The 57671-nt window shown below is 44.7% G+C and carries 46 protein-coding genes (2 of these 46 running past the window's edge); 25 read left to right on the forward strand and 21 right to left on the reverse strand.

All coding sequences use genetic code 11. From position 1 onward, the window contains the following. The 4 genes from ACFPFU_RS16070 to ACFPFU_RS16085 all read left to right on the forward strand — a co-directional run. Nucleotides 1–272, forward strand: the final stretch of a protein-coding gene (locus ACFPFU_RS16070; RefSeq protein WP_377065859.1) for a sugar phosphate isomerase/epimerase family protein. It extends 736 nt beyond the left edge of the window; only the last 272 of its 1008 coding nucleotides appear in the window; its start codon lies beyond the left edge, outside the window; its stop codon occupies nucleotides 270–272. A gap of 57 nt (nucleotides 273–329) precedes the next feature. Continuing rightward, nucleotides 330–1520 carry an FG-GAP repeat domain-containing protein gene (locus tag ACFPFU_RS16075; protein WP_377065861.1) on the forward strand — a complete coding sequence of 397 codons (1191 nt, stop codon included), beginning with the start codon at nucleotides 330–332 and terminating at the stop codon, nucleotides 1518–1520. A 59-nt stretch (nucleotides 1521–1579) separates the two neighbouring features. Continuing rightward, nucleotides 1580–2440, forward strand: coding sequence for a hypothetical protein (locus tag ACFPFU_RS16080; protein WP_377065863.1), 861 nt, complete (start codon nucleotides 1580–1582; stop codon nucleotides 2438–2440). A gap of 132 nt (nucleotides 2441–2572) precedes the next feature. Continuing rightward, nucleotides 2573–2839 (forward strand): hypothetical protein, encoded by a 267-nt coding sequence (locus tag ACFPFU_RS16085; RefSeq protein ID WP_377065865.1) that lies wholly within the window; start codon nucleotides 2573–2575, stop codon nucleotides 2837–2839. Here ACFPFU_RS16085 and ACFPFU_RS16090 read toward each other — a convergent pair whose 3' ends face one another. Beyond that, nucleotides 2840–3094 (reverse strand): DUF7218 family protein, encoded by a 255-nt coding sequence (locus ACFPFU_RS16090; RefSeq protein ID WP_377065867.1) that lies wholly within the window; start codon nucleotides 3092–3094, stop codon nucleotides 2840–2842. It abuts the gene before it with no gap. Nucleotides 3095–3130: 36 nt separating this feature from the next. Next, nucleotides 3131–3349 (reverse strand): hypothetical protein, encoded by a 219-nt coding sequence (locus ACFPFU_RS16095; RefSeq protein ID WP_377065869.1) that lies wholly within the window; start codon nucleotides 3347–3349, stop codon nucleotides 3131–3133. 431 nt (nucleotides 3350–3780) lie between these two features. Between ACFPFU_RS16095 and ACFPFU_RS16100 the strand changes: the two genes are divergently transcribed. The 4 genes from ACFPFU_RS16100 to ACFPFU_RS16115 all read left to right on the forward strand — a co-directional run bounded on the left by ACFPFU_RS16100 (nucleotide 3781) and on the right by ACFPFU_RS16115 (nucleotide 10212). Further along, nucleotides 3781–5046, forward strand: a complete 1266-nt coding sequence (locus ACFPFU_RS16100; protein WP_377065871.1) for a Gfo/Idh/MocA family oxidoreductase — start codon at nucleotides 3781–3783, stop codon at nucleotides 5044–5046. Between the two features lie 48 nt (nucleotides 5047–5094). Continuing rightward, a complete protein-coding gene (locus tag ACFPFU_RS16105) occupies nucleotides 5095–8484 on the forward strand; it encodes a 3-keto-alpha-glucoside-1,2-lyase-like domain-containing protein (protein WP_377065873.1) in 3390 nt (1129 codons plus the stop codon). 354 nt (nucleotides 8485–8838) lie between these two features. Continuing rightward, on the forward strand, nucleotides 8839–9531 hold the full coding sequence (locus ACFPFU_RS16110) for an SIR2 family NAD-dependent protein deacylase (protein ID WP_377065875.1): 693 nt from the start codon (nucleotides 8839–8841) through the stop codon (nucleotides 9529–9531). A 51-nt stretch (nucleotides 9532–9582) separates the two neighbouring features. Then, on the forward strand, nucleotides 9583–10212 hold the full coding sequence (locus ACFPFU_RS16115) for a hypothetical protein (protein ID WP_377065877.1): 630 nt from the start codon (nucleotides 9583–9585) through the stop codon (nucleotides 10210–10212). 40 nt (nucleotides 10213–10252) lie between these two features. Here ACFPFU_RS16115 and ACFPFU_RS16120 read toward each other — a convergent pair whose 3' ends face one another. The 3 genes from ACFPFU_RS16120 to ACFPFU_RS16130 all read right to left on the reverse strand — a co-directional run bounded on the left by ACFPFU_RS16120 (nucleotide 10253) and on the right by ACFPFU_RS16130 (nucleotide 14153). After that, nucleotides 10253–11044 carry a hypothetical protein gene (locus tag ACFPFU_RS16120; protein ID WP_377065879.1) on the reverse strand — a complete coding sequence of 264 codons (792 nt, stop codon included), beginning with the start codon at nucleotides 11042–11044 and terminating at the stop codon, nucleotides 10253–10255. Nucleotides 11045–11309: 265 nt separating this feature from the next. Then, entirely contained in the window at nucleotides 11310–12329 is a 1020-nt protein-coding gene (gene mgrA, locus ACFPFU_RS16125; protein WP_377065881.1) for an L-glyceraldehyde 3-phosphate reductase, read from the reverse strand. A 456-nt stretch (nucleotides 12330–12785) separates the two neighbouring features. Then, complete coding sequence (locus ACFPFU_RS16130; RefSeq protein ID WP_377065883.1) at nucleotides 12786–14153, reverse strand: exonuclease domain-containing protein; 1368 nt, start codon at nucleotides 14151–14153, stop codon at nucleotides 12786–12788. A 225-nt stretch (nucleotides 14154–14378) separates the two neighbouring features. Here ACFPFU_RS16130 and ACFPFU_RS16135 point away from each other — a divergent pair, with 225 nt between their 5' ends. From ACFPFU_RS16135 to ACFPFU_RS16145, 3 genes are all read left to right on the forward strand, one after another. Beyond that, complete coding sequence (locus tag ACFPFU_RS16135; RefSeq protein WP_377065885.1) at nucleotides 14379–14975, forward strand: DinB family protein; 597 nt, start codon at nucleotides 14379–14381, stop codon at nucleotides 14973–14975. Nucleotides 14976–14988: 13 nt separating this feature from the next. Further along, nucleotides 14989–15564 (forward strand): sugar O-acetyltransferase, encoded by a 576-nt coding sequence (locus ACFPFU_RS16140; protein WP_377065887.1) that lies wholly within the window; start codon nucleotides 14989–14991, stop codon nucleotides 15562–15564. A 332-nt stretch (nucleotides 15565–15896) separates the two neighbouring features. Then, a complete protein-coding gene (locus ACFPFU_RS16145) occupies nucleotides 15897–18440 on the forward strand; it encodes a TonB-dependent receptor (RefSeq protein ID WP_377065889.1) in 2544 nt (847 codons plus the stop codon). On the opposite strand, the gene ACFPFU_RS16150 is transcribed toward ACFPFU_RS16145, so the two are convergent. Then, on the reverse strand, nucleotides 18437–20116 hold the full coding sequence (locus tag ACFPFU_RS16150) for an AMP-binding protein (RefSeq protein WP_377065891.1): 1680 nt from the start codon (nucleotides 20114–20116) through the stop codon (nucleotides 18437–18439). The two genes, ACFPFU_RS16145 and ACFPFU_RS16150, sit on opposite strands and share 4 nt — an antisense overlap. Before the next feature lie 356 nt (nucleotides 20117–20472). On the opposite strand from ACFPFU_RS16150, the gene ACFPFU_RS16155 reads away from it, so the two are divergent. From ACFPFU_RS16155 to ACFPFU_RS16170, 4 genes are all read left to right on the forward strand, one after another. Continuing rightward, nucleotides 20473–21684: a hypothetical protein gene (locus ACFPFU_RS16155; protein WP_377065893.1), complete on the forward strand. Its 1212-nt coding sequence runs from the start codon at nucleotides 20473–20475 to the stop codon at nucleotides 21682–21684. Between the two features lie 41 nt (nucleotides 21685–21725). Next, the gene (locus tag ACFPFU_RS16160; RefSeq protein WP_377065895.1) at nucleotides 21726–22343 is read left to right on the forward strand and encodes a DUF4230 domain-containing protein; all 618 of its coding nucleotides are present in this window, start codon (nucleotides 21726–21728) and stop codon (nucleotides 22341–22343) included. A 272-nt stretch (nucleotides 22344–22615) separates the two neighbouring features. Continuing rightward, nucleotides 22616–25171, forward strand: coding sequence for a hybrid sensor histidine kinase/response regulator (locus ACFPFU_RS16165; RefSeq protein ID WP_377065897.1), 2556 nt, complete (start codon nucleotides 22616–22618; stop codon nucleotides 25169–25171). Nucleotides 25172–25436: 265 nt separating this feature from the next. Beyond that, on the forward strand, nucleotides 25437–26045 hold the full coding sequence (locus tag ACFPFU_RS16170; RefSeq protein ID WP_377065899.1) for a class I SAM-dependent methyltransferase: 609 nt from the start codon (nucleotides 25437–25439) through the stop codon (nucleotides 26043–26045). Nucleotides 26046–26395: 350 nt separating this feature from the next. Here ACFPFU_RS16170 and ACFPFU_RS16175 read toward each other — a convergent pair whose 3' ends face one another. Continuing rightward, a complete protein-coding gene (locus tag ACFPFU_RS16175; RefSeq protein ID WP_377065901.1) occupies nucleotides 26396–27880 on the reverse strand; it encodes a RagB/SusD family nutrient uptake outer membrane protein in 1485 nt (494 codons plus the stop codon). Nucleotides 27881–27896: 16 nt separating this feature from the next. Then, on the reverse strand, nucleotides 27897–30926 hold the full coding sequence (locus ACFPFU_RS16180; RefSeq protein WP_377065903.1) for a SusC/RagA family TonB-linked outer membrane protein: 3030 nt from the start codon (nucleotides 30924–30926) through the stop codon (nucleotides 27897–27899). Between the two features lie 520 nt (nucleotides 30927–31446). Here ACFPFU_RS16180 and ACFPFU_RS16185 point away from each other — a divergent pair. Continuing rightward, the gene (locus ACFPFU_RS16185; RefSeq protein WP_377065905.1) at nucleotides 31447–32373 is read left to right on the forward strand and encodes an ATP-binding protein; all 927 of its coding nucleotides are present in this window, start codon (nucleotides 31447–31449) and stop codon (nucleotides 32371–32373) included. Between the two features lie 313 nt (nucleotides 32374–32686). On the opposite strand, the gene ACFPFU_RS16190 is transcribed toward ACFPFU_RS16185, so the two are convergent. The 5 genes from ACFPFU_RS16190 to ACFPFU_RS16210 form a co-directional block, all read right to left on the reverse strand. Then, nucleotides 32687–32869 carry a hypothetical protein gene (locus tag ACFPFU_RS16190; RefSeq protein WP_377065907.1) on the reverse strand — a complete coding sequence of 61 codons (183 nt, stop codon included), beginning with the start codon at nucleotides 32867–32869 and terminating at the stop codon, nucleotides 32687–32689. A gap of 270 nt (nucleotides 32870–33139) precedes the next feature. Further along, nucleotides 33140–33493, reverse strand: coding sequence for a response regulator (locus ACFPFU_RS16195; RefSeq protein WP_377065909.1), 354 nt, complete (start codon nucleotides 33491–33493; stop codon nucleotides 33140–33142). A gap of 5 nt (nucleotides 33494–33498) precedes the next feature. After that, a complete protein-coding gene (locus tag ACFPFU_RS16200; RefSeq protein WP_377065911.1) occupies nucleotides 33499–34893 on the reverse strand; it encodes an ATP-grasp domain-containing protein in 1395 nt (464 codons plus the stop codon). A 16-nt stretch (nucleotides 34894–34909) separates the two neighbouring features. Next, nucleotides 34910–35662, reverse strand: a complete 753-nt coding sequence (locus ACFPFU_RS16205; RefSeq protein ID WP_377065913.1) for a sulfite exporter TauE/SafE family protein — start codon at nucleotides 35660–35662, stop codon at nucleotides 34910–34912. A 264-nt stretch (nucleotides 35663–35926) separates the two neighbouring features. After that, nucleotides 35927–39085, reverse strand: coding sequence for an AsmA-like C-terminal region-containing protein (locus ACFPFU_RS16210; RefSeq protein ID WP_377065915.1), 3159 nt, complete (start codon nucleotides 39083–39085; stop codon nucleotides 35927–35929). A 142-nt stretch (nucleotides 39086–39227) separates the two neighbouring features. Between ACFPFU_RS16210 and ACFPFU_RS16215 the strand changes: the two genes are divergently transcribed. The 4 genes from ACFPFU_RS16215 (at nucleotide 39228) to ACFPFU_RS16230 (ending at nucleotide 41871) form a co-directional block, all read left to right on the forward strand. Continuing rightward, nucleotides 39228–40415 (forward strand): outer membrane beta-barrel protein, encoded by a 1188-nt coding sequence (locus ACFPFU_RS16215; protein ID WP_377065917.1) that lies wholly within the window; start codon nucleotides 39228–39230, stop codon nucleotides 40413–40415. A 144-nt stretch (nucleotides 40416–40559) separates the two neighbouring features. Further along, nucleotides 40560–40793 (forward strand): hypothetical protein, encoded by a 234-nt coding sequence (locus tag ACFPFU_RS16220; protein ID WP_377065919.1) that lies wholly within the window; start codon nucleotides 40560–40562, stop codon nucleotides 40791–40793. A 338-nt stretch (nucleotides 40794–41131) separates the two neighbouring features. Beyond that, a complete protein-coding gene (locus ACFPFU_RS16225) occupies nucleotides 41132–41368 on the forward strand; it encodes a hypothetical protein (RefSeq protein WP_377065920.1) in 237 nt (78 codons plus the stop codon). Then, complete coding sequence (locus ACFPFU_RS16230) at nucleotides 41365–41871, forward strand: hypothetical protein (protein WP_377065922.1); 507 nt, start codon at nucleotides 41365–41367, stop codon at nucleotides 41869–41871. The genes ACFPFU_RS16225 and ACFPFU_RS16230 overlap by 4 nt, the downstream gene beginning before the upstream one ends. A gap of 263 nt (nucleotides 41872–42134) precedes the next feature. Here the strand turns inward: ACFPFU_RS16230 and ACFPFU_RS16235 are convergent, their stop codons facing one another. The 4 genes from ACFPFU_RS16235 to ACFPFU_RS16250 form a co-directional block, all read right to left on the reverse strand. Continuing rightward, the gene (locus ACFPFU_RS16235; RefSeq protein ID WP_377065924.1) at nucleotides 42135–42605 is read right to left on the reverse strand and encodes a hypothetical protein; all 471 of its coding nucleotides are present in this window, start codon (nucleotides 42603–42605) and stop codon (nucleotides 42135–42137) included. A gap of 23 nt (nucleotides 42606–42628) precedes the next feature. Next, complete coding sequence (locus tag ACFPFU_RS16240) at nucleotides 42629–43492, reverse strand: DUF2490 domain-containing protein (RefSeq protein WP_377065926.1); 864 nt, start codon at nucleotides 43490–43492, stop codon at nucleotides 42629–42631. A gap of 10 nt (nucleotides 43493–43502) precedes the next feature. Further along, nucleotides 43503–45470, reverse strand: coding sequence for a hypothetical protein (locus ACFPFU_RS16245; RefSeq protein WP_377065928.1), 1968 nt, complete (start codon nucleotides 45468–45470; stop codon nucleotides 43503–43505). A 206-nt stretch (nucleotides 45471–45676) separates the two neighbouring features. Next, nucleotides 45677–47065, reverse strand: coding sequence for an arginine decarboxylase (locus ACFPFU_RS16250; protein WP_377065930.1), 1389 nt, complete (start codon nucleotides 47063–47065; stop codon nucleotides 45677–45679). A gap of 201 nt (nucleotides 47066–47266) precedes the next feature. Between ACFPFU_RS16250 and ACFPFU_RS16255 the strand changes: the two genes are divergently transcribed. Next, entirely contained in the window at nucleotides 47267–47656 is a 390-nt protein-coding gene (locus ACFPFU_RS16255; protein ID WP_377065931.1) for a hypothetical protein, read from the forward strand. Here the strand turns inward: ACFPFU_RS16255 and ACFPFU_RS16260 are convergent. After that, nucleotides 47646–48569, reverse strand: a complete 924-nt coding sequence (locus ACFPFU_RS16260; RefSeq protein ID WP_377065933.1) for an ROK family protein — start codon at nucleotides 48567–48569, stop codon at nucleotides 47646–47648. The two genes, ACFPFU_RS16255 and ACFPFU_RS16260, sit on opposite strands and share 11 nt — an antisense overlap. Nucleotides 48570–48861: 292 nt before the next feature. On the opposite strand from ACFPFU_RS16260, the gene ACFPFU_RS16265 reads away from it, so the two are divergent. Then, on the forward strand, nucleotides 48862–49221 hold the full coding sequence (locus tag ACFPFU_RS16265) for an arsenate reductase family protein (RefSeq protein WP_377065935.1): 360 nt from the start codon (nucleotides 48862–48864) through the stop codon (nucleotides 49219–49221). Between the two features lie 74 nt (nucleotides 49222–49295). Here ACFPFU_RS16265 and ACFPFU_RS16270 read toward each other — a convergent pair whose 3' ends face one another. Then, on the reverse strand, nucleotides 49296–50123 hold the full coding sequence (locus tag ACFPFU_RS16270; protein WP_377065937.1) for a CvfB family protein: 828 nt from the start codon (nucleotides 50121–50123) through the stop codon (nucleotides 49296–49298). Nucleotides 50124–50397: 274 nt separating this feature from the next. On the opposite strand from ACFPFU_RS16270, the gene ACFPFU_RS16275 reads away from it, so the two are divergent. From ACFPFU_RS16275 to ACFPFU_RS16285, 3 genes are all read left to right on the forward strand, one after another. Next, complete coding sequence (locus tag ACFPFU_RS16275) at nucleotides 50398–51831, forward strand: alanine/glycine:cation symporter family protein (RefSeq protein ID WP_377065939.1); 1434 nt, start codon at nucleotides 50398–50400, stop codon at nucleotides 51829–51831. A gap of 82 nt (nucleotides 51832–51913) precedes the next feature. Next, nucleotides 51914–54217, forward strand: coding sequence for an acyl-CoA dehydrogenase family protein (locus ACFPFU_RS16280; protein WP_377065941.1), 2304 nt, complete (start codon nucleotides 51914–51916; stop codon nucleotides 54215–54217). A 21-nt stretch (nucleotides 54218–54238) separates the two neighbouring features. Further along, nucleotides 54239–56008 carry an SLC13 family permease gene (locus ACFPFU_RS16285; RefSeq protein WP_377065943.1) on the forward strand — a complete coding sequence of 590 codons (1770 nt, stop codon included), beginning with the start codon at nucleotides 54239–54241 and terminating at the stop codon, nucleotides 56006–56008. Between the two features lie 19 nt (nucleotides 56009–56027). Here ACFPFU_RS16285 and ACFPFU_RS16290 read toward each other — a convergent pair whose 3' ends face one another. Both ACFPFU_RS16290 and ACFPFU_RS16295 read right to left on the reverse strand, forming a co-directional pair. Then, nucleotides 56028–57287, reverse strand: coding sequence for a mandelate racemase/muconate lactonizing enzyme family protein (locus ACFPFU_RS16290; protein ID WP_377065945.1), 1260 nt, complete (start codon nucleotides 57285–57287; stop codon nucleotides 56028–56030). Between the two features lie 7 nt (nucleotides 57288–57294). Continuing rightward, on the reverse strand, nucleotides 57295–57671 hold the end of the coding sequence (locus tag ACFPFU_RS16295; protein WP_377065947.1) for an SMP-30/gluconolactonase/LRE family protein. Its footprint extends 577 nt past the window's final position; the window shows 377 of its 954 coding nt (coding positions 578–954); the start codon falls outside the window, past its right edge; it ends in the stop codon at nucleotides 57295–57297.

Here is a 57671-nt window from a genome sequence, read left to right on the forward strand (position 1 = left end):
GAGCTCCCTATAGCTGGGAAGAAGTGGCTCCAGGATCTGAAAAGGATCCCATGCAATGGGAAGTGTTTATCCAAGCACTGAAAGAGATCAACTATGAAGGATTGCTTTCGGCTGAAATATGCTCCCCGGTGGTTGTCAAGGGCCATAAATTGGGCAGCCTAAAGACAATTGATGAAAGATATGCGGAATCCCTCGAATATATGAAAGGGCTGTTACTTAAGCACGATTGCTATACCGGCCAAAAGGATATATCCCATTCCGAAAGAAAATAAACAACATTTCTCCATCTTTTAACCATACATTGAGTTTATTCTAAACCAAGACCAGTCATGACAAACTTAAAAATCAGATTTTTTGGCAATTACACCCTGTTCTTTGTTTTTTCATTTTTCCAGCTTAATTGTTCCCAAAAACAATCAGTTGGTGGGGATGTCAGTAGCAACAACGAAAATATAATTGAGTTTGAGCATCGAATCATTGATGAAAACGGACCCGTAGACATTTGGGGAAAAGCATATGGGGATGTCAATGGCAATGGAAAACCCGATTTACTGGCGGGAGGCTTTAGAGATGGCGGGTTGGTCTGGTATGAAAATCCCTCCTGGGAAAAGCATGTGATATCCGGAGATAAAGGGTTTTCCACGGATCTGGAAGTATATGATATTGATCGCGACGGCGACCTGGACATATTCTCAGTCATGGAACCTGGACAAAATCGAGAAAGTGGTACCCTGGTCTGGTTTGAAAATCCAAATTGGGAAAAACATATCATTGAAACATCCACAAGCTTTCACGATATAGAACTGGCGGATCTCAATGGGGACGGTTTGGTGGATATAGTGGCTAGAGACCAGGGCGCATTCGGGAGCAGTGCCGATACCCTATACATATATTTACAAAAGGAGAGGTTAAAATGGGAAAAACATAAAATAAACTGTCCCAATGGCGAGGGATTAAAAGTGGGCGATATCAATGGGAACGGCCGTCCGGATGTGGTAGTAAACCAGGTTTGGTTTGAGAATTCCGGTGACGGCATCAATTGGAAGCAACATACCTATGCACCCAGATATTTCCACCAGGACACTTTTATTGACATAGCCGATATCAATGGAAATGGCCGCATGGATATCGTATTGTCACCGGCTGAACTTGCCGGGGAATATTACCGGATTTCTTGGTTTGAGGCACCTGAAGATCCTACCCAAAGATGGAAGGAACACGTGATAGAACCCTGGACAGAGACGGTACACCATTTCGTTGGGCTTGCGGATATGAACAATAATGGTGAAACGGATATTGTTACTGCCCGGATGATGCAGGGCGAAGATCCGGACGAAGTCAGTATTTACAGGAACTTGGGAAAAGGGGAAAACTGGGAAAAACAGGTGATTTATACCGGCGGATCCCACAGTATGCGTTTGGTGGACCTGGACGGGGATGGGGACATAGATATGTATGGGGCAAATTGGAGAAATGATAACAGGGTCCACCTTTGGATAAACCAGAGCAAAGCTCCTTAAATTCGACCCGTTAATTCTAATATATCAAAAAAGTTTTTAATTAAATAAATTGATCTTTTATGAAGAGTGCAATTCATTATTTAGCGTTCATTCCTATAATTTTCAGCTTGGCTTGTAACGGCCCTTCCATTGAGGAAACGGAATATGAGGGCAGGCCCCATTTTAAAATAAATACCAGCACGGCCACTTATTATTACGATAAGGCCGGAGGGGGATTGTCCCGGGTAATGGATGCAGACGGTGTGGACTGGGTCCATTACAATGGGGATCCGCAGGCCAGTGCTCCTTCCGGTGCTTCAGGAGGGTTTAGGGGAATTCCCAATATGGTTTACCGTTCCGATGATGGGGGAGCGGGGCATCCCGGTTTTGACCAGTGTACCAGTGAACTCATAGATAAAAAGACCATCCGTAGCCAAAGTAAGAGCGGTAACTGGCAATGGACCTGGGTGTTCTTTGATGATTATGCCCAGCTTACGGTCGAAAAAGCGGATCCGGATCATCCCTATTGGTTTCTTTATGAAGGACCTGTAGCCGGTAGTTTCGATCCTTCACGCAAATATTGGGGCACTGACCTGGGCGGCCCGAGATATGAAGTCCCTTCCCTAAACAAGGGAGAAAGTATTCTGGACCACTGGCAGTGGGCTTATTTTGGGGATGTGGATACCCACCGGATATTTTTTGTACTGCAACAGGAAAAGGACCAATTGATAGATCATTTTGCTTATATGGGGGACACAAAAGAAGGTAATGAAGCAGAAGACGGAATGGTCGTATTCGGGTTCGGCAGGGATAAAGGTGCCAAAGCGCTTATGACAGAAACAGGTAATGTTTTTAAAATAGGGTTTTTGGAGAAGGGGGTAATGTCTAAAGAAGATCATCAATGGGTGAGCCTGCAAATCGAGCGGATTATCACCAGATAAGCAAAACAAAATCGGACGACAGAAAATCCATATAGCTAAAAAATCATTGCCCCCTCCTTTCTGCAACCTCTCTATTTATGGCGTGTTATTTGTGGGAATCAAACTTTTAATTTGAACTTTAATCTGAAAGAAATGAACCGAATTCACCCGCATCGTCCAAAAAAAATCCTGTCCGGTTTACTTGTGTTTTTTACATACACATTGACTTGGGCCCAGCCACAACCCGACATTCCACTTCCCAGAGGACCCGTGGATCTTAGCGAAACCAGTAATGTGATCATCTTTATCGTTCTCCCGCTCGTCGTGGTTATCTTTTTCTTCGTCTGGAGGTCAGCAATGAGAAAACGGAAAAAAGAGCAAGAGGATAAAGAGAGAGAAAAAGAAAACAGGAAACTATAATCAATGATTTCTCAACTTATCAATCAACTCTTTTTTATTTAACTTCGAAATCCCGCTTAGACCTACCTCCTTAGCCTTGTCATACAATTCAGCCTTGGTCCATTCCTCATATTTTGGGGATTTCCCTCCCTTTTTACCGGTTTCTTTGCTGGGCGAATTCGCAATCCGGGCAGACTTCTCCTTGCTGTATCCCTGGTCCCGGAGGGCCTCATATTTGTCCATGTTTTTTATCCTTGATTTTCTCTTTTCAGGCATGTCTATCTAATTTAAAATCACCTACACACATACTGTTCATGCATTATCCCTTCTATACTGGTCACTTTCGCTGCTCCATTCCTTGTCGGCTTCTTTGGCCCGGAAAAGGTCATCTCTGGCTTTTTCACTGGCTATGCTTTCAGCTCCCTTCTCTCCTTCTGGCCCGGATTTGCCTTCACTGGCCAGCGCCTGGGCTTTTTCAAAAGCATTGTCTGTGAATTGTCCATTATCTCGCTTTTCTTTTTTCCATTTCATGTGTTTATAATTTATCTTCAGCGGTCACATGCTTGCGTGCCGTAATGCACTTCAGCATGCAGGCATGGAACCTCGCATGTCCCTCCCCCCCCCGATAGCTATCGGGGCTATCGGGGCTATCGGGGCATCCCAGTAGTGACATCATCATCGTTACGCTCGGTTTCATGACCTTGATATTTTGACTCCATGGTTATCATTCACACCAAAATCATTCCAAAAAAAACCGCATATCACCGTTTCAAAGTAAAAATCCCCTTCCTTTCGTGAATTTATTTGCTAATCCTTCAGCAAGAAGATATATTCACACTATAAACAATCGCGTCGGGTTAGCCTGATATCTTAAGTCAGGGTATATGGGTAAATTCTAAGAAAAAAGCTTCCTAAAGTTCGACACATTAAGATTATTCAATTGTTTTTTCAAAATTCATACAATGAACAAAAAATCTAATACCACCAGAAGAACCTTTATCAAAAGCAGTCTTTTGGCATTGGGAGGGATATCCATCGTCCCCAGACATGTACTTGGCAAAGGTTTTCTGGCTCCCAGCGACCACCTTACCAAAGGAATCATTGGCGTAGGGGGGATGGGAAGAGGCCATTTCGATTATGCGGGGACCAAAACCGTTGCCATTTGTGACGTAGATACCCGCCACTTACAAAAATCCCTGGACATACTGGGAAACGGGGTAAAGACATTTTCTGATTATCGTGAATTGATCCGTTTACCGGAAGTGGATATTATTCACATCGCCACCCCGCCCCATTGGCATGGAATCATGGCTGTGGATGCGGCCCGGGAGGGCAAAGACATCTGGTGTGAAAAACCCATGACAAGAACCATCGGTGAAGGAAAGAAAGTCGTCGACGCAGTGAAAACCCACGGTAACATTTTCAGGCTGAACACCTGGTTCCGTTTTGACGCCAATTTTTATGGGATGAATACCGAAGTGAAAAACATTAAAAAGCTGGTGGACTCCGGTATGCTGGGATGGCCATTGAAAGTGACAGTGGGTAAACTTACCGGATTTGATTGGAAATTCTATTGGGTAGGCAGAACCCACCTCCAACCCATGCCTGTTCCCAAGGAACTGGATTACGACCGATGGTTGGGGCCCGCCCCATACAAACCTTACCACGAACACCGAACCCATGGCACCTTCAGGGGTTATTGGGACTATGATGGCGGTGGCTTGGGGGACATGGGCCAGCACTATATGGATCCTATCCAGTATTTCCTCGGCAAAGACGACACCAATCCCGTCAAAGTGGAAATCGATGCTCCCCAGCAGCATCCGGATGCAGTGGGAACCTGGAGGAAGATTACATATACCTATGAGGATGGTTGCCAAATCATCCTGGATGGCGAAGGCACAGCTGACGCTCCCTATATAGCCGGACCTCAGGGCAACCTATACAGAGGCTTCAAATCAGATATCCCGGACATGGAAAGAAAACTTGCACAGTTTCCAGACCCGGCACCCCAGGTTACTGATTTTGTAGATGCGGTGAAGTACAGAAAAAAATTCGCGTTGAATGAAGAAAACGGACACAGATCATGTACCCTGGTAAATATGGGCCTGATTGCCCTAAGACTAGGCAGAGACCTGGAATTTGATCCCAAAAAACAGGTCTTCGTCAATGATGAAGGGGCCAATAGATTGGTCAACCAGCCAATGAGGGCTCCCTATAGCATCTGATCCAATTTAAAAAGTTAAGAAACTATCATGCACAAACAATCTACATATATGAAAGTAGCGGTATTGCTGTTGTTGCTGGGCTTCACATTCACCTCCCATGCTCAAGACAGTGCCGGGGATACAAGGACCATTACCACTAAAATCGCGGATCTGCTCAACAGATTTCCCACAGAAGACCTCGAGGCTTTAGAAACCTCCATGCAAAACATGGAAGCGCTGGGAAGAGACGGGATTACCCAAATGGCTCTCATGTACAGAGAAGATGCCAACAACGAAAAACTGGAATACGCGCTGGCGGGTTTTGCATTTTATGCAAGTCACCCAACCCGGGAACAGCTTGCCAGAATGGCTGTCCAGGCCTATGGGAGAGCCTTGGATAAGCTTGACTATATAGAAGCAAAGGATTTTATCATCCGTCAGTTCAAATGGATAGGTAAAGAGGATGCCACGCCCTATGTGGAAGCTTTTCTGCACGATGACAGGTTATCCGGTACCGCTGCAAGGACCCTGGCAACCATAGGCTCTTCCTCGGCCGAGCAGGCATTGATCCTGGCTTTGATGATTTCTGACAATGACGATAAGAAAAAGAACTTCATAGAAGCATTGGGGGATTTTAAAAGCCAGAACGCGGTCGATGAAATAACCCCTTATCTGGCGGCAGAAAACGCTGAACTCCGGAAGGTAGCCATTTATGCACTTGCCAATATCGCCCACCCCTCCTCTGCCAAAGGCTTGCACAAAGCCGCCGAAACGGCAAATTACAGGTACGAACCCACCAATGCGGCCTCTCTGTACCTGCGCTACATCAGGAGATTAGGAGAACAAGGACAGCAAAAACAGGCGTTAAAACTCCTCAAAAACCTTGACAAAAAAACCAATGTAGCAGCGCATTACCATACCAAGGCAGGTGTTCTTGGTCTGATGGTTGAAATGAATCCGCAACAGGCCCATTCCCTCCTTCAACGGGCAGCCACTTCCGATGAATTCAGGTATAGGGGAGCGGCTTTACGTTATCTTGACAACGGGATGATAACGGCCAATCTTGACTCATGGAAAAAAACCCTGGATGAAGCAGGACCAGAAATCCAGGCGGCAATTATCAGGAGGTTTGGCCAGGTCAAAGACGACAGGGTAACTGAAACAATCGTTCCTTTTCTGAAAAGCAGCAATCCGGAAGTCCGGGAAGCGGCAATTTCTTCGGTGGTACTGGCCGGAGACAACCTGGCTTTACAGGACCTGCTTGAACTGGCAGAAGGAGCTGATGAACAAACGCTGGAAAGTTTAAAAACCGCGCTTCAAACCATGTCCGGAGACAACGTCACCACAGAAACAGCCAAAAGGATTTCATCGGCAAATGACAAGGCCAAAAAAATGCTCATTGAAGTATTGGCCTCAAGAGCAGCCGAAGATGAAATAAATGTAGTCTTCGAAGCAGTGAACAGCAATAATGCGGAGGTGAAGCGTGCGGCCCTAGGTGCCTTAAGCAATATGGCTGTGCCCAAGCATTTGGATCGGTTGGTGGAGATTCTGAAAAGTGAACAACAGGAAGAATATTTGATAAAAATTCAGGAAGCCATCACTGTGGCAAACGGTCTGAAAAATGATCAGAAAAAACAAACAGAATGGGCATTGAATCTCTTACCGCAGCTGGATCAGGACAAACAATTATATATATACGAGGTGTTATCCAGTACCGGAGGAAAAGATGCCTTGGACAACCTCGGGAAAATATACCGGGAGGGCAATGACCGTCAGCAAACCGCCGTGGTAAAAGCACTCAACAATACCAAAGATCCCGGAGCTGTTGAAGTGCTGCTGGATATCGCCCGGACAACCAAAAACGCCAGCCATCGGGAAGAAGCATTGAAAGGCTACATCCAGCTGATACCCATGACAGACAGCAAACCTGAGGGAAAAGTACTGATGCTAAGAAACGCTTTGGACCTTTCCCAATCCAAAGAGGTAAAAAACGATGCCATCCGGCAACTAGGCAATTATCCCACTTTCCAGGCCTTGCTTGTGGCTGGATCATATCAAAAACAATCCGATTATCAACAGGCAGCAGCCCGTGCCGTAATGAACATTGTCCTGGAAAACGACGACATTTACGGTGACGGAGTAAGACAGATAGTGGAAGAAACCATTCAGGTGATCAGTGGGCAAGACAGCCAGTACTACAAAACTTCCTTACAGAAATACCTGGATGAAATGCCAGAAGGAAAAGGGTTTTATCCTCTATTCGATGGAAAAACCCTTGATGGATGGAAAGGCACATTTTCCAATCCCCTCAAGCGGGCGGAAATGAATGCCCGCAGCCTGGAACGGGAACAAGCCAAAGCAGACGAGCTCATGAGAAAAGGCTGGAAAGTAGAGGATGGATTACTCATATTTACAGGAGAAGGTGACAACATTGCCACGAAAAAAGAATACAGTGACTTTGAAATGGTAGTGGATTGGAAAATAACAGAAGACGGGGATGCGGGGATATATCTTAGGGGTACACCACAGGTCCAAATATGGGACACCGCAAGAACCGATGTGGGGGCCGAGGTAGGATCCGGCGGACTGTACAACAACGAAACCCATTCCAGTAAGCCACTGAAAGTGGCAGACAATCCAGTGGGAGAATGGAATAGCTTCCACATCAAAATGCTGGGCGACAAAGTGACCGTACATCTGAACGGAGAATTGGTAGTGGACAACGTCACGCTGGAAAACTACTGGGACCGTTCCCAGCCCCTATTCCCTAAGGGAGAAATCGAGCTGCAGGCACATGGCACTTATGTGGCCTACCGTGACATCTACCTCCGCGAGCTTACCGCCGATAAATTTGAGCTGAGTGATGAAGAAAAAGAGGCAGGTTTTGACGTCCTTTTTGACGGCACCCATATGGACCATTGGACCGGCAATACCACAGACTATGTCATAGAAAACGGTGTCATGGCCATTTATCCCGACCGGGGGGGGAAAGGCAATCTTTTCACGAAAGAAGAATACGGTGATTTCGTGTTCAGGTTTGAGTTCAAGCTTACTCCCGGTGCCAACAACGGTTTGGGAATCCGTGCTCCGTTGGAAGGAGATGCGGCATACGCGGGGATGGAACTGCAGATTTTGGATGATACAGCTGATATTTATAAAGACTTAAAAGAGTATCAGTTTCACGGCTCGCTATACGGCATAGCCGCAGCCAAAAAAGGGCACCTCAAACCGGTAGGTGAATGGAACTTTCAAGAAGTAACCGTAAAAGGTGATCAGATTGAAGTGGTCCTGAACGGAACCAAAATCCTGGACGTCAACCTTGCTGAGGCAAAGGAAAAGGGCACCTTAGATGGTCGGGAGCATCCCGGACTCTTCCGTGACAAAGGCCATATCGGTTTTCTGGGCCACGGGGACGTCGTCTACTTCAAGAATATCCGGGTATTGGACCTGAACGAGTAAAAAGCAGAAAGAGCATGAGTGAGGACAATTTGGTCGAAATTATCCTCTGGGAAAGCCATTCAACGGCCTGGATCATTTCATGAAATCCGTGTCAATCCGTGGAATTAGTGGACAACCCGGCACTCGATTTGTTGTCCCCGAACGCCTGCACGCTGTCGCCATAGCTTTAGCGTAGGTGCCCGGCAGGTGTGGACATAAAGGGAACCAATGGAAGTGATCCAAAGCCCGACATTTCATACCTGACATAACAATAATTAAAAAAGAGGCTGTTTCGTTACGGAAGACAGCCTCTTTTTTCTTTAAATTTAGAAGGCGATCCGGAATACAATTGAATAAGCGCATAAATACTTGTTTATGAAAAAACTCGTGGTTTTGACCGGTGCGGGAATTTCGGCAGAAAGTGGTTTGAGAACCTTCAGGGACGACAATGGTCTGTGGGAAGGACATGATGTGATGGAAGTGGCCTCGCCCGCCGGCTGGAGGAAAAACAAAAAACTGGTACTCGAATTCTACAATTTGAGAAGAAAGGCATGCCTGGAAGCCGAGCCCAATAAGGCACACTACCGTCTTGCCCGGTTGGAGGAGGATTTTGACGTTACAATTGTCACACAAAATGTGGACAACCTGCATGAAAAAGCCGGATCAAGCAAAGTGATTCACCTCCACGGGGAACTCTTCAAATCCCAAAGTACCTTGGACCCGGGTTTGGTGTATGAAATGGAAGGATGGGAACTCAAACTTGGCGACAAATGCGAAAAGGGATCACAACTCAGACCCTATATCGTCTGGTTTGGGGAACCCGTACCCATGATGGAAGCTGCCATTGAAGCCGCTTTGCAGGCGGATGTTTTTGCGGTGGTGGGAACATCGCTTCTGGTTTATCCCGCCGCCGGCCTTATTTCTTACACACAACCCGCTATACCAAAATTTATCGTGGACGTGAAAATCCCTGACGTGGCATCTATCGATAACCTGATTAAGATTGAGGAAAAAGCAAGTACAGGTGTGGCAAAAATGGAAGAGATGATGAAAAAATTTCATATATAAACTAAAAAGTGGTAATATTAGGTCTGCTTTTAGATTAATTGGATATCGTCATTGAAAACTTTAGCAAGAAGCACATTTTCCTTCAATCGTCCAGCCACTAAGATCGTATTCAAGAACCTGATCAAACTGGGTATTGCCGGGACTTTGATAGGTTTTTTTTTCCCTTTTGATCTGGGAGTGGCGGTTTTATTGGCATCTTATCTTGTCTACACCCTTATAAAAAAATGGCGCAGAGGAGCGAAAGACCGAAAGATCTATCTTATAGGAGCCGTGACCACGGGCATACTGGGGGTTATCTGCGAATTATGGGGAATTCATAACGGCTACTGGGAATACCATCAATTGGCAGGCGGAAGAGAATTCCCATTTTGGCTTCCATTTGCCTGGGCACTTGCCTTTACTTACCTCTACAAACTGGAAAAAGGGATTATTACCACTACGGGAGTGGATAACATGACATCCAAAATGATACTGGCTCCTATAATAGCCATGATATTCCCTACTCTGGGGGAAATGATCACCATCAATTTGGGTGTTTGGACTTACCAATGGCCGCTGCAAATTATGGGGGTTCCGCTGCTTGCTATTATTTTGCTGACGGTGTTCCATACGGGGGTTAACCTGATCATGACCTGGATCTGTCAACGCAACAACTGGAAAAACCCGGTATTCAATCCCTAAAATCGTTTTTTAGGCATTAGGCTATTTAAAGGTTACCATTTTATCTCACCATAGATTCCAGTGTAGCCAAATAAACCCATTTCTGATCTCTGGACTTTAACCCCTTTTCCACTTCCATGAGTTGGCTTTCAGTGGCATCCATGTCTTCATATTCCATCGAGTTGAAAAACTGTACATAATTGGAATAGACGTTCATCGTCATATGGGTAGATTTAGCCTCACTTCCCGTGGGTACAGCAGTTCTTAAAAACCGCCAGTTTTCCATCAAACCAGCCTTGATTTTTTTCTCATGGATAGGTAAAAACACTTCCCTTTCTGCCTTTTCATACTCATCGAATTTCCCTTCCACCGCTTTCATCAGATCGAATGAAGCCAGGGTTCCCGGTCTGTAATTGTAAGAATCGTCTGTCCTGGCCACCTCCACCATATAATTTCTAACCGCAAGATCCTGATTGTCTATGGCATCCCTAAACCTGCTGGCAATCTCTGTTTCACTCATATCAGGAAAAGCCTCTTTGGCATTTTGAACAAGCTGATCCAAATCATTGCCATTCATCATTTTTACGGGATCATTGTAATAGGTGATTGTTGCATACTGGAAGGGTTCCCCCTCCGTACCTGACTGCAGGGACCAGAGATCCCACCCGGTGATCGCACCATTCTGTAAAGCTCGTTCATAGACTTTAGCCAAAAAATCCTTGTATTCAAGATAATCAAATACCCTGTTCGGATCCACCCTGATAAATTCAAAAACCAGGTACTTTTTTTCCTGTGCGAAAAGGCCTTGGCTAATCATGAGAACCAAGAGCCAAAGAAAGACGGACTTTTTCATTGTGTATGTATTTGGGTTTAAGATCAACCTTTATTATTACCCATAATATACAAAACTTCAAACAATAATTATACCGACAAAACAAAAAATAATCCACTTAATCTAAAGTAATTGACGCATTTCAATATAAAAACTAAAGAAACACATAATTAGTTTGGAAGATACTGCCTAAAAAATCAAACGCCTGTTTTCTAAAATGACAAAACCCTTCCCTGCCGATGACCCCGGACAGGAAAGGGTTTCTTTAGCTCATTGCCATCTCCGGTCAACCATTCAATATCGTCATGATTTCACTCCTTTCCGTTTGACTGAATTCAAGATTGTCCAGGCATTTCACGTTGTCATCCAACTGGGAAGGCCTGCTCACTCCTACCAATACGGATGTGATCCTCCTGTCCTTTAACAACCATGCAATTGCCATCTGGGCCAGGCTCTGTCCTCTTTTTTGGGCCAGTCCATTCAGTTGCTTTACTTTATCCAAAAGCTCCTCGGTAATCGCTCCCGCTTGGAGGTATCTACCGTCTTTCACTGCCCTGGAATCTTCGGGAAAACCTTTGAGGTATTTGTCCGTCAAGACCCCCTGCTCCAAAGGTGAAAAAGCAATAGCCCCGATGCCGCGGTCCTCCAGTACATCCAGCAAACCGTCTTCCACCCAGCGGTCCATCATGCTGTACCGGGGCTGATGAATAAGGCATGGCGTGCCCAGCTCTTTCAGTATTTTTGCTGCTTTTTCAGTGTCTTCAGCGCTGTATTGGCTGATCCCCACGTAGAGGGCCTTGCCCTGTCTGACAATTTGATCCAATGCTCCCATCGTTTCCTCTAGGGGCGTTTTGGGATCGGGGCGGTGGTGATAGAAAATATCCACATATTCCAATCCCATTCTTTTTAAGCTTTGGTCCAAGCTGGCGATCAGGTATTTCCTGGAGCCGTAATTGCCATAAGGGCCTGGCCACATGTCCCATCCGGCCTTGGAAGATATGATCAGCTCATCCCTGTAGGGTGTGAAATCCTTATCGAAGATCCTTCCAAAATTTTCTTCCGCCGACCCATATGGCGGGCCATAATTATTGGCCAGGTCAAAATGGTTGATTCCTAAATCAAACGCCCTTCTAAGGATTGTTCTCGAGTTCTTAAAATCGTCACTGTGCCCGAAGTTATGCCATAACCCCAAGGAAATGGCCGGCAGGTCTATCCCACTTCTTCCACATCTACGGTAAATCATGTTATCGTATCTCTCCACAGCGGGGAAATAAGGCCCCAGTGGTTCATGATCATTAATTTTCATAAGTTATACGGTTTGTTGTTGGGCGGTAAAGGTAACCATAAAACCGAAAACTGAAATGGAATACCACCAGGTTAACCATCCATTTCTTTGAAATGCCACCACATCTCTTTTTAAGTCATACAAGGCCTGGAAGGACACATTCCCAGCCTTTAATGCGGGGCATATGGCTAGTTTGTTAAGTCAAGTATGATATTTCAGGCTATTTGTTTGTGAAACTGCTGGTTTGCGAGAGCGCTTGGTTGTCCAGAAATCCCGAAACAAGTCCGGGACAGGTCCCCGAAGCCGGTCAACGGGATTCGGGGAATTCACACGAAGGGTGAGGATAAGTTGGTTAAAATTGTTATCTGGGAAATCGATTCAATGAACTGAATCATTTCACGAAATTCGTGTCAATCAGTGGAATCCGTGGACAATAAATTCATTGGTTAACCTGAAAATTGACCCCCTACTTAAAAACTAACTTGAATTTAGGTACAGGATGTTCGATTTAGGGATTTTTTCCAGATAGGATCTTAAAAGAAGTTGCGTTTCCACGACCCTCCGCACAGGTTTCAACAGGTCCATGACTGTATGGCCATCCACGGAAACGCCGTTTTTTTCTACAAACCCAAAAGCGGAGAAAAAACCGTCTTCAAAAAGCAGAACAGCCTCTTCTTCCGGCGTACGCCCCTTGTCCCTGACAAGTATTTTATCTGCCTGCATTTTAGCGCCTTCCAAAAACTGCCCTACCTTGGCATTGTATGTTTCCGCATCTTCCTTACCACAGCAAGGCCCACTACACTTGCCTGACGCATAATCATAGCAAGCCCCTGATGTCTTTTGAATGCCACAGAATTTCGGACACAGCCCAAATTTTTCCATGTTGTCCAGTAAAAACTTCCAGGCTTCCGAATGGTTGGTAAAAGTGTATACGGGATTTGTTCCTTTAACAGACTTACTCACCTGAAAACGGATATAGCCCTGCATGTCCTCATAAACAAACAGGCCCCAGGAAACTGATCTGACCTTTAATGACCTGTTGTATTTTGGCCAAAGACGTTTGATTTCCATCGCCTCCAATAAAAGCGCCAGCAACTCGCTTCCCGTCAACTCATAACTCACATCATGGATTTCTGACCTCAAGTTAATTTTGGACTTGCCGGTAAAATGTCCTTCAAAACGGCTTCGGATATTCAATGCCTTGCCTACGTAAATGACCTGGCCGTTTCTGTCATGAAAATAGTACACCCCAGTGGCTTGAGGCAGTTCCCTATATTTCTCCACACTGATATGTGGTGGAAGGGACAACTCTTTTCCCCTGGATCCCAAAGCTTTTGCGATAAACCCCTCATTGTCTGCTTTGAGCAATTTTCCAAACAACTGCGCAGTTGCCCAAGCATCCCCCAAAGCCCTGTGCCGGTCATTTATGTGGATACCCACACTTTCACAGAGTCTCCCGAGACTGTAAGAACCCAGACCCGGAAAAATTTTTCTGCTCATGCGTACCGTGCACAGCCTTTTCGGATTGAATGGTATGCCCTCCCTTCCAAATGCCTCTTTGACAAAGTTAAAATCAAAACTCACATTATGGGCTATGAATACCTTTCCCTCCAACATCCGGGCTAGCTCACCGGAAATTTCCGAAAAAGTGGGTGCATCCGCTAACATACCCCCGTCTATTCCCGTTAAACCCGTAATAAACCCGGGAATTTGACACCCGGGGTTAATAAGCTTTTCATAGTGGCCTGTTATTTGCCTGCCATCATGAAAAACCACAGCGATTTCAATGATCCTGTTGCGCGCGGAAAACCCTCCCGTGGTCTCTATATCCACTATGGCATACATAGCAAGAAATTCTATTTTAACAGTAAGTAGCAACCCCGTGTGAAAACACTTCCACTAAGATAAAGCAAAGAAGACAAACGACAAATAATTGTACTGAATTGTTATAACACTTGGTTTCAGGCACAAAAAAACAACCGATAATGAAAAAAACAAAGATTTTTTAGGTTTCATTAGCTGACTCCTTGAATCCTATTGATCAAATCATTAATATTAAGATTTAAAGCCATGAAAATCTTCAGGCACAAAACAGTAGAACCTACATTGACCGCCACCACAAGATCCGAAACAATGAAAGATAAAGCCGATAACTGGCAAATGGAATTGGCAAATATCGCCTGGGAGTTTGAGCAGACCCTGAAAAAAAGCAATGTGACAGATCTCAATCGTAAACCCGGTTCCCAGTCCTGGAGTATAGCAGAGATCATATCCCACCTGATTCTGGTAAATACTTCTTATTTCCCTACTTTCAAACAACTCTTAAAAAACGAATACAAACCGCCTCTGCTGGGAAGAGTCCCCATGCTGGGTAAAAAAGTTGGGGAAATGATCCTTGATGCGATGAAAAAACCCAGGAAAACCAAAACATTTGAAATATGGCAACCCAGCAGTCAGTTATATGATAAAACCATTCTGGACAGGTTTTTCGATCAGCAACACCAACTTTCCTCCTATGTTCAAAAACTGGAGCCTCTCCTCGAAAAAGGCGTCATGATAGCCTCACCTGCAAATAAATGGGTGGTATACAGTTTGGATCAAGCCATTGAAATCATTCTGACCCATGAAAAAAGGCACTTGGGACAAATCAAAACACTTTCAAATTAAAAACCCTGACGGTATGGCAACTGAAAAAGAAAAAATGCTCGCAGGACAACTTTATCTCGCCTCGGACGAGGAATTGGTTAAAGAAAGGTTCCAGGCAAGACAGTTAATGAAAACATTCAATGACAGCCTTCCTGATGCACTAAGCATAAGGGAATCCATCTTAACAAAGCTCTTGGGAAAAAAGGGCAGGGAACTTTGGATTGAACCGCCTTTTTATTGTGATTACGGTTATAATATTTTCGCTGGCGATCAGGTATTTTTTAATTTCAACTGTACCATCCTGGATGTGAACAAAGTAACTATCGGTGACCGGAGCATGTTTGGTCCCAATGTTCAGATTTACGCTGCCACACACCCCGTCGATTGGAAAGAAAGAAGCACCCTGCTGGAATTCGGCCTTCCGGTTACCATTGGCTCGGACGTATGGGTAGGCGGCGGGGCCATCATCTGTCCCGGTGTGACAGTAGGTGACCGGAGCATCATCGCTGCCGGAGCGGTCGTCACCAAAGATGTCCCATCCGATACCTTAGTAGGCGGCAACCCAGCCAGGGTGATCAAAATGCTGGATGCAAAAATCCAGTCATCCTGATCCCTCATGCTAACACCCAGACGTATACCGTAATATAATTCTGCTCTTTCCCTACATAGTCATCATCTTTCACTGTGAAAAAATCCTGATTGGGAGTCGATATTAAAAATAAACCGGACTTCCTTCGGATTTGCTAATTGGACCAACTCTTAGCCTCCTTTAAAAGGCCGGAAGAGGGGTTGAAATTTTTTTTTCCAAAAAAAGAAAACAGTCAAAAAAATAGATATATATTTGTCTACTAATCCGATAGGGTTTATATATTTATTGATTTAACAAGCTGATCTATAGAGCATAAGGATCTTCTGTTGGCAAAAATCACCTTTAAAACTACCATGAGAAAAACATTCCCAATCCTCCCATTTCTCCTCTTGTTGGGATCTCCGGTTCTTTCCCAACAAACCTTGCGGGGTATCATCAGGGACGCCTACGGAGAACCTTTGGTCGGTGCCACGGTCATACTCCCCGTTACCCATGATTTCGCCATTGCCGATGAAAACGGACTGTTTGTGCTTACTACCTCCGCATCCCTGCCTGTTATGATTAAAGCCAGTTTCGTGGGCTTTGATGCCTACGAAGCCCGGATAGAGGAATGGCCTTCTTCCCTTCTGGAGATTATCTTAAAGGAGGGTGACTTGCTGTCCGAAGTAGTGGTCATCGCCAGACGCCGGCAGGAGGAAATCCGCTCGGTACCGATTCCCATTACGGTTGTAGGCGGCAGTCAAATAGACGATGCGGGTGCATTTAATGTGGGAAGGGTGAAGGAGTTGGTTCCCACGGTCCAGCTTTACTCCTCAAATCCCAGGAACACCGCCTTAAACATCAGAGGATTGGGAACAACTTTTGGCCTGACCAATGACGGGATTGATCCCGGGGTGGGTTTTTACATGGATGGTGTCTATTATGCACGTCCCGCAGTGACGGCCTTGGATTTTGTTGATGTGGAGCAAATTGAGATCCTTCGGGGACCGCAGGGCACGTTGTTTGGAAAAAACACGACGGCAGGGGCATTCAATATAACCACCAAAAGGCCGAGATTCCAACCGGATGCCACTTTGGAATCAAGTATCGGGAATTACGGCTTCATTCAGACCAAGGGCACCTTAACCGGGCCTTTAAACCATAAACTGGCAGGAAGACTGTCATTCTCCGGCACCCGTAGAAATGGGGTATTGTACCATACGGTCACTCATAATCATGTCAATACCCTGAATAATTTTGGCTTGAGGACCCAGCTGCTCTACCTGCTTTCAGAAAAAACGGAAATCATGCTCGCAGCAGACGTCAACCTCCAGCGTCCGGATGGTTATGCCCAGGTCATGGTGGGAGCGGTGGAAACAAGGCTGGCTGAATTCCGTCAGTTCGATCAGATCACCAAAGACCTGGGATATACTTTGCCTTCTTCCAATCCATTTGACCGGCTTATCGATCATGATACCCCTTGGCGCTCCGGAAATGATATGGGAGGAATATCGCTTAATACTGACGCGGAATTAGGCAAAGGTAAATTGACTTCAACAACCGCCTGGCGGTACTGGAACTGGGCTCCCTCAAATGATCGGGATTTTACCGGCCTGCAGGCACTGGCTTTATCCGAAGCCCCTTCAAAACATCATCAATGGTCGCAGGAAATTCGCTATGCATGGGATTTTAATGCTAAACTCAGTGGCGTGGCAGGCATCTTTGCACTAGGGCAGGATTTAAGATCCGATCCGTTTCATATAGAAGAATCCGGTATGCATCAATGGAGATTTGCGCAAACCAGCCCAAACCCGCTTTGGCAGACCCCCGGACTCCTTGACGGCTATGGGATCAAAACCCGCAGTAGCCTTAAGAGTCTCAGCGGCGCGGTCTTTGGGCAATTGGACTGGAAAATAACCGATGATTTAAGCCTGTTGCCTGGAATACGTTGGAACTACGATGAGAAGCAGGTCGACTTTGACAGGAAGACATACGGAGGACTTGAAACTGACGATCCGGAGCTCATTGCCATCAAAAATGCCGTATACAACGACCAGGCGTTTGCCGCTGCGGTTAGTGAATCCAATTTTTCGGGACAATTGACCCTTGCCTATCAGGCCAACGATTGGGTCAACACCTTTGTCACGCACTCGCTGGGGTTCAAACCTGTGGGCATCAATCTGGGCGGTTTGCCAAGAGAAAACGGAAGGACCATGCTTGAGCTCGCAAGAATAGAACCCGAACATGTCAGCCATTGGGAATTAGGGATAAAATCAAGCCCTACAGGTCAAACCGCCCTCAATGTGGTTTTCTTCAACACCCAAATCAAAAATTTCCAGACCCTGGTACAGAGTCCCGATCTTTCCGTGAACCGGGGCTACCTGGCCAATGCGGAAAGGGTAAGGGTGCGGGGAGTGGAAATGGATTTCAGTGCCAAAGTGCACAAAAACATGTCCATTTTCGGGGCGTTGGCCTATACAGATGGCGAATATGTTTCCTTTACCAACGCCCCAGTGCCTTTGGAAGACGTTGGAGGGGAACACTTTAAGGACATCTCCGGAGGCAGACTGCCGGGAATTTCCACATGGGCCGGATCAGGGGGCGGAGAACTGACCAAAGAGGGAAAGTTCCTCCTATGGAAAGGCATCTACTTTTTCGCCTCTGAAGCTTTCTTCAGGACTGAATTTTCCTCAAGCCCCTCGCCCTCCCGGTATTTGAATATTGATGGCTATATCCTGGCCAATGCCAGAATGGGATTCAGATCCACCGATGGTCTGTCGGCATTTATATGGTCCAGAAATCTTGTCAACGCGGACTATTTCGAGCAGTTGCTTCCCGGTGCAGGCAATACGGGCCACTATGCGGCCGTATTGGGAGATCCAAGAACCTTCGGTGTGACCATGAGATATACTTTTTAGGTTTTCTTTTCATGATTTTCCCGTATGACTCTTCTAAGGATTTTTCCCACATTGGATTTTGGCAATTCCTGGGCGAAGTATACTTCTTTAGGTATTTTGTAGCTGGTCAGGTTTTCTTTGGCGTGGGCGATGATCTCCTCCTCGGTAACGGATTTATCCTTGGCCACCACATAAGCGACGACCTTTTCAGTGGACTTCTCATCCGGAACGCCTATCACGCCCACCTCCAGCACTTTTTCATGGCTGGCAATGGCATCCTCCACCTCATTCGGATAAACATTGAAACCTGAAACCAGGATCATTTCTTTCTTTCTGTCCACGATTTGCAGAAAACCATCTTCATCCATGATGGCGATGTCCCCGGTTTTGAACCATTCCCCGTCTAAAAAAGCGTCCGCCGTCTCATCAGGCCGGTTCCAATAGCCCTTCATCACCTGCGGTCCTTTCACACATAATTCACCTTTTTCACCTGCAGACAGTTCATTTCCCTCATCATCGACAATTTTTATTTCTGTATTGGGCACAGGGATACCTATGGTGCCGATTCTTTCCGTACCGTCTATGGGATTACAGGACACTACAGGGGAAGTCTCTGTCAGACCGTACCCTTCAGCCAAGGGTACGTGAGTAACTTTCTGCCAACGTTCGGCCACCGCTCTCTGCACAGCCATACCTCCCCCCACCGACACTTTTAGCGCACTAAAATCAAGCGCTCTGAAAGCCTCCTGATTCAGCAAGCCATTAAACAGGGTATTGACTCCGGTAAACACGCTGAAACGGTGTCTGCGCAATTCTTTACAGAAAGCAGGCATATCTCTGGGATTGGTTACCAGAACGTTATGGGCTCCGATCTTCAGCATAGACAGGCAGTTGACCGTCAAGGCAAAAATATGGTACAGGGGAAGAGCCGTAATGACCGTTTCTTCACTTTCTTTTAATTTGGGTTTCATCCAGGCGGAAATCTGCTGCATATTCGCCACTATATTGCCGTGGCTCAGTTCGGCGCCCTTGGATACCCCTGTGGTACCACCGGTATATTGCAAATAGGCCAGATCATCTTTGACAACGTTCTCCTTTTTAAATTCACGCGAAGCCCCCTTGGCCAGCGCATCTTTGAAAGCGTGGGCTCCCGGCAAGGTATAGTCCGGCACCATCTTTTTGATATATCTGACCACAAAGTTGACAATGCCTCCTTTAAGTCCTCCCAAAAGATCACCTATCTGGGTCACGATGATATTTTTAGCAGGAATTTCCTCTCTGATTTTCTGTAAGTTGTGGGCAAAATTGGCGAGAATCACAACCGTTTCCACACCTGCATCGGTAAATTGGTGCTTCATCTCTTTGGCCGTATAGAGGGGATTGGTATTGACGACTACCATTCCGGCCCTAAGAGCGCCGAACATGGCTACCGGATATTGAAGGAGATTAGGCATTTGGATGGCGATCCGGTCACCTTTTTTCATTTTCAGTTCCCCGCTCAGAAAAGCGGCAAAATTCTTCGACATATGGTCCAACTCGTTGAATGTCATAGTTTTTCCCATGCATTCGTAGGCCACTTTGTCGCCAAATTTGCCGATGCTTTCTTCAAAAAGGTTTACAATGCTGTCATAAGCATCAACGTCCACCTCATGTGGAACAGATTCAGGATAAAATTTAAACCAAGGATGATTTTGCATATCAGTTTTATGAGTTTATTGTTCTATCCATGATGGGCTTAGCCATTTGGACTGCTACTAATATATCCAAACTATCCTTTTTTAAAAAATTTCGCTTAATTTAATCACCGGATTCAGAAACCATGGAGATATGATTTCGTATGATGCGGTGTATAAGGTATTTTTTAAAAAGATAATTGCGCGAAAGCAAAAAACATTCTCTCAAACTCCCCGTTGAAGGAATCGTGGTAGGAAATAAGCAGTTTTTTGATTTCATTCGCAGGAGATATTTAACACATTAATAGACATAAACAACACCAAAACAGTAAATTATGGCATAATAATGGCTTTAGCCCCATCCACAATGTTTAAAACCCATGTATAGAGTTAGTAATATGATCATGATGCTGCTAATGATAGCCGTCAGCTATCCTGCAGCAGCCCAACAGGACAGTCTGGTAGTGACGCTGGAAAATACGCTCAAGCAAAGTCTACTGAAAAGCATTGAGCAGAAAACCGATTCACTCAACAGCGATTTGGGAACAAAGCTCACCGACCTGGATTTGAAGATCCAGCTTTTGGATGAGTCGCTTGAACAAACCACCAATGAACGCCAAATCATTAACAAACTGGTGGAAAGAGTGAAGCTTATTGAAGATTTCCAACAAGCTGAAAAAGAGTCTGAATTGAACATTTATAAGGGCAACTACCAGTCAGCGATTATCAACCTGGTCTCCATGGAAAGGGAACTTAAACCGCTGATATTGTTCAATTCTGCCAGGGATTTCTTCACCACCCTTAACCAGATCGGCAACCCTACCCAATATCCGGGTTTCAGCGAATGGTATTCCGGATTCAAGGCTTATGTCAATGAAAACAAGGAATCCAGCGCCACGTTCGGTGTGGTATCCAATCTGATGAACATCACCGGGGACCTGACTGCAGGCACGCCGATCTTCGGCACCTTCAGCCAGGCTTTGTTTATGGGGATGTCCACCTACATAGAAAATATCGGAGGAGGTAAAAAAAACCAGGAACTCAAAGACAGAAGCCAAAAAATGTTTGAACTGGTTTCCGAATTGGGACAATATACCAATGACAAGGACCTGGTAGAAACCGAATGGGAAGCCATCAACGTCGAACTGGAAGAGCTCAAAAAGCTTTATGAATCCAATCTGGAAAAAAACCTCACGATATTGGACATCAAGAGAGCGGACTTTAACCGCCGTTTTACCATGGAAAATGACGCCAACAAAAGGTACCAATATCTCAATGAACTCACGGATGTCATTTCAGAAAAAGTAAGGGACGAGCGCAACAACAACCCCAAAAACTGGAAAAATACCTTTTACTACGAAATGAGCGAAATACAATCACTCAAAGTAAGGTTTGGCACCATTACCTTCAGAATCAGCGAAAACATAGGCAAATACAACGATCTTATTGCCAAATACAAAAAAAGTCAACATATTGGACCAAGAATGACCGATCTGGAAAACAAGTTGAACAATCTCCAGAATTCATTCGACAAAACATTCAATCCGTTGGATTATATCAATTCGGCCAATAAAATGTATAAAGTTTATTGAAAACAGCCCGGAGAATAACAGCAGGATATGCATAAAGGTCCATGTATAGATTCATAGCAGGCATCATCATCAGTTTGGTGGCGGTACTCCTGATTCAGCTCTGTGTCAACAAAAAGGAAGAAAAGCAGGAGTTGACCATGAATACCGCCCTCATACAACAACAAATCAATCAGGTAGGCAAGCTGGTAGTAACGGAAGGGCATTTTTCGCAGGTAGTCAGTTACCGCAATACCCGCAGAAATTATTTTGACATCTTTTCCGCCAACAAAAAAGCATTGGTCATCGTCAACGCCAAAGTCACCGTCGGGTATGATTTGAGACAGGTGATGACGGAAATCGATGAACAAAACAGGACGGTGCGGATCACCTACATCCCTGAACCCGAAATCAACATCTACCCGGACATCGAATATTATGACATCACCCAGGATTATTTGAATAAATTCGGAGCTGAGGATTATAACAAGATAAAAAGCAGGGTCCAAACCATGATGGAGGAAAAAATCAATCAATCCCACCTAAAGGAAAATGCCAAGGAAAGGTTGGTAAGTGAGCTGTCCAAAATCTATATCCTCACAGCATCCATGGGCTGGACTTTACAATACAGGGAAGAAACCATTGACTCCATTGAAGGGCTGGATGAGCTGATCCTCAACTGAAGCCCTAACCCGAAACACCTCTTCTTAAAACAAGGCTGTATTTTTCAGTCTCCTACCCCAATAAATTCTATACTTTACTGATTTCCAAAGTATTGACTTTCTTCCTCAACCTGTGGTGAATTTCCTTGAACTGTGGACTTCTTAAATGAGCCAATAATGGGGAAAGATACCGATCCTTTGCCGTCTATCAGGGTATTTGGCGGCTAATAATTATATCATTAGGTTTCGATGCCAATGGTACAATATTTGAATTTCAACGCATTAAATCAAACATGGAGACGATGATCTTGAATGCGAGGGCAAAGGTAGTGGTGGGTTTCATCTTGGCTGGAACCTTGATCTTAGGGGTGAGTATACTTACTTATATAAGTGTGAAGAACCTTATGGCGTCTGTGGATACCCTGTCCAAGCCAAATGAAAAACTCATGGAATACAATCACTTGCTTTCCGATGTTTACCAATTGGACAGGTACAGCAACACGTTTTCCTCCGAAGAAGGACAGAGAGACACGGTAGATTATCTTTCCAGGGTAAAATCCCGGCTGGATAAACTTTGTAAAGAAGCTTCCGGTCCTATTGAAAGCTATAAAATAGAGAGCATACAGTATAATATTGAGGAACTGGTGAATGTTCATACCAGCCTTTCGGAAGTGAAGAAAAACCTGCTCAACAGAGAGTTTAGCAAGGAAGCACTCAATGATATCGAAAGGAAAATAAGGAGGCAGGAAGAAAGCGGAAAACTTAGAAATCTGAGAAGAATAGGCTCCAGGATAGATACCGCAAGGAGGAATTTAGGTCTTGGCTTATCTAGCCCTAAAGATACTTTGGACAATCGGACAGGCAAAGACAGTCTCGCGCTGGCGCAGGAAGAACAAGGCGATTTAGAAGAGCTCGTGGAGCAGTTGCGTGTTAATCTGGGAGGCACTGTGGATGTACCCCCCGCCCGTAAACCTCTATCAGCTGCTGATTCCCTTTTGTATCTTATCAGGAATTACGTCGCAAACATCTCCAATGAAGAGCGCTTTTTGCATTCCAGGCTGGCTTACCTCGAGCAGCAGTTATTGGAAAAAAACGAATATTTGATTTTTTATATTCAGGACATCATTACCTCATTACAGAATGAGGCGCTGCTTCAATCCCAAGCTGAAAACGAATCGGCCTACGCGCTTACCTATAAACTGTCGCTGTTGCTTGGTCTTCTCACGCTGTTGGGCGTAATAGGTTCGGCGTTGTTTATCTTTAGCATCATCAAAGAAATCAACAAGGCGGAAACCTACCGGGAAAAACTGGAAGAAGCGAAACAAAGGTCGGATAATTTGGCCAAAGCGAAGCAGGATTTTCTGGCCAATATGAGCCATGAAATCCGGAATCCGCTCCATGTCATTCAAGGTTACAACAAAGTGCTGAGTAAAACCGATCTGGACGACGAGCAGCAGGAATTTTTAAATATGGCGAATCTGGCTTCGGAAAACCTATTGGGAGTGGTGAATGACATACTGGATTTTTCAAAAATAGAAGCGGGAAAAATAGAGATATCAAGGCATCCCTTTGACCCAACATCTCTTTTCACAAATATCAAGAAGTTTTTTGAGGCAAAGACACAGGAAAAAGGATTGGCTTTGACCCTGCAATTGGACCTTCCGGATGACAAATGGATGCTCGGGGACGAGTTGAGGATTACTCAAATCCTCAATAACCTTTTATCCAATGCGGTAAAATTCACCGAGGAAGGTGAAATAAACATTGGGGTGGCCTTTAAAGAAAAACCATCAGCCCAGCTCCAAATTATGGTTAGGGATACAGGCATTGGCATGTCCCAGGAAGCAAAAGAGCATCTATTTACCGAATTCCATCAGGGAGACGGCACAATCAGCCGGAAGTTCGGCGGAACCGGGCTAGGTATGGCCATTGTCAAAAAGTTGGTGGATTTCATGAAGGGCAGCGTTGATTTTGAGAGCAAAGAAGGAAAAGGCACAACGGTGACTGTTTCCATTCCCACGGAATTAACAGGCCCACAGCAACACATTGCTGAAAAAGAGCCATCAGGTAATGAGCGCGCATTACAGGATTTAAAAATCCTTTTGGTTGATGACGATAAAACCGTTTTAAAATTCACCGAATTGCTGCTGAAAAGCTTGGGAGCCCAGGTGACCAGTTACCTGGGGGGTATCAGGCTAAGGGACAACTTTCAGAAACTGGATTATGATCTGGCCATGCTGGACTTGCAGATGCCGGAGATAAATGGGTATGATGCCCTAAAAATCATCCGGGGGATGGAACAATACAAAGACCTGCCCATTTTTGCCCTCACTGCCAATGTATATGCGGAAGAAAAGGAATCCATTAAAGCTGAGGGGTTCAATGGGTTGATCCTCAAACCCTTCAAGGAGAAAGAACTTGTTTCTCAAATCCTTCAATACATCGATGTATCCGAAGCCAAATCGGAGGAGAGACCGGCCCCAAAGACCCGTGTGCGACCGGAGAAATCGTATGACCTGTCTGCCGTGGAAAAATACTGCATGGGAGATGCGGAGATGCTGAAGGAGTTGGTGGTGGATTTTTGCAACCAAACGCATCAGGACCTCACCGATCTTAACAAAGCATGGGAAAACAGGAATTATGTGCGGTTGCAGGACATTGCCCACCAGTTGGCCAGTAGATTTGCCCAATTCAATATCCCGGCTAGCTCAAAGGCCAAAAAGCTGGAGGACCAGTTAAAAACAGGTAAAAAAGAAGGGACTCAAAATCTGGTTGCGGAAATTACCCAAGAGGCTTATGGCGTGCTGGAAGAAATGACCGCTGATTTTGACTACATGATGGAGTTCTGATGTGAAAAAAATCTGAGATTTTATCAGCACTTCGGCTTTAAAGTTTGCATAGAAAGTAAGACTTTAGAGAACGGTCCGGTTTTTTGGGACATGAAAAGAATTCCTATTACATTAACTACAACAAGACATTTAAATTGGATGAAACACCATGCATAGGAACGGGAGCAGCCACTATAAATAGACGCGGATGAGCGATAAGCTCACCGCCAAAGCGGAAGTGCGTCTTCCCCTAACGGGATAAAATTGGTATTTAAGCTAAGCAACAATGGCAGAATTTTGGGAAGAAGCATTTAAAGACCATCAGAAAATGTGGGGCTCAGAACCTGCAATATCTGCGGTATTGACAAATGACTTTTTTATTGCTAACCATGTAAAAAATATTCTAATTCCGGGAATTGGCTATGGGCGAAATGCTCAAATTTTCAGAGACAGCGGAATGGAAGTAACGGGAATTGAAATTTCTCAGACAGCAATTGATATAGCTAAAAAACATGTTGGTGACGACCTGACTATTTATCACGGTTCGGTAACAGAAATGCCTTTTGACAACAAACTGTATGACGGCATATTTTGTTACGCGTTGATTCACTTGTTGGACAAAGCCGAAAGAATAAAATTAATCACTGACTGCTATAACCAGCTGACAAAAAACGGCTTGATGGTTTTTACAGCCATCACAAAAAAGGCACAGACGTACGGACAGGGAACTTGCATCGGTAAGGACAGGTTTGAAATGTTTGGTGGCGTAAAAATGTTCTTTTATGACAGAGAAACCATACAGGAAGAATTTGGTAAAGCAGGGCTTTTTGACATTGCAGAAGTAACGGAAAATTATCCTTTTTACATGATAAAATGCAGAAAGGACAAAACATAAGAACGGCGAGAAAAACCGCTCACAACAACAACCACTATCCACGATGCAGCGGGACAGATTAGATGCTTCGAACATTTAAATCCACTGGCTATAAGAACTTTGCGCACCTTCCTGTGCGACACCAAAGCACCCGCAAAACCCATTTGAGCAAGCGGTGGTTGAGTTGGTTACACACTTCACGCATAGATTCTCCCCCTGGACTGTGTTAAAAGTTGAGCAGTCCTAATGCTCACTACCGGGTCATTTAACCCAAACAGCTTAGAGGCGGTTTAGAGCCCGTGCCTTTACACCGGCTCCGGGGGGCCTACCCTCATCATTCGCACAGCATTAGCCGAAGCTATTCGCAACACTCAGTATCCGGGATTTTGGGTAAGCACACCTCCGCTGATATCGATTTCCGCTTGTGGAATCGGAAATATTTCATGGCGGTTAGGCATCCAGTTGATGCCCAGGTTGGCAAAGATTTCCTGTGCCCTTCCCTGTCTGACAATATCAAAATAGCGTTGTTGTTCCATGGCGAGTTCCACTCTTCTTTCATGCCAGATGGCTTCTCTCAGTTCACCTTGGCTGGTAGTGGTCACATCCGGAAGTACATCAGGATCTCCCTGCCGGGCCCTTTCGCGAACCATATTGAGATAAGTCAGCGCCTCGGACGAATTTCCCAATTCATTGGCGGCTTCAGCCGCCATCAGCAGGATGTCCGCATACCTCATCAGCCGGATATTGGCTCCGCTGTTTTGGGTACCTATTGGCGGCATTTCGGGCAGGTGCGCTTTTCTGTTGAACCTGGCGTTGGGGCCCATTCCGGGAACTGCCCGTACGATTTCCCCGCTTTCCAGCGTATCGCCGTTGAATATGACAGTGGCTTCCAGTCGCGGGTCACCTTCTTCATAGGCAGCTATCAAATCATCCGAAGGGCTGTTGAAGCCCCAGCCGCGGTTAGGGTCCCCTCTTATTCCCTGCACCTGGTTAAACTGCGAACCCCCTCCGCCTTGTTCCAAGGCGACTTTAGAAACCTCAAAAACACTTTCCGAAGAATGTTCCCCAGCTTCCCTGAATATTTCCAGGTAATCCGGATGCAAACTGTATTCCCCGGAATTAATGACCTCCATAGCATGTGCGTACACATTTTCAAAATCATTCTGAAACAAATACAACCGGGCGAGGAAGCCATGAGCCGCCCCCCTGGTCACCCTACCCAGATCTGCGGCAGGATAGCCGGATTTTTCCGGGAGGTGGGCCGCGGCAAATTCAAAATCAGCTATGATGAAATCAAAAATCTGTTCCCTGGGGACGCGTTCCTGTGTGTATTCATCCGGGTCTAAGGGATGGGCGACCAAAGGCAGATCTCCGTATACCCTGGTTAAAAAGAAATAAAAATATCCCCTTAGAAAACGGGCTTCGGCCACGAGTCTTTCCCGAAGGTCAGGATCTATATCCATTTCCGGTACATTGACGATGACCTGATTGGCTCTGAATATTCCCTGATAATAAGCCCCCCAGAGTCCGATTATCGCCGTATTGTTGGCGTCATGCGTAAAGTTATTGACCTCATTGAGAAAATCCGAATCACCCGGCACACTTCCTTTGGTCGCATCATCTGAAGCAATGTCCGTTACACCCAAATAAGAAAATACGTGAACGCCCCAATTCCGTAGATGGCTATAGGTCGCGTTGACTGCCTGAACAGCTTGCTCTTCGGTTTGCCAGAAACTCTCAGAAGTCAGTTCCGCTTTAGGATTCTTTTCAAGAAATTCGTCGCTACAGGATACGGTGAAGGCGGCGAAGGCCAAAAGCAATAAACATGTAAGTTGATATGTTGTGATATTTTTCATGGCTATCAATTTTGGATTAGAAGTTTGCGGAAATACCCAGGTTGACCACTCTGGAGATGGGGTATACCCCATTATCGTATCCGGTACCAAGGACGTCACCACCACCTATTTCAGGCGTATAACCTGTATAATTCGTGATGGTAAACAAATTAGTGCCTGACAGGTAAACCCTGAAATTATTGATATTGAATCTATCCAGGAAGGTCTGGTTAAAGGTATAGCCCAATTGGACATTTCTTAGTCTGAGAAAGGATCCGTCTTCGATGAAGCGGTCCGAAACCTCATAATTGTGGCCGCCATTCGTTACCCTTGGTTCTGTGTCACTGGTTCCCTCACCCGTCCACCTGTCCAGGTAAGTGGTTTCAAAATTATAGGTATCAAACCTGGTCTGCTTTTTTGAATTGTATATTTTATTCCCATAAGTGCCGTTGAAATCAGCCCGGAGATCAAACCCCCGGTAATCTGCACCGAAATGAAAGCCGAAAATCAGCTCGGGGATAGGACTTCCCAAGATGATCCGGTCATTGCTGTCTACCAGACCGTCCCCGTTGGTGTCCTGGAATATCAAGTCTCCGGGAACCTCGGGACCTCTCGTCGGGGAGGTTTCTACTTGATTCTGGTTTTGGAAAACACCTAATGTCCTATACCCGAAGAAGTGTCCTATGGATTCTCCGATGATGGTTCTGGATCCCAATAACCCACTGATTCCTACTGCGCCTCCGAATATCGCTTCGTTGCCTTCTCCTATGTCTAGCACGGTGTTTCGAACCGTAGAAGCAATGATTCCGAAGTCATAGCCGAAATCCCCTCTTCTTTCTCTCCAGTTCAGGGTAATATCCCATCCGCGGTTCTCCACACTGGCTGCATTCACGACTGGGTTTTCAGCAGAACCTACATAAGCGGGTATAGGTACTGATACGAGAATATCGTTCGTCCGCCTGAAATAGTAATCCACCTCACCGGTAAGTTTGTTGTCAAACAAACCAAATTCAAAGCCGATATCAGACTGCACCGTTTCTTCCCATTGGATAAACGGATTGGCCAGACGGGTGAGGGCTGCTCCGTATGTCAAGGTTTCGCCGGGGCCGAATACGGCATTTTCGTTGCCGGTGACCACGGGCCGTCCTTCATATTCCCCGATTTTATCATTGCCTATTATACCCCAACTTGCCCTCAGTTTCAGATCACTCAACACGTCAAAATTCTGCATAAAGCCTTCTTCGGCAATTCTCCATCCGGCTGCTACTGAGGGGAAAGTACCGTAGCGGTTTTCGCGCCCAAACCTGGAAGATCCATCTACCCTCACTGTTCCGGTAAACAGGTACTTGTCGTTAAACACGTAATTGACCCGGAATAGATAAGAGACCATGGACCAATCCCTCGCAAGGTTATTGTTGGTTTGGGTGATTTCTTCACCTGCATTGAGATACCATAGTGAAGGGTCTTCTCCGGGAAGGTTTCTTCTTTGTCCACCAAGCTCCTCATAATAGAAATCCTGGGAAGTGATACCGGCGAGGACGTTGAGGCGGTGGCTATCCCATTCTCTTTCAAATGTTATGGTATTTTCCCACAGCCAGTTCCTGGTACGGTTGTTGGAAACGTTGATCATATTTTCCAATACCTGCTGGGCCGGTGAAACATAAAAAGTAGGCGTAAATACACGGCTGTCATTGAATATAAAGTCGACTCCCATATTGGAGCGGAAAGTGAAATACTGGAGGAAATCTACGTCCATGAAGAAATTACCCACCGCTCTGTAGCTGTGGTTCTCATTGTGCCGGTTGTATTCAAAACTGGCGGCGGGGTTTCCGGTGGGGGTCATGTCCGTGAAAGAGCCGTCCGGTTGCCGGGGTTCAAATATAGGCAGTGCGCGATAAGCGGTGGCGACTATGCCTGAAGGCTCATCTTGACGGTTGAAATAAATGAACGAAAGATTATGCCCGAACCTCACGGCGTCAGAAGCTTTGTATTGATTGTTCAACCTGACGGTTAAGCGCTCAAAGTCCGATTCCCGCACTACTCCTTGTTGATTGAAATAGTTTACATTGAGATTGTAGCTGGTGCTCGCGGTACCACCTGTGGCACCTATGTTGATATCGTTGATGGGAGCATTGCGAAAGATGAAGTCCTGCCAGTCCGTCCCTGCTCCGAATTCATCTTCATTATAAGGAGGTTGAGCTCCTTCATTTTGCCTCAGCTCATTGGCGAGTTGGGTATATTGCCGTGCATTTACCATGCTTATCCTGTCTGCGACCTGTTGGACGCCAGTGTAGGCGTTTACGGAGATCGTAGCCGCTTGATCGAAAGCTCCCTGTTTGGTAGTCACGATGATGACGCCGTTGGCCCCCCTGGATCCATATATAGCAGTGGCAGAAGCGTCCTTTAGTACTTCTATCGATTCAACATCATTGGGATTAAGGAAATCTATATTCTCCAATAACATCCCGTCCACGACAAACAAAGGGTCGGCATTGTTTAATGTTCCCACTCCCCGTACCCTAACGGTCGTGCCGGCTCCGGGAGCTCCGGAGGTAGAAGTGACCTGCACGCCGCTGACCCGGCCTTGAAGGGCCTGTGTCACGTTTGGAGTAGGTAATCTGGTGATGTCTTGAGACTTGACACTGGAAATGGCACCCGTCAAATCACTCTTGCGCTGCACCCCATATCCCACTACTACTACCTCATCGAGGCTCCGGGTATCTTCAGAAAGCATTGCATCCAGTTGGGTCCGGCCTTCTACAGGAATTTCCTGGGTTTCAAAACCCACAAAGGAAAAAACGAGAATGGCTTCAGGCGAGGAAACAGTGATTTCATAATTGCCGTCCAAATCCGTTACCGTACCATTATTGGTGTCTTTTTCAAGGATATTTACTCCCGGCACCGATTCTCCCGACGGGTCTGTCACCTGGCCCCTGGTTGTTACTTGCTGGGCCGTTGATACTGTGGTGATTCCTAAATATGCAAATAATAATAGTGTGGTTAATTTTCCTGAACAAGGAATGGGGCCGTTTCCCCATTTCTTATTCATAAGTAATGGGCTAATCATACATCATTTAATTTTGGTTATAAAATATTTTCAAAATAAAATTATATATTATAATTCTTTAAATAATTAAAGTATATAAGTTAAGGTAATATACAACAAAAATCAAGTAATTTGGTTAAAAATATTATATTTTATGTAATTTGCTTACCAAAAAAATGATTTCAAATTATAAATCTGATAAAAATCCTACCTCATCATCGAAGGCATTTCCCTCTTTCTTTTCAAGATGTTTCGGCGGAAAGATCAGATATGCCCGTTGTAATTAAAAAGTCGATCCGGAACTTGGACAAGTACACAGCATGTAATTTCAAATCGCAAACCCGATGGCAATGAACCTATTTCCTGTATTGCCTACAGGCACTTTACCTACGAAAAATTTTATCCCACCACAAAAAGTCGGAGGATCTGCCCGGGGACTTCTCTCCTTTGGAATTTAGGAAGTCGGTTCTATAACATGCTGTTTATGACTTATTCAGGTCGAATTCACTGAAAAAAAACTTTTGGTGAATCAAAAAAGATTATGATTGAAAGAAGCCTTAAAAATAGGGTTTCAGATAAGCTGTTCAAAGGAAAAACCATTATTGTTATCGGTGCAAGGCAGGTCGGAAAAACAACGCTGATTCGGGAGGTATTGCGCGGAAAAGATTTTTTGTTTCTTGACGGTGATGATCCTTTGGTAAAACAACGGCTGACCAATCCAAATACTAAAGAAATTGAAACCATTATCAGAAGCTCCGAAATTGTATTTATAGACGAAGCACAACGGATTGAGAATATCGGGATTACTGCAAAAATCATTCACGACCAATTCAAAAATGTGCAGTTGATTATGAGTGGTTCGTCGGCTTTCGAGCTCCGAAACCACACCAATGAACCGCTGACGGGAAAAAAATTTGAGTATTTTCTGTTTCCCATATCCTATGAGGAATACGAAAAATCAGTCGGGTACTTAGATGCAACCAGAGATTTGGAAAACCGCCTGATTTACGGGTTTTATCCCGATGTCATCAACAATAGAGGGGATGAACGGGAAATCCTCAACGAAATTACCCAAAGTTACCTGTTCAAGGATATTCTCTCTTTCGCCAACATTAAGAAGCCCGAAGTCCTGGAAAAAATTGTTCGGGCTTTGGCTTTTCCGGTAGGAAGCGAAGTTAGTTACAACGAAATAGCACAATTAACGGGAGTGGACAAAAACACAGTTTCAAGCTATATCCACATATTGGAACTTTCGTATATCGTCTATCCGCTTACTTCGTTCAGCCGGAATCTTCGCAACGAGATCAAAACCAACCGGAAAATTTATTGTTATGACAATGGTATCCGCAATGCAATTATCCAGAATTTTAGCCCTATTGTATTGCGAAATGACATTGGCATATTATGGGAAAATTTTCTTATATCTGAAAGACTCAAACGAAATCATTATTACAAAAAGATACTGTAAGAGATATTTTTGGCGAACCAAGCAGCAACAGGAAATCGACTATGTAGAAGAATCGGACGGAAAAATCACAGGTTATGAACTCAAATGGCACCCGAAAGCGAAAGTTAATATCCCGTCAAATTTTCCCAAAACCTACCATGCTGATATCGAGGTTATTTCCAAAGAAAACTTCAGGGAGTTTGTGGGGCTGTTGGAAAATCAATCCTAATTAAATAAAATCAAACGTAAATATTGTTATCAAGATTTAAGCGGATCGGCTGCGGCCTAATGGTAGGTGAGTTTGGTGGCAATATAATACAGATCCCTCACACGCTCAATCGGTTTCCTCATCCCACCATTTCAAACCATTCTCCAGGTAATCGGTAAAATCTTCCATGGGAGAAAATTCTTGCGACAGGGAAAATCCCCTAAACACATTCCCGAAGCTCCTCCAGGATACACTGACAGTTGAAAAGAAAACCAGGGCCATTAAAAGAACTATTAATAATCTTCTCATAACATAAAACACTATTGTAATATTTATATATCATGAAACATGCCAGCCTAATATTAGCCTTTCAGAAGCCATAGGGGGATAATGATTTTAAAAAAAATGGGGAATCTCCCCCCAAATTGTACTTTTCACTGCCAATTTTATAATTTTTTACAGCAATTGGATAGGCTGTCCGCCTGCATGTGGAAAACAATACTTACACAGGTCCCCATAACGGCTTTAATGCCGGATTTTAAGTTTTCTAACCGAATAAAAATACAAGGCGTAAGTATACTACATTTTTTGAATCTGTATCAATAGATCACTTGGATCTATAGGCTTACTGATATAAGCATCTGCCCCCGCCTGCTCGGCCATATCTTCCACCTGCTGGCTGGAAAACCGGGTAATCAGGATCACTTTGGTGGCGGGACTGCTCCCTTTTATTTTTTTTAAAATGTCAATTCCATTTTCATCCGGAAGCTTATAATCCAGAATAGCCAGGTCAAATTCATTTTGGCCAAGGTGGGTATACGCTTCGTTGGCAGACTGAGCATCAGATACAGAATACCCGTTTTTTACTAAAAATCTTGTCAACATCTTACAAAAAACAATGTCGTCTTCTACAATCAGAATTTTGTTTATCATACTGTTCATTTTTCAATAATATGACTCGGTTGAAACATCTTCTTCGCCTGCTGGTCAATGGAGTAAACCGCCATGACACTTTGTATGAAACCTTGGATCAATTCGTCTATACCTAAACCCAGCAACCCAAAATTTCTGATATCGAACAACATCAGCCTTTCATCGGCATAGGTCCATCCATCATCCCCTTTTATCGATAAATTGGTACCGTACATATCCCAGGAGTCCATACCCTCCGGGATGGGCTCATTCAACGGTATCTTTGCCCTTCTGGAATATGCAGCAAGAGGCCTCATTCCCTCCTCGGTGGCGTGCATCATCATCCGGATGTCAAAGGCATAACTTCTGCCTTTACGATCCGGAATCGTCCCCACATGGTACCAGTTTTTCGTTGGGTCAGTGCCATCTATATAGTTGGCGGCAATTAATTGTTGCACAATGTAACGTTCTGAGGGACTATCACCAAGAACTTCAAGGGCTTTTTCCAATTCTTTCCGGTTTATAATGGTATATACGCCTTGACCGGCATTGCTATCGGGAACTTTGATCACCATCGTCCCCCCCAATGCCTCAAAAGATTCCTCTAATTTATCAAAAGGTACGGAACGAAAAGTGGTGGGAGTGAAAATCGAAATCCCTTTCTGTTCAAATTCTTTATTGAATGTCTCGTAGGCGATGCTGGCCGCTTCTTTGTTCCTTCCTCCCGCAAGGCATGCCTCAATCGGGTTCAACAAAAGTGTCCTGCATTCTTCCGGTATCCTGGTCCACGGGTTTTGGGTGACGTACCTGAAAGCTGCCCTTGCTTCTATCCATTGTTCCTTAGGGCCCCGGATATACATTTTTCTCCGCTCAAACCTGACTGGCGGGTCTTCATCATTTTCAAGAAATTTGGCCAAATATACGTTCTCTCCAAAAATATCGGCTATGGTAGCCGCGTAGCCGATATTTTCCATGGGGTTCTTGTCGTAAATGACGACCAAAGCCCCAACTTCCTTATGGTTATCCACCATCGGTTTGAAGGTGTTCTCTATTAATCTTTTGTACCCCCCCTTCTCCGCATTCATTTCCAACACAGGCATGGATTTTTGCCCGGAAGGGCAGCTATTGGTTTCTATCACGGTGAGTTTACGGTTCCCCTTATGGTTGGTCACATGCATGAGATCTGTTCCCGACCACCTGAAATATTTTGGCTGGTAAGCCAACAAAGCGGCAATAGCTTCCGGATCAATTTGGGGATGAAGCCGGCAATACCTCTCCTTGATCTGCTCATTGGACAAGTTCAAAAAATAAGACACCAATGGATGGACGTTGGAATTCAGTACCCGGGGATACCAATGATCGGTGGGTTCAAAGTCACCCGGTTCTACCAGGTGCACGTTGGAGGATATGGATAATTTCATTTGTTGTTGTTCAAAATTAGATATTTTGCAATATTTCCTGTATAAACGGCAGGTTTTTCCACAGCATCAGGCCTCCGCTCAGCACCATACTGGCCACAACGATCTTTCTGAATATGATGGTAGACATCTTTGCAAGTACGATTTTTCCTGCATACACTGCCAATAAAGAGCTTAATCCAATCATCAAGCCATACTGGATCACCTCGCCGTTGACAAAGCCCAGGTAGGCGTAGCTCACTATCTTGGTTAAGTGTAAGAGGATCGCATTGGCTGACCTTGTTCCCAGCAACGACTCTTTGGAAATACCGTAGCCCAGATAGGCCGAGTTCATCAGTGGCCCTACCCCCCCTATCAGACCAGACAGAAAGGAAACGACCAGACCCATAGGGGCAAAATGCCAGGCTTTTATTTTGAACTTGGCAGGAGTTTCCTTCTTATTGAACTGAAAGACCGTGGATATCAGCAGTAAGCCGATCAGCAGCTGAAGATATTCAGTGGAAAGGATCGCAAACATATTGGCCCCGAGTATGGAACCGATTACCGTAGAGGGGAAAAGCCACTTGAACAGGTTCCAATCAATGTGTTTCCAAAACAAAATGACTTTTGAAATGCTGCCCAGGCCGATACTGATGGTCATCACCGGCGCGACTGACCTTACCCCCACTACCACAGCTACCAAAGGCATTAGGAGCAAACTGGCCCCTCCCCCACTTAATGTACTGAGAATGAAAACCACAAAAGCTCCCAGCAAAACTAAAATCAACGTCATTTTTTATGCATTTGTTATATTCAATCTGTAAACAGAATAATCATTTGAAAAATCCATGCCAAAAAAATTTCCTCCAAAAAAGACAAACCAAAAATTCCATTTTGGCCGGCTTTATCTAGACACCCCCTGCAAAAAGGGAAACCTATTCGTCGTGCCAAGCCGTGTAATCAGTGGATAGGTTTTGGGGAGAAGGCGGCGCGCACGCGTGCCCTCCCATCATCGGGAGGATAGGGGTGAAATATTATGATTGACTTAGCGGCACCTTCAGTTTCTCTCTTTTCCCAGAGAAAACCGGTAATCATCAGGGGTGCCTCTCACGTTGATATTGAGAAATCTTATCCTGCGGTTATCATCCCGGTATACAATATCATCCACCTGATCAGGGTCCACTTCCTCTTTGCTTTTTCCTCCAAATAAAGACCTAAACCCTACCTGGGTCACGAGACCCAACGGCACCCTGATAAAATAATCCATGTTCAGATCAAGTCCCTGCTTTCCCGAAAGTTCTATAAAACCCAAACTGGAATTAATGGTCATATTGGGTATATGCAACACACCTTCTTTCAGGTCAAAAGTATTCTTTAAAGTATCGAAACGCACCATGTTCAGGTTTTTGTCTTTGAAATAGGAAGACATTGCCTGGAGAGGGGTGAAGTTAACCAAACTTCCCTGGTAGACGGTCAGGTCCATAAGGGCCTCGCTTTTCTCCACAATGGGAGTAAGGTCGGGATGGACCAGCAATTTGCTCCTGATGGTTCCGCTTACTTTACCATGGAGATTTTCGTTGATCATCGCATCCTGACCGAAATTATCAAATTTCACCATCAACTGGTCGATATCCAGCCGCTCTGCTTCCATGGTGCTGTGAAAATAAATGTGGCTGGAGTCCGATCCATTAAAATAGCCTTTCATCCCGAGGCTTCCATCCGCTACCTTAAAGGCCAGCGTATCCATATGGATATAATGGTCTTGGGTAGTCCGGAGGTCAGCTTTTATGTCCTCAAGCCAGTAGGTATGATAATTCAGCTTGCCGATGGATGCGATGAAACGCATCTCCGAAAACGGCAGTTCGAAAATATTGAAGGTGTCTGCATGGGCTACCGGTTCCGTACTTTTGGGATCATAGTTAAGCAAGGCATCTAAATCCAGTGCGGAAGCCCTGAGTTCAAAATGATTGGGCCGGTGACGAAGCAGCGTGTCCGCTCCCATAAAATAGGCCATGTTGATCCCAAACTCGCTTTGCCCCATTTTTCCTCCGAATTCCTCCACCAGAAGATTGCCGTTTTCCCATTGAAGCCTTCCTTTGAATTTCTCAAGTTTCATGGGATGCATGTTGAGCTTGGCCTGTAAGTGATCCACCCGCACATCAGCTGACCTGAATACGGTATCATATCGCAGATCCAGCCGTCCCTTTAATTCCAACTCACTTATCTCTTCGTTTTTATAGTCATCGGGCAGGTAATTTTCCCCTTTATAGGTCAAAAGGTCTTTAACACTCAAATGGTCGGAAACCAGTTCGAAATCAAACGAAGAGCTTCCGGTTTTCACCTCATTGAACCACTCGCCATAGTTGGTGACTATTCCAGAAAAATAAAAATCACTCTTATCAATTTCTCCGGTAAAATCTTTGACCGTCAATTCATTTTCACTGATGGTCACCCGCGCGTCAAAATCATGGAAGACATGGGGATAATTTTTCAACTTGGCATAAAAGTCTTCCACCACAAATTCTCCCTTGGGCAGATATTCAAACGTCAACAAATCCTTCGCATTGGCCTCAAAACCCAATTTCATTCTAAAATCAGTGATGATTTCATCAGTTAATGCCATCATGGCGGAATCATAGGAAAGCAATTGGGGTATATTGATGGTTTTGGATGCCGCTTCAAGGGATAACTTCACTTCTTCATCAAAACCATGCAACAGCGCCGGGAAATCACTAAGTGTTCCTTGAAAAGCAAAGTCGGAATCGGCAATGGAAAACGCGAGGCTATCCATTCGCACTTGCCCCTTTTCCATTACCGCATGCCCGTTGGCATTGGTGACAGGATGGGGGTAACCGGGAATCAGGAAAGCAAGATTTTTGACGGTCAGTTCACTGTCCAGACCCTCCTTCAGCCTTGCCAAACTCTGTCCGGGCATTTCCATATCAATCAGCTCATCAAAATCCATATCCAGGGTTACCTGTCCTCTCAAACGCTGTAACCCTTCAATCTCGAAAAACTCGCCCAAAAACTCCAGATCCAGATCCGCATGCAGATTGACTTTGATATAAGGGTCCTCAAAATTTCTGATGACCAGCTGACCTTGAAAAATCCCTTCCTCAGGCTTGGCGTGAAAATGCTGAAGCCGCAGCTCCGACGTTTTTAGGTTTCTTTCTTTGCCATTGGTAAAGAATCCGGCAAAACGCAGATCATCAACCCTTTTTTCAACCGAAGTATTGACAAAATAGGCATCATCACAGCCAAATTCAACGGCCACCGAAGGGATATGGCCGTTTCCGGCCTTTCCTTTTATGGTTCCCAAAAAATAAATCTGCCCCTCATTTTTATAACGCCGCAATGTTTCTGCCACCTCTTTAGGAGCAAAGGCAGCAAATACGTTAAAATCGGGCTTTTCCCCGTACAGCTTCAGATCTGTGTGCAGGTCGTCATCTATATCCACTGTCCCCTCCACCGTAAACAGTGCCTCTTCCAGTTTTAACCTGGAAGGAAACACGGTCAGCAGCTCCGTCAATTCATTGTAATCCACTTCCATGTCCAGTTCCACATTCTTCCGGGAAAAGAAGGTAGGATGCTGGTTATGCAGAATGTCCAAAACCAGTTTGGAATATATATCGAAAAACACATGATCCCGGGCAACCCTTATTTTGGATTTGAGCTGATCTATCTGGACTGAAATATCCTGTAAGGTCACCTGGTCAGAAAAAGACACATCAAATCCGGAAAGAACCAGTTCCTGAAGATCAAATTCAAATTTCTCAACCGTGGGTTCTACATTTTCTTCCCCTTGTGACCTGTCCAGGTTCTTTGCCAGCAACAAATTGATATCGCCGTTCTCATATTTGACAACATCTAAATGGCCCTTTTTGATTTTTATGCTTTTCACATGGTATTGCCCCCTCAATATATCCATGATATCAAAACCGAGGTAAAGGTCAGAAGCCCCGTAGAGCGGTTTGGTATTTTTCTCCTTATTTTCAAAAAACCTCACCCCTTTTAAATCAATGGATATATAAGGAAAATTGGCAAAGGGTGAAATATGGGAAGCATCTATTTCCAGTTCCCCCGCAAACTGTTCGTTGATGGTTTCCAGGGCCTTTTGGGTGAGCGCATTTTGATTTTTAAATACCCCGAAAATGGCGCCCGCCAAAATCAAAATAGGAATGATTGATAGGGCAGAAATAACAATCCATTTTTTCATACACTTTCGCTTGCTGCTTGAATCCAAAAATGATCACAAACAAATGTAATTTTTAGATTTAATCAAAACCTGGATTTTAGAAAAATTAACATGCACTGTCCTTTTGACTTATTTTTGTCATTGTCATTTCTAATGACCTCCTATGGAGTCAGTTTGGTTCATCAGCTCGATTCCGGGAGCGCCTACCGAATCCACTCCCATTTCTTTGGACGCCATCGAAGAAATCCAGGTGAACATCGCCCCCTATGACGTGACGCAGGGCGGATTCACCGGAGCGGGGATCAATGCCATCACCCGTTCAGGAGACAATGAGTTCAGGGGATCGGCATTTTACAATACAAGAAACCAAAGTCTCGTGGGTACAAATGCCCGGGGCACCGGGGTGGTCACTACAGACTTCAATGTAGAGCAATATGGGTTCAGGCTAGGCGGCCCCATCGTCAAAGACAAATTGTTCTTCTTTATAAGTGGGGAATCCGAACGCAGAAGCGACCCCAACTCGCCTTTTATAGCCAATGCCCCCGGCAGAACAGGTGCCAATGTCACAAGGGTACTGAAGTCGGAGATGGACGAACTGCGGGGCTTTATGATCAACAATTTTGGCTATGATCCTGGGTTGTACGAAGATTATAATTTAGCCACGGAATCCGACAAATTTCTGATCAAACGCGACTATAACATCAGCACTACCCATAAATTAAGCGCAAGATTCAACACCCTTCTTTCGTCCAGGGAAAGGCCGGTAGCGATAACATCATTGGGGTTTGGGGGAAGAAACCAAAATCTGTTTTCTTTGAATTTCCCAAACTCCAACTATCTTTTGACTGACAATGTCTACTCCGGAATCATAGAACTCAATTCAAATTTCGGGAATAAATTCGCCAATGAACTGAGGGCAGGTGTAACTTCCAACAGGAACTTTATGTCCTGGGGAGGCGGTAATTTTCCGATGATAGATATTCTGGAAGACGGCAGAAACTATACCTCATTGGGGACAGATCTGCTTTCACCAAACAGGGGGCTGAACTCGGACACTTGGCAATTCCAAAATAATTTTACCGCGTATCTGGACAAACATGCGATAACGGCAGGGGTTAATTTTGAATACTTCAATTCTGAATACACATTTACCCCCACCTATTTTGGGCAATATGTATACAACTCCCTTGACGATTTCTATAGACATGCCTCAGGCGAGGAGGTTGAATTGCAACGGTATCAAAGGCAATATTCAGCCTTAACCGGCGGACAAATTCCCACTGCAGTAATCCAGGCATATAATCGCCAGTGCTTATCTCCAGGACGAAATCTGCTTTACACCGCAGTTTAAAATGACATTGGGATTGAGATTGGACGTGCCTTTCTACGGGCAAACCGCAGAAAGAAACTTGGAAGCTGAAAATCTACATTTTCAAAAGCCCAACGGGGGACCAATCACCATACGTACCGACAGACTGCCTGAACCGCAATTTATGTGGAGTCCCAGGATGGGCTTCAACTGGGATGTAGACGGAGAGCGGGGATTCCAGATCAGAGGGGAACCGGTTTGTTTTCCGGGCGGCTTATTTACATCAATATATCCAACATGGTCAATACCAACGGGGTCTTGCAGGGACAAATCAGGGAAGACAACACCACTGACTTTGCTTTCTCTCCCGATGTGAATGCTTATATTCCCGAATCCCCCCGAAAGGGCCGAGACCAATGATCTTGCCTATATCGACCCCGCTTTCGAAACCCGCAGGTATGAAGAAGCAACATAGGGATCGACAAAGAATTATTTGGTGGAATAGTGGGTACTTTCGAGGGCATCTACACCAGACAGGTACACGATCTTCTGTTTTACGACGCCAACCTAAGGCCACCAGCAAGAAACATGGCTGGCCCCGACAACCGGCCCTTATACGGTTTTTTTGATAAAGCCAACCGGCTGAATCCCCACATCACCAATAGGGGCTATAGTTATAGCCTGACATTCCAGCTACAAAAAACTTCACTAAAGGATTTCATACGATACTGGCTTATAACTATGCCCTCGCAAAAAACATGGTCGACGGCAATACCCAGCATTACCTGTCTTACGAAAACATCCATTCTGCAAGGGGAAGTAATTATCCTTATCCGGGGTTTTCTTTGGACGACCGCAGACACAGGATAATAGGATCGGCAAGTTATCGAAAAGAGTATGCAAAAAACATGGCAAGTACCGTTTCGCTGTTTTATGAGGCTCAAAACAACGGGTCGCTTCATATGTATACAAGACGGACATCAACGGTGATTTGATCGCGGGAAATGACCTGCTGTACGTGCCGACAACCCGGCAGTTAGGGGAAATGCAATTTGAGCCTTTAACGGTTAACGGGACTACCTATTCTGCGGAAGAGCAAAGGAAAATGTTTGATGAGTACATTAATCAGGATAGCCATTTAAGTTCCAGAAGAGGGATGTACGCGGTAAGAAACGCAGTCCAGCTCCCCATAGTGGGAAGGGTGGATTTTTCTTTTATGCAGGATTTTTTCATCAATGTGGGCGGAAAAAGGAACACCCTCCAACTTAGAGCAGACATATTCAACTTCAGCAATATGATCAATAACAATTGGGGTGTGGGACAGATCATCATCAATGAATCGCCCATAGGGATAGTGGATATGGACCCGGTTACGAATGTGCCCACCTACCAGGTCAACCCCATGAGAGAAAATCTGCCATCAAGTTCCTTTACCAGAACCGCCAATATCGGGGATGTATGGCAAATGCAGTTAGGGGTCAGGTATATATTCAATTAAATGAATTAAACCGAAAAATAATCAATAATCCACCAGCTTTTAATAAATCTGTTCTTACCTATAAGAGGCTGTCCGGGAAGTCGGAACAGCCTCTTTTTCTTTTTTTGCCATTAAAATAGATCTTATTTTGAGTGTAATGTTAATGATTATTCATGCTATTCATTCGGCTTCTGTTATAGAATTTTCCATCATTTTTTTTCTGAAACTTACCTATGTGACCACGTTTTTTATAAAGTGGAAGCTAAAAACTAATATACAAGAAATTAGTTGATAAAATAAGACATCCCTATTTTTATGATAAACTCTCCATTGTTCTGAGGCTGGAATTTAAGTTCTCCGTTTAGACCCAATTCATCCATTAGTTTATACAAAATGCCTCCCCCAATATTTAAACTTCCCCTATGATACAAAGGATCATCAAAATCGAATTCCAATCTTCTTCGAAAATTGGCGTAACCTATCAGTCCATAAAGCTGGACAGCCTCTTCCTGGAAATAATACCTGCCATCTATGTGAAGTTGACTTGCTTTACCTGAAGCAGGCAGTAATATGGAAAAGGAAGGAGCAAATGATATATTGTCTATAGGAAAATATTCACCCACAAAATTAACCCCCGTTAGCCCCGAGCCCAATCCAAAATCGTGTCCGTACTGGAGACGGTATTGCCCTTGGTATTGAGCCACCGTAGAAAACGACAAGACCAGAAAACACAGAAATAATATTATATTTTTCATTTTATAATTCTACTTGAACAGTTTTAAAATGAAGGTAAACTCCTAGCGACAGGTGTTCTACGGCTCCTGAAATCAAGGGTATACATAACGTTCAACCTGACAATGTGCCTGTTGCTATAAGTTCCCGGCACGCCCGTCGGCCCATACGTCCACATATGACCTCCAAAAAACATGAAATTGTTGTAGGTATATCCTATTGCCGTATACACCCTGTTTTCCTCAAATACATCGGTAATATGTTTACCCGTTTCGAAGAATACTTCATTGGACGGGGCAATAAAAAAGGTGTTATTTTCCATGCGGGGTTTGTTAATAGGAATATAAGCCATTATTTTATACCGGAAGCGGTCGGTATATTTATAATCCGCACCAATATCATTGTACCTTTTCCAGCGATGCTCAACTCTGAATTGGTGCAGGATCTTGGCGCCCGCGATGCTCTGGGTAAATAACCACTGGTGCCATATCCGGGGTTCTATAGTATAGTTCAAATAAGTAGGGTCTTCCCTGTCCGGAGTATAATTTAGAACCAAAGTAGGGCCAAGGGTGACTTCAAACTGGTCATTAAACAAATAGGTGAAGCCAAAACGGTTATATATCTGCCCCATACGGCCGACAAAGTCTGACCTGTTATCCATGCTTGCTTTTCTTCTGTAATGATTTTCCTGGTACCAAAAAAACCTATCCGAGAGACGCAGTTTTACATATAAGCCATTCCAAAGTTCGGTGGTTGGAGCTAGACTAGTTCTACTTTCCGGAAGATAGGACTCTGAAGAATTATTGTTTCCTCCCGGAGTTTCCTGTCCCGATACCCATGATGATATGAAAAAACAGATGATCGGGAGGATATAATATTTCTCCATTTTGTATTGTTCTTTTAACTTCATGTTCAATTAATTATCCGAGATCAAGAGCGGATTCAATGCGATTCGGGGCGTTTCTTCTTCTGAGTCTCCTTTCCAAGGACCGGGTGTCCTGATCTCTTAATTCAATCATTCTTTCCTGAAGTTTTTCAATGTTACTGACATGGTCTTTTATTTGGGTATAGTCCTCTTCCTCCTTGAGCTCACCCACGTAGTGATTGAACAGGCGGACCGCCCCGCTTTCAAATAGCCGTTCCTTGGCCCGCACATCGTACCTTGTATAGGTAAATGGATTGAATGTCTCTTCCATATACAATCTGTCAATCTCCAGATTACGGGGATATAATCCCGTTAAGGCGGGAAACCTCTTTTCAAGTTCATCGAGCAGGTCCAAAAGCAACTCCCCTTTTTCCACCTTCGCTTCAAAAGTGACTTCATTGGCATATTCCTTACTGAAATCATCAAACCGTTCCTCAAGGAAAGTCCTGTAGATCGCCAGAAACATTTCCTGCTCATCATCGGAAATGGCCTCATGACTGAGGTATAAAGAATCAATCTCATTTTTTCTGGTCAAGATCTGTGCTTCCATGGCGGTCAATTTGGAACTGACCTCGATTTCATACAACTCCCCGCGCACAAAGCCCGCCAAATCCGCAACAAATTCCTGCTCCTCCAGCAAATAGGCCTCCAAATCTTCCAACAGCGATTCCTGGCTCCTAAAGCCGGTTTCTCTGGGAAACGGCTTTAGGAGCGTATCGTCATTATAGATATAAGTGATCTCATCTACCCGGGACATATACTCAATACCGTCTTTGGTAAAATTACCCAAATCATAGTATCTGATCTGCCCGCTTCTGATCAAATCCACAATTTCTGCCACTTGTTCGAGTTTTCTGACCCGGTCGTCGAAATAAGCGTGTGAAAAAGCCAATGAGTCATTTTTGTTTCTGTTTAAGGACAGGGAATTCATCTCACTGAAACGGACCACAGTGTCCCTTAGCTGGTCAAAAAGTATGGGGATTTGCACCAAACGCTCCTGATCTTCCTTAGAAAATTCAAATTCAAACCGCTTGGTATAAAAAGGGTAAACCAAAATCTCACCCCCCTCCCCAATCGCCTCGTCAAAGCGCAGCAAATTTTTTATAAAGCCTTCCATGAATGCGTTCCCATCCATTTGGATCTGCTGCTGAAGCGCCCTGCTCCTGTAGCCGTCATTGAAATCCACTCCAAACTTACCTTCGGCCACCTGGAAACCTTCATTCACACCGTCATTCACCTTGTTCAGTTTATCAATCGTAGAAAAATAAATCGCTTCATCTAATTTTTGGCCCGTTTCCAGGTTCCTTCGGGTAATACCCAACAGAAAACCGTTTTCATAATTGCGGACTTCAGATATTAACACAGAATCTACCAGATAAACCAAGGACCACTCGCCATGCATCAATCCGGTTTTATTGATTCTCCCTCTGATAAACTGGGTGTAATTACCCGAAAAATTACGGTAGTGCAGGTTATCCACTATGTAGCCATTGGTAAACCTGATCTTTTCGGCCCTGGCTTTTGGCTGGACTTTATTTTCGGCAAAAATATTTTCGATATAATCCCAAGTCCCGTCCCGTTGACCTTCTTTATAACTTGCCCTGATCTCCACTTCCTCACTTTCTAAGGTGGATTGGACCTTGAAATCCACCACATCCTCTAAATGCACTTTATGTCTTTCCCGATCAAATAACCAATTTCCATTCTTCAGATTATTTTTGTAGCTTCCTCTTGCCTGAAATTTTGTCAGCAAGGTCTGGTCCAAGGAATCAATTTCTTTGTGGTCAAACCTGAAAAAACCATCCAGAATAATGTTGCCGTCAATACCCTCTTTAAACTCAAAGGTTGCCGTTCCCGTTTTTCCCTTAAATTCATACTCTCCTTCATACACGGTCTCAGATTGACCAAAAATGAACCCGCATCGTAAAAAAATCACAATCAGCAATAGAATATGTTTTCGCATAAAACGCTCTGTTAATATAATCACCTGCAACTAATGTAGATTTGGTTCTACTTAAATAACTGATTTTAACAAAAAAAGGTTAACTTGATGAATGACAAGTGATTACAAACATCCCATCAAATTACCTCTTAAATTTTCCATTTCTTTTATGACAAAAAGCAAATAAAAAAGGGGACTAGATCCCCATTTTAATATTCCTGCCGCAATCAATACCCAAGTGTCTTCATCATGCTTTCACTGTTCTGCTCAGGGGCAAACAGCCTGTGGGTAACCTCGCCATCCTTATCCCTGTCAATGATCACGTGTTTGGGAGCCGGAATCAAGCAATGTTGAATACCTCCGTATCCCCCCAACGATTCCTGATAAGCTCCAGTATGAAAAAAACCTATAAATTGCTTTTTGCCATTTTGGATTTTCGGCAAATAAATGTTGAACTGATGGGCTTCTGAATTGTAATAATCCATGCTGTCACAGGTGAGTCCGCCCAGTGAAATATTATGGTATTCCTCATTCCAATTGTTGATAGCCAACATGATATATTTCTGATTCAGGCCCCAACTATCCGGCAACTGAGTAATAAATGACCCATCAATCATGTACCAAAGTTCTTTGTCATTCTGAAGCTTTTCGTCCAGAATGGAATATAGCACTGCCCCGCTTTCCCCTACCGTGTAGCTGCCAAACTCTGTGAATATGTGAGGTTCAGCGGTGTTGTTCTTTGCACACATCCATTTGATGTTCTTAACAATCTGGTCCGCCATGTACTGATAATCATAATCAAAAAACACATTGGTTTTAATCGGCCAGCCTCCCCCTACATCCATGGTGTCCAACTCAGGGGCTATTTTTTTCAGTTCAACATATTTTTGTATAAACCGGGTAAGTTCCGACCAGTAATAAGCGGTATCCCTGATGCCTGAATTGATGAAAAAATGAAGCATTTTTAAGCTTACATTGGGATTGTTTTTGATTTTCTCCTCATACAGCTTGATAATATCCCCGTACCTTACCCCCAACCGGGAAGTATAAAATCCAAAAGTAGGTTCCTCATCGGCTGCTATCCTGATCCCCACCTTGAAGGGTACTTTGACGTGCTCGAGGTAATAATCGATTTCAGACAGGTTATCCAACACCGGAATACAATTGACAAAACCGTCATTGAGCAATTCTGAAATGTATTGCTTATACAGTTCCCTTTTGAACCCGTTGCAAACAATATAGATCTCTTTATCTACCTTCCCTTTTTCATAAAGACTCCTGATCAAAGGGATATCAAAGGTAGAACTGGTTTCTATATGCACCCCGTTTTTCAAGGCTTCGTCCAGCACAAAACTGAAATGGGATGACTTGGTACAGTAACAGTAAGTATAATCGCCCTTATAATCATGTGCCTGAATGGCATTGTTGAAGTAGGTCTTCGCGTTTTGGATGTTTTCGGAGATTTTAGGCAGATAGGTTAACTTCAGCGGTGTGCCATAGGTTTGGATGATATCCATAAGGTTCACACCGTTAAAGTGGAGTTCATCATTTTCAACCTCGAATTCTTTGGTGGGAAAATCAAAAGTCTGTTTGATCAGATCGATGTATTTGTTCATTTACCTATTGGTAGTCCGTTGATGGTTTGAAACACCAAAATTTGCACGAATTCTTGAAAAATCAAACCGATTCCCTGTCTAATCTGGGGCAAATATTAAAAAATTGGTATTAAGGACTTTAATCTTTAGGAGAATAGGGGAAATAAAACCGAATCCCTAAATTTGCGATTCTTAAAGTCGTCCCCTTAAACTAAAACGTCAATGCGCCTCCTGTTTCCGTCTACCCTCTTTTGTATGGTCATCCTTACTTTTACCCTATCATGTGCTTCCCGGCTGGATGCGGGCAGCGTTGATCTGGACAATTGGAAAAAAGACAGAAACGGCTGCGAAGGGCTAAGGATCAAGGACCTTGATGAAATCCGGCGTATCAAAAACACCTTTCTGGCCCGAACCAACCAGGAAATCATCACCACTTTTGGGCGGCCCGACAGGGTAGAACTCGCAGATAAAAGTCAGAGTTTTTTCATCTATTTTCTGGAACCCTCAGACCGCTGCGCTGCAGAAAGCAAAAAAGAACCTTTAAAGGTTCTTTTCCGGCTTAATGCCATCAACAAGGTCAGCGAAGTATCGGTCACCCATCTTAATCCATAAAACAGAGGGCAGCCGCACCCAATATCCCTGCGTTGTTTTCCAAAGTTGCCCGGTTCATCTTTAAATCTTTCAGGTAGTAGGGGGTCAGGTACTGGTTGATGGTTTTTTCCATTGATGGCTGGATAAATGGAAGCCCCGCCGAAATTCCGCCTCCAAAATAAATCTCCGTCACATCCAGAATACGTATGGTGGACACAATAGCTTCGCCCAATATTTCGCCCACCTCTGAAAATACTTCCAGGGCTATTTTATTGTTGCTTTTTGCCGCTCCCACCAACAGATGCATCCCCAACTCTTCTCCTTTCAATTCCCCCAGTTCTTCGGGGTATTTTTCCATCATGCGTTTAGTAATATTCAATATACCATTCCTTCCGATCAGGGGCTCCAGTCTGCTGTTGCCCCGGGAGAGCATGTGTCCCATTTCCATGGCATTGCCCCTCACTCCCTTAAACACCTCTCTCTCCATGATCAGCGCACTTCCTATTCCCGTTCCCAAAGTAATAAAAAGATAGCTCCCTGATGTCTCACTATGCCCGAAATGCAATTCACCCACCGCCGCGGCACTGGCATCATTTTCCAGATGAAAGTCGACCTGGGGATATTTCAGCAACAGGCCTTCTTTTAAATTAAAGCCGTTGAGTTCCGGTATAGCAGGTATCTCCAGAGTGGTGGTCCTGTCTTTGCTGACCAATCCCGGCAATCCTATCCCTACTTTTCTAACTTCCGGATGTTTCTGAAGAAATTTGCCCACCGCTTCCACAAAGGCCAAATTGAACCCTTGGCTACTGCCTCTGAGCACTCCTGTATCCTCCTTGGAAAAATCCAGTATCTCACCTTTGGGATTGACCAAGCCTACTTTTACATAAGTACCTCCTACATCTATTCCCAAAAAATTCTCCAATTGATTATTCATGATAATTAGTTGCTAGATTGAATGCGCTAAAATAGTAAAGAGTTTATATACCTACATAAAATACCGCCAAAAGTCTTTGTTATTATTTCAAAGGTGATCCAAAAAACAACGATTCATAGGCGCCGGCTCACAGCATATGTTGTAGTTAAAATCGGTGGTAAAAACATGATTATATCATATTCAATTATTAGTTATAACCATAATATTTATCTTAAATAGTAAAAATACCAGTATTTATTTTTACTTTTTGATTTAAATAGCTATATTTTAACCAACTTAAACCCACAGTAACATGAAAATGCATCCCAATGAGCTGTTCTTTTACTACAATCCTGAGCATGATGTAGATAAGAAAATGAGGGCATACACACGTTCCATTTCGAAATATGTCAATGAAATCAATATCCAAAAAGAGCGGATCACAACCACAGGTTGGCGGATTATTCTGGATAAATTAAACCTAAGACCCAAAGATCTTCTTAACAGGGCCCATCCGGATTATCAGCATCACATTGCTCACAAAACCTGGGATGATGAAAGCTGGCTCCATATCCTCGTGAATTTTCCGCACCTGATCAAAGCTCCCATTGCCATCAAACGGGAAAAGGCGGTATTCTGCAATAAGCCTTCTGAAATTTTAAAACTTAGATGATTCAACGAAAAATAAACCGGGGATTGATCAGGGTAAAATTCGGTGATTTTACCCCTGATGGTGCATGAGGTATATTAAAGCAGCGCTATCCCCTTGTCGGTAATATTAATGATTTTTTTCTTATAAAGCTGGCCTATAGATTGTTTAAAATGCTTTTTGCTCATCCCCAATATCCTTTGGATTTCATCTGAAGGCGTTTTGTCGTGTAGGGGAAGAAATCCATCTTTGCGAAGCTTCTCCAGAATCCTCTCCGCTCCTTCTTCATATTTTTGCCTTCCAATTGGGGTCAGTTGCAAATCCAACTTACCGTCATCCCTCACTTTTTTAATAAAAGCCCTGACTTTTTTACCCAGCTGAAGAGGTTCAAACACCTCATTTTGATATAACAACCCTTCAAAACGGCCTTCTATCAATACTTTATATCCCAAATCGGTTTTTTCAAATACCAGCGCTGCCACCTCCTGGCCGGTTTCAAATCCTCTGGTATCCGTATAGATAAAATCCTTGTACTTGGTGACGCCTATGAGTCTGTCGGTACGATGGTCCAAGCATACCCTGACCAGGTGTTTTTCCTCTTTAAAAACGGGTCTGGCCATTTCTGCCTTTGGGACAAAAAGGTCTTTGCTCAATCCCCAGTCCACAAACGCCCCAAAACGGGTTACTTCTTTGACCTCCATCACCGCAAACTCGTCCAAGAGGGCAATGGGCCTTTCCGTAACCGCCACAGGCCTGTCCTCACTGTCCGTATACACAAAAACCTCCATTAAATCACCCTCCTTCTCATTTCCCTGCAAATAACGTTTGGGCAGTAAAACCTCTCCTTCCTCACTCAGTTCCAGATAAGCCCCATGCTCGGTAAATCGGCTGATGGGTAACTTGGATATAATGCCTAGCTCTATCATTGTTCGAAAACTTTATTCGGGCCGGAGCCCCCTTCCCTCACAAAAGCACCGTCTGCTGCTTTTTCCAACAAAGGTACACAAATTCCCAGGTTTGGGCCAGATTTATTGAAAAGACAAAAAGGAACCGGCCAAAAACAGGTTTTGGTCAATATCATTAACGGAAGGATGCTGAATCAATTAAAGGCTTATGTCAACTGTTCACTTTTTTTTAAACTGAAATCCGATTCTTAAAGAAATTGTCTTTCTTTGTGTTAAATTGGAATCCTCCTACCCTATGGAAGAAATCGTAAGAAATGTAAACGATATTGTTTGGAGCAACGCACTTATTGTCCTCTGCTTAGGCGCCGGTATTTATTTTTCCATCACCACCCGTTTTCTGCAACTGCGATATTTCGGAGAAATGGTCAGGCTGCTGTTTGGAGGCAAAGCTTCTGACAAAGGCGTGACGTCCTTTCAGGCATTTGCCATTGCCATTTCGGGCAGGGTCGGCACCGGGAATATTGCCGGAGTGGCCACAGCCATTGCCATGGGGGGGCCGGGTGCGGTTTTCTGGATGTGGGTGATTGCTTTTCTGGGTTCAGCTTCAGCATTTGTGGAAGCTACCTTAGGTCAGATGTTCAAGGAAATCAAAGGGGGACAATACCGCGGAGGCCCCGCCTTCTATATTGAAAAAGGGCTGGGAATGAGAGGGTATGCCATGCTTTTTGCTTTTACCACGATATTGAGCACAGCGTTTTTTCTTCCGGGCGTCCAAAGCAATAGCATCGCGCTGAGCATGCAAAATGCTTTTGCGGTACCTGTTTGGGTCAGCGGACTTGTCATCTGTGTTTTCCTGGCCCTTATTATTTTCGGTGGGGTGAAACGCATCGGAAAAGTGGCAGAAATCGTGGTTCCTTTTATGGCCGGGGCTTATATTCTTATGGCCATATTCATCATGGTATTGAACATCACGGAAATACCCCGAATCATCTTTCTGATCATTTCATCGGCCTTTAATTTAGACGCCACATTCGCGGGAGTATTTGGATTGGCAATTTCCTGGGGAATAAAAAGAGGAATTTACAGCAACGAGGCAGGCCAGGGTACCGCTCCCCACGCAGCGGCTGCCGCTGAGGTCAGCCATCCTGCCAAACAGGGACTTGTCCAGGCATTTTCGGTCTATGTGGATACCCTATTTATCTGCACCGCCACTGCATTTATGATCCTTTTTACCGGTCAATATAACGTCGTCGATCCGGAAGGAGGGTTTATTGTTGAAAACCTACCCGGTGTTTCTTTTGGACCGGAATTCACCCAAAACGCCATCAGTGTGCACTTTCCCACCCTCGGCGCCGGGTTTGTAGCCATATCACTTATGTTTTTTGCTTTTACAACCATTATGGCCTATTACTACATTGCAGAAACCAACCTCAGTTACCTGCAAAAAGACAACAAACGAAAATGGCCCATCAACTCCCTGAGGATACTGCTTTTGGTCGCTACTTTTTATGGAACTATCCGAACTGCTGAACTTGCCTGGATATTGGGGGACATCGGTGTCGGCATGATGGCCTGGCTCAATGTCATTGCCATCATTATGCTCAGAAAACCTGCCCTTAAGGCTCTAAAAGACTATATAGCACAAAAAGAAGAGGGCATGGATCCGCAGTTCGGATCAGATACCCTGGGGGTTAAAAACACCGAAGAGTGGGACAAAATAGAGGCCTGATAAATCTGGATCAATTTTTGGATGGCGCATAAAATGATTAACTTATCCGCGTGATAACAACCATAAACCTGATCCGCAACCCATGCAAAACATCCTTTCCGATCAATCCGGTAATGCTATAGCCCTCTTACCGACTTTATACGTCGTCTGGTCAGATGCAGTACTAAGCTCCAGGGAATTAAAGACTTTTCAGGATTTTATACGCAGGGTTTCCTGGCTTGACGAAAATGATCGCCAAATGCTGCAGGCCAAATTAAGCTATAATGCCCCGCCTACGCGGGAAGAGATGGAGCAGTGGCGCCTGGCTATAAAAAAAAACATTAACGAGGACACGGAGTACAACAGTTTGGCTTCTATCGGGGTTGATCTCGCCCAGAACCGGTCACCTAAAGATATCCCCGAAAATGATCAGATCAAGTTCAAAAATGATCTCTTGACCTTGGAAGAGGATCTTGGGATCATTGGCAAATCTGCTATCTATCTTTTTAAATCCAAACATCCCACTGTCACCACGGCATACAGCACAGAAGAGGCTTTTGACATCCCGAAGCTTACCTCGATGCTGGATGGCAACCAACAACCCTTGATCAAGGAGATTAAAAAATTACTTTCGGATCCGACTTTTGCCTACGTAGATCCCGCTGACATTACGGCATACAGAAACCAGGTATTGGATTGGTGCAAAATACTGGCTGACAAGGGTTATGGTGCGGTCGGTTATCCCAAAGCATATGGAGGGTCAGGGGATATGGAGGCGTATTTTACCGTCATGGAAACGTTGAGCTACCATGACCTGAGTATGGTCATCAAATTTGGCGTTCAGTTCGGCCTTTGGGGCATGAGTATCCTTTCCTTGGGAACGGAAAAACACCATCAAAAATACTTAAAAGACGTGGGCTCATTGAAGCTGCCAGGCTGCTTCGCCATGACAGAAACCAACCATGGTTCCAATGTGAAAGGAATAGAAACCACGGCCACTTACGATCAAAACCACCGGACCTTTACCATCCATACACCCCATTTGGATGCCAGAAAAGAATATATCGGCAACGCGGCCCTGCATGGCAGAATGGCCACCGTATTTGCCAAATTAATTATAAATGGACAGGACCATGGGGTAAGTGCCTTCATCGTTCCGTTAAGGGATGAATCCGGATCCCCTCTTACCGGTATCCACATCGAGGACTGTGGCAGAAAAATGGGCCTTAATGGTGTCGACAACGGGCTGATTGCCTTTGATCAGGTGGTCATCCCGCAAGAAAACATGCTGGATCGGTTTTCCCGTGTCAACGAAAACGGGGAATTCGAAAGTCCAATCGCCAGTGACAACAAGCGGTTTTTCACCATGTTGGGAACGCTGGTCGGCGGAAGAATAGGCATTCCACGCTCTGCGCTGGCTGCTTCCAAGTCAGGGTTGACCATCGCCATACGTTATGGAGACCAACGAAGGCAGTTTGGCCCCGAGGGAGGCACAGAAGTTCCTATCCTGAACTACCGCATGCATCAGCGCAGGTTAATCCCGTTGCTTGCCAAAACCTACGCCTGCCACTTCGCCCTTCAATACGTCACCGAGAGGTTCCTTAACCGTACAGAAGAAGAAATGCTGGAAATAGAGGCACTTGCCGCCGGCATGAAATCATATGTGACCTGGCATACTACAGCTACCCTCCAGGAATGCCGCGAAGCCTGTGGGGGAAAGGGTTATCTTTCCGAAAACAGGATGGATGCTTTAAAAAATGATACCGATGTGTATACTACTTTTGAAGGGGATAACACCGTCCTTTTCCAATTGGTGGCCAAAAGCAGGCTCAGCGCCTACAAGGAACAGTTTGAAAACATGAACCTCTTTACCATCATCAATTATGTGGCCTTGAGAACCAAAACGTCGCTGACGGAAAAAAATCCCCTGATCGTGCGCAACGTGGACGAAAAACACCTGCTGGATCCTGATTTTCACCTGAGTGCGTTTGAATACCGGGAAAATGATGTATTGGACTCCGCCGCCAAACGCATCAAAAGATTAATAGATGAAGGGATGGATCCTTTTGACGCTATGAATGTATGCCAGCACCATTTGATTACCGTAGGCGAGGCTTATATAGAACGTATTATTCTGCAGCGGTTCAGTGAAAGGGTTAACCGAACGGAAGACAAGGATATCAGGAAGGTGCTTACTAAACTATGTAATTTATTTGCGCTCTACCAGTTGGAAACCCATAAAGGCTGGTACCTGGAACAAGGTTATATGGATGGGGTAAAAACCAAGGCCATCCGGAAAATGGTCAATCAACTGTGTTGGGAGATACGGAAAGATGCCGTCCCCTTGGTCGATGCCTTTGATATCCCCGATCCGTGTTTAGCTGCCCCGATTGCCATTCCATCTTAGTACCATTTTTTATACAATTCAATGGCACAAATCCTGGTTTTCATTACCCTCGGCTTGGCGCTGATATTGTTTATTTGGGGCAAGCCCCGGTATGATATCGTGTCTATTCTGGCTTTGGTGTTCCTTACCTTGGCGGGGGTCATTCCCTATGAAGAGGCTTTTCTGGGCTTTGGTCACCCAGCTGTCATCACGGTAGCAGCAGTACTTGTTGTCAGTGAAAGTCTTGAAAAATCCGGATTGGTAAACCTAATCGTAAGGTTGATGGACAAGGTAGGCAGTAACACTACTTTGCAAATAACTGTCATGTGCCTCGTTGTGGGCATTGCGTCAGGGTTTATGAATAATACCGGCGCATTGGCGATTTTTATGCCTGTAGCCATCCAATTGTCTCACAAACACGGATATTCGCCTTCCTCCGCATTAATGCCCATTGCTTTTGCCTCCCTGCTCGGGGGAATGGTTACACTGATAGGCACGCCTCCCAATATCATTATAGCTGCTTTTAGAGCGCAAGGAGGAGAGGGTGCCTTCAGCATGTTTGATTTTGCTCCTGTTGGAATAGGGTTGACGTTGATAGGATTGCTTTTTTTGTCTCTTATAGGATGGAAGGTGCTTCCAAAAAGACAACCGGAACGGCAGGGGGAGGATCTTTTTAAAATCAATAACTATATTACCGAGGTACGGATTGGTCAGGAAGCTACAATAGCCGGGCAAACGGTAAAAGATATCACTTCAGAGAAGGATCTTGACATCAAAGTTCTGGGTATCATAAGGAATAAAGAACGCATTCATGCCCCGGGGCCCTACAGAAGTTTAAAAGTAGACGATATTCTAATTCTGGAATGCGATACCGCGGATCTGGAAAAGTTTCTGGACAGCACAAAAACGGAATTGGTAGGCGATGAGACTTTGTACAATCGCCCCAAAGGTGGTGATGAAATCGTGATCATGGAGGGAATAATCCAGGAAAATTCTCCCTTGATTGGTCAGACAGCCTCCAGTCTGCACATGAGATCCCGGTATGACGTCAACTTATTGGCATTAGCCAGAAGTACCATAACCATCAGACAGAGGATTGATCATGTGATATTTCAATCCGGAGATGTGCTGCTGCTTCAGGGAAGAGAAAGGGAAATGGGAGAAATTTTCAATCTCATGCAATGCTATCCCCTGGCCAGGCGAAGTCTCACCATTGGCAAACCAAAAAGGACCATATTTGCGCTCGGGCTATTTGCCTTATCCGTTGCCGCAGTGGTGATGGGCTGGGCACCGGTGGAAATTGCTTTTACCTTGGTTGCGGTCTTGATGGTGATCCTGAAGGTTTTGCCCATAAGAGACCTCTATACGAGCATTGACTGGCCGGTGATCGTCCTGCTGGGAGCCATGATTCCCGTAGGCACCGCATTTACCACGAGCGGGGGAGCGGAAACCATTACCCAGAAAATCCTCTTCATTTCCGAGTCTTTCCCCCCTTGGCTGATATTAGGAGTGATTATGATGGTGACCATGACGCTTTCAGCCGTCATCAATAACGCCGCTACCGTGGTACTGATGGCTCCCATAGGCATCAAAATTGCTGATGTTTTGGATCATTCCATCGATCCGTACCTCATGGCCATCGCCATAGGTGCTTCGGCTGCTTTTCTTACCCCGATCGGCCACCAGTCCAACACCCTGGTAATGGGGCCCGGTGGTTACAAATTCAGCGACTACTGGAAATTGGGCCTGCCCTTATCGATCATTATATTGGCTGCCGGCATTCCTTTGATCTTAACTTTCTGGCCATTGTAGGCCCTGTTTAAGATAGAAGTTATACCACTTCTTTGTGTTTGTTGATAAAATCGGGATCTATAATGACTCCTGAACCCGGTCCTGTAGGTACCTTGACCACGCCTCCTTCACTGGTCAGGGGGGAAGTAGGACACTCCAACGGAAGTTCATTGTTAAAACCTTTGAACTCATGGTAGGGCCCTGCATTGGGTACAGCTGACACAAAATGCATCATATAAAGATACCCCAACCCTCCTCCGGAAATATGGGGCGTGCATTCTTTTCCCTTCGCCGCAGCCATTTTGGCGACTTTCATGGACCTTACCATTCCCCCAAAATAATAGATATCCGGCTGTACTATCTGAAGGGCATCATGTTGGATGAGCCACCGGAAAGTATGCATACTTGCCTCCTGCTCACCGCCGGCAATGGGGACGTTCAGGGCTTCCGCCACCTGGAGGGTTTCTTCATACCAATCAAACGGAACCGGTTCTTCATAAAAATCGTACCGATAGGCTTCCATAAGTCTGCCGATCCTAATAGCCTCATCGGGTGTATATGAGCCGTTGGAATCAGCATAAATAACCATATCATCACCAAATGTCTTTCTGACCAAGGGGATCAATTCTTCTGTCCTGCCAGGGGGATAATCCGCGTTTTTGCTCATTCTTCCCCCCACTTTGAATTTCAGTGCCCTGGCTTGTGTCTCCTCCACGTTCTGTCTGATCCGTTCTACGGATTCCAGGGCAGATTTACCCCGGTAATTGTTTGCCTGGTACACGGCAACCTCGGAGTGATAGACATCTCCAAGCAGATTACCGATGGATTTTTGGGACAATTTCCCTAAAAGGTCAAGAACAGCAAATTCAAGTGTGGCCAAGGGGACCCAAAATGCCAGGTTCTGAAGTTTATAATTGCTTTGATAAACATACACTTCTTCTAAAAGCTGTTCCCAGTTCCTTACATCCTTCCCTATAAAAAAAGGCTGGATGCGGTTTGTGAATATGGGGTAAAGATGGACCATTTGGAAATTGTTGCCCACCGACAATCCTTCTGCCCCGTCTTTTGTCCTTACCCTGCAAAGAAAATTGTCTTCAAAACGGAGAAGTTCTACGGACTCAAGAATCACCGGCTCCTTGAGAGCGGATAAATCCAAAACAGGTTCTTCCAAAATCCTGTCCAGTTCACTGTAATCCGTTTGCCGGATTTTTCCCTGTCCGGTTTTATATAAAGGCAATCCTGTTGTCGGGATCAAAGCCCCCAAAGCCGTTTTTTTAATAAAATCTCTTCTCCTATTCATCCGTTGATCATTGTTGTCCCGAAGTCTTTAACTGAATGCTGTACACTCCTGTCCTGGCGGTCACATATAGGGTTTTCATATCCTCATCGCCGAATGCACAGTTTGCCGGTGTCTCGGGAAACCTGATGGTGCCCAGATGCTTTCCCCCATGGGAGAAAACAAGAACTCCTCCGGGGCCGGTAGCAAAAACATTACCGTCCCCATCCACTTTAATTCCATCGGGAGAACCCTGTCCGGATATGGTGGAAGCGTTGAAAAAGAGACCCGCTTTGTTCAGCTTTCCATTCTTTTTCAAGCTGTATTTCATATACTTTTTGGGTTGATCCGAATTGGCGATGTAAAGCGTCCGTTCATCGGGGGAAAGGGCAAGGCCATTGGGACGGT

It is taken from the genome of Negadavirga shengliensis (assembly GCF_042652345.1).
Lineage (GTDB): Bacteria > Bacteroidota > Bacteroidia > Cytophagales > Cyclobacteriaceae > Negadavirga > Negadavirga shengliensis.

Coding starts and splice junctions, on each gene's coding strand:
- ACFPFU_RS16120 (WP_377065879.1), bottom strand. CDS start 11,044: ATGAAAAAGTCCGTCTTTCTTTGGCTCTTGGTTCTCATGATTAGCCAA.
- ACFPFU_RS16085 (WP_377065865.1), top strand. CDS start 2,573: ATGAACCGAATTCACCCGCATCGTCCAAAAAAAATCCTGTCCGGTTTA.
- ACFPFU_RS16240 (WP_377065926.1), bottom strand. CDS start 43,492: ATGAAGTTAAAAGAACAATACAAAATGGAGAAATATTATATCCTCCCG.
- ACFPFU_RS16185 (WP_377065905.1), top strand. CDS start 31,447: ATGATTGAAAGAAGCCTTAAAAATAGGGTTTCAGATAAGCTGTTCAAA.
- ACFPFU_RS16250 (WP_377065930.1), bottom strand. CDS start 47,065: ATGAACAAATACATCGATCTGATCAAACAGACTTTTGATTTTCCCACC.
- ACFPFU_RS16105 (WP_377065873.1), top strand. CDS start 5,095: ATGAAAGTAGCGGTATTGCTGTTGTTGCTGGGCTTCACATTCACCTCC.
- ACFPFU_RS16195 (WP_377065909.1), bottom strand. CDS start 33,493: ATGATAAACAAAATTCTGATTGTAGAAGACGACATTGTTTTTTGTAAG.
- ACFPFU_RS16200 (WP_377065911.1), bottom strand. CDS start 34,893: ATGAAATTATCCATATCCTCCAACGTGCACCTGGTAGAACCGGGTGAC.
- ACFPFU_RS16190 (WP_377065907.1), bottom strand. CDS start 32,869: ATGAGAAGATTATTAATAGTTCTTTTAATGGCCCTGGTTTTCTTTTCA.
- ACFPFU_RS16170 (WP_377065899.1), top strand. CDS start 25,437: ATGGCAGAATTTTGGGAAGAAGCATTTAAAGACCATCAGAAAATGTGG.
- ACFPFU_RS16110 (WP_377065875.1), top strand. CDS start 8,839: ATGAAAAAACTCGTGGTTTTGACCGGTGCGGGAATTTCGGCAGAAAGT.
- ACFPFU_RS16100 (WP_377065871.1), top strand. CDS start 3,781: ATGAACAAAAAATCTAATACCACCAGAAGAACCTTTATCAAAAGCAGT.
- ACFPFU_RS16180 (WP_377065903.1), bottom strand. CDS start 30,926: ATGATTAGCCCATTACTTATGAATAAGAAATGGGGAAACGGCCCCATT.
- ACFPFU_RS16130 (WP_377065883.1), bottom strand. CDS start 14,153: ATGTATGCCATAGTGGATATAGAGACCACGGGAGGGTTTTCCGCGCGC.
- ACFPFU_RS16090 (WP_377065867.1), bottom strand. CDS start 3,094: ATGCCTGAAAAGAGAAAATCAAGGATAAAAAACATGGACAAATATGAG.
- ACFPFU_RS16075 (WP_377065861.1), top strand. CDS start 330: ATGACAAACTTAAAAATCAGATTTTTTGGCAATTACACCCTGTTCTTT.
- ACFPFU_RS16095 (WP_377065869.1), bottom strand. CDS start 3,349: ATGAAATGGAAAAAAGAAAAGCGAGATAATGGACAATTCACAGACAAT.
- mgrA (WP_377065881.1), bottom strand. CDS start 12,329: ATGAAAATTAATGATCATGAACCACTGGGGCCTTATTTCCCCGCTGTG.
- ACFPFU_RS16165 (WP_377065897.1), top strand. CDS start 22,616: ATGGAGACGATGATCTTGAATGCGAGGGCAAAGGTAGTGGTGGGTTTC.
- ACFPFU_RS16150 (WP_377065891.1), bottom strand. CDS start 20,116: ATGCAAAATCATCCTTGGTTTAAATTTTATCCTGAATCTGTTCCACAT.
- ACFPFU_RS16205 (WP_377065913.1), bottom strand. CDS start 35,662: ATGACGTTGATTTTAGTTTTGCTGGGAGCTTTTGTGGTTTTCATTCTC.
- ACFPFU_RS16245 (WP_377065928.1), bottom strand. CDS start 45,470: ATGCGAAAACATATTCTATTGCTGATTGTGATTTTTTTACGATGCGGG.
- ACFPFU_RS16080 (WP_377065863.1), top strand. CDS start 1,580: ATGAAGAGTGCAATTCATTATTTAGCGTTCATTCCTATAATTTTCAGC.
- ACFPFU_RS16210 (WP_377065915.1), bottom strand. CDS start 39,085: ATGAAAAAATGGATTGTTATTTCTGCCCTATCAATCATTCCTATTTTG.
- ACFPFU_RS16215 (WP_377065917.1), top strand. CDS start 39,228: ATGGAGTCAGTTTGGTTCATCAGCTCGATTCCGGGAGCGCCTACCGAA.
- ACFPFU_RS16225 (WP_377065920.1), top strand. CDS start 41,132: ATGGTCGACGGCAATACCCAGCATTACCTGTCTTACGAAAACATCCAT.
- ACFPFU_RS16270 (WP_377065937.1), bottom strand. CDS start 50,123: ATGATAGAGCTAGGCATTATATCCAAGTTACCCATCAGCCGATTTACC.
- ACFPFU_RS16255 (WP_377065931.1), top strand. CDS start 47,267: ATGCGCCTCCTGTTTCCGTCTACCCTCTTTTGTATGGTCATCCTTACT.
- ACFPFU_RS16160 (WP_377065895.1), top strand. CDS start 21,726: ATGTATAGATTCATAGCAGGCATCATCATCAGTTTGGTGGCGGTACTC.
- ACFPFU_RS16135 (WP_377065885.1), top strand. CDS start 14,379: ATGAAAATCTTCAGGCACAAAACAGTAGAACCTACATTGACCGCCACC.
- ACFPFU_RS16235 (WP_377065924.1), bottom strand. CDS start 42,605: ATGAAAAATATAATATTATTTCTGTGTTTTCTGGTCTTGTCGTTTTCT.
- ACFPFU_RS16275 (WP_377065939.1), top strand. CDS start 50,398: ATGGAAGAAATCGTAAGAAATGTAAACGATATTGTTTGGAGCAACGCA.
- ACFPFU_RS16290 (WP_377065945.1), bottom strand. CDS start 57,287: ATGAATAGGAGAAGAGATTTTATTAAAAAAACGGCTTTGGGGGCTTTG.
- ACFPFU_RS16145 (WP_377065889.1), top strand. CDS start 15,897: ATGAGAAAAACATTCCCAATCCTCCCATTTCTCCTCTTGTTGGGATCT.
- ACFPFU_RS16260 (WP_377065933.1), bottom strand. CDS start 48,569: ATGAATAATCAATTGGAGAATTTTTTGGGAATAGATGTAGGAGGTACT.
- ACFPFU_RS16265 (WP_377065935.1), top strand. CDS start 48,862: ATGAAAATGCATCCCAATGAGCTGTTCTTTTACTACAATCCTGAGCAT.
- ACFPFU_RS16285 (WP_377065943.1), top strand. CDS start 54,239: ATGGCACAAATCCTGGTTTTCATTACCCTCGGCTTGGCGCTGATATTG.
- ACFPFU_RS16175 (WP_377065901.1), bottom strand. CDS start 27,880: ATGAAAAATATCACAACATATCAACTTACATGTTTATTGCTTTTGGCC.
- ACFPFU_RS16140 (WP_377065887.1), top strand. CDS start 14,989: ATGGCAACTGAAAAAGAAAAAATGCTCGCAGGACAACTTTATCTCGCC.
- ACFPFU_RS16155 (WP_377065893.1), top strand. CDS start 20,473: ATGTATAGAGTTAGTAATATGATCATGATGCTGCTAATGATAGCCGTC.
- ACFPFU_RS16280 (WP_377065941.1), top strand. CDS start 51,914: ATGCAAAACATCCTTTCCGATCAATCCGGTAATGCTATAGCCCTCTTA.